The following is a 57,671-nucleotide window of genomic DNA, read 5'->3' as shown; positions in this document are numbered from 1 at the left end:
AATTAAATCTTCCACTGTTTCAAAAAGTGGAACAATCTGTAAATCACAAAATTCATTTCCTTCATTTCCTTTTGCAAGATTGGCTTCTTTTAGTAAAATAGCTATCTCTAACATATCTGAAACGCTTGTTGCATGAGAGATCAGATTTTTTTCAATAATTTTATCTCCAAAACGTTCCCTCAGAAATTTTGCCTTTCTGTAAATTGCAAGTTCTGAGGCTAGTGTTTCACTTTGTGGAATTGTCGGATCGCTTAAAATTCTGGGATCGTGTTCCAGTTCACGCAGTAAAATTTCACATCTTGCATCTTCTGACAGACTCAGGTAATCCCCTAGAATGTTTGCACTTTTCAGGAGTTCTGCAACACATACCTCATGAACGCTGGAATCCTGTCTTAAATCAATTGTCGCAAGGTGGAATCCGAATATTTTTGTAGCACTGATTAAGTTGTTTAATTTTCCTTGTGCCAAAAATTCGCTATTGTTCTTTTTAAGTGATTCTGCCACAATTACCAAGTCGTATGTAAATTCGCTGGCTGATTTGTAAGGAATGTCAATCCCGTTTTTTCTTTTTGGTGGTAATAAATCACGGTTGTAATCACATAGATTATAAGCTGTGGCAAGTAGTCTATCCGTTATTGTTGTCAATGCACGACGATATGGCTCACGTGTACGATGTGGTGAAACTTCTCCAGAAGCATCAGCCAGTTTTTGCAGTTCCTCAGTTACATTTGTCATAGAAATTGACATTGACAAATCTCTGTAAATTTCACGAACCACATCCAGATAATGCTGGAATAATTTTATAGCCTGCTCCTGTGCCGACTGCTCCAGCGTGTTTACTGTAACATAAGGGTTTCCATCCCTATCTCCGCCAATCCACATTCCCATTGTAAGCGGAAGCAGAGCCTGAGATTTTAATTCAGAATTTCCCAATGTTTTTGAGATTTCCTGAAATTTATTCATAAGTCGTGGGATTTCATCGAAAAATGTAATGTTGTAGTAACTTAGAGCATTGCTTATTTCATCTGTTACACGCAATTTGGTAGCCCGCAACATCGCAGTTTGCCACCAGATTTGAATACCACGGCTTAAGTCATTCAGCCATTCATTTTCATCAATCTGATGAGATTTTACATTTTCATATTTATCTAGAATATCAGTTAATTTCTTTGTTAAATCCAGAATACTCTTTCTTTGAACCTGTGTTGGATGTGCTGTCAAAACTGGAACAATTGAAACCCTTTCCATAGCTTTCAATATTTTTTCCTGATTAATCCCTTTTTCCTTCAAATTTTTTAATGATTTTTCAAGAGATCCAATCTGCAACTTGTTGGAAATTTTTGCATATCGCTGTTCATGAGTCTGATACACATCTTCAGCGATATTTGCAAGTGCTGAAAAAATCGAAAAACCTCTTATCACACGTAAAATTTCCGCATCAGTAAGATCCGAACAAAAAGACGACAAATTTTTCCTAGCCTCCTGTTTCTGCGTCTTGTAATATTTACTGGAAGCCTCCTTCAATTTTTCAGTAACCTCATAAATATGTAAACCCGCATATCTAAAAATCGTTTCCCCCAGCAAATTGGAAAACAGCTCATTATGAACAAGTAAATCTTCCTGACGTTCATCCAGTTTTACTGATGGCAAAGGAGTTATCGGTAAATTTTTTAAATCCATTTATTTCACACTCTCTTTCTTTTATGGTAATTGTATTTATTGTTTATATTATTTATTTTTTCAATATTTCATCTTTTAAATTATATCATAAAAAGGCTTTATATTAAATAGCGATTTTAAATTATTACAAAATGTGCTATAATTTTAACAAAATAAGACGAGGCAAGGGGGAACAGTCGCCATCCCCCTTGCATCCCCGGCTTGTCTAAGCATTTTTTTGAAATATTCCCAAATTTTATTTGGGAAAGTAGTCTAAACATTTATTATTTGGATAAACCTGAATTACTACGAAATTGAAACTTGCTTTTTAACAAAGGTTATTATAATTCCTTAAACTAATTATAGTCTAAAAATTTTGAAAGAGCTCAGACAGTCAATTTCATTTCAAAAAAATCACGACGTTTTTAATTTGATTAAAATAAATGTGGAAAAATTAAAAAAATTGTTATAAATTTCCGAGATTTTAATTTTTCAGTAAAAGACAACTTGTTTGAGCTTTTCTACTACATTTGAATTGACAATAACTTTATGGAGCGAAAATAACTTTTATTAAAAGCGAGTTTTGTCTTTTTCTGTAAAATTGAAATTCGGGAAGCGGGGATGCAAGGGCATGGCGTCTGATGCCCTTGCGTTAAAATAAGAAATAAGTAAAATAGAAAATATTTATTAATAAAAATAATCTTAAAATTAGATAGATATTTGAAATTAAAAAGAATGTTGAGGGAAAGAAAATGGAAAAAAATTATGATGTATTGGAATTTTATAAGATAGTTAATGAACTTATTGATTTATCAAGATTGGAGAAGACGAAAGAAAAGTTTCTGGATATTGATATTATAAAGGAAAAGTCGGTTTTGGATAAAGAACTTATGCTTATGATGGAGATGATTGACTTTTATAAGTATGATGATGGATTGGAGCTTGCGGGGCTTGCGGATATTACTAAGATGATGAATTCCATTGATATTATTGGATCTTATTTGAGTGCTGAGGATTTGGCGGTTTTGAAGAAAAATTTGACGATTTTTAGGATTTCTAAGAGCAGGGCTAAGAATGTCAGGGATAAATATAGAACGATTTGGAATCTGTTTAGCGATGTTGAGGAAGTTAAGGATATTGAGAACTTTATTTCAGAAGCAATTAATGATGAAGGAGTGTTAAAGGATGAAGCTTCGATTGGACTTCGTGATGTGAGAAGGCAGAAGCAGAATATTAATGCAAATATTAAAGAGAAATTTGACGAGCTGATTTCCAATAAAAGTACGCAAAATGCTATTCAGGAAAGAATAATAACTCAAAGAAACGACAGATATGTAATTGCTGTAAAGACTGATTTTAAAGGGCTTATAAAAGGAATTGAACACGATAGATCTGCAACTGGAAGTACAGTTTACATTGAGCCTTTAAATGTTGTTTCATTAAACAATAAATTGCGTGAATATGAGGCTCGTGAGCGTGAGGAAATTAGAAAAATACTGCTTAGAATTACAGAGCTTGTGAAGACAAAAAAAGAAGAAATTCTAGAAATTAAGGAAATTTTGGAAAGACTGGACTTTATTGATGCGAAAACGACTTATTCAGTTAATAAAAAATGTATTGTTCCAAAAATTATTAACAAGGAATATTTGAAACTGGTTGAAGCAAGACATCCATTGATTGATGAAAATGCGGTTGTGCCGATTAACTTTGAACTTGGGAATCCTGAGAATATAATGCTTATTACAGGGCCTAATACTGGAGGGAAGACAGTAACATTGAAAGTGGCTGGACTTCTTACAATTATGGCATTATCTGGTATCCCGATTCCTGCAAATGAAAAAACTGAAATTGGATATTTTCACAATGTACTGGCTGACATTGGGGACGAACAAAGTCTGGAGCAAAACTTATCCTCATTTTCAGGGCATGTTAGCAAGATAAAAGATATAATTGAACATGCAAACGGTAAATCACTTGTATTAATGGATGAATTAGGAAGTGGAACTGATCCGATGGAAGGAGCGGCTTTTGCAATGGCAATCATTGATTATCTGAACAAAAAGCATGTAACTTCCATAATTACAACCCATTACAGCGAAGTAAAAGCATACGCCTTTAACACAACAGGAATTAAAAGTGCCTCAATGGAATTTGACGTGGAAACGTTGTCTCCAACGTACAGACTGCTGGAAGGAATACCAGGGGAAAGTAACGCCCTTATAATTGCAAGAAAATACGGAATTAGCGAAGAAGTGATTGAAAATGCAAAAAGCTACATAAGTGAAGATAATCAGCGTGTTGAAGAAATGCTAAAATCAATAAAGGAAAAAAATGACGAGCTGGAAACAATGCAGGCACAATTGGAAGCAACAAGAACGGAACTTGACAAGCAAAAGACTACTTATGAAGAAAAAATGATAAAACTTGAAAATGAAAGAAATGAAATTATAAAACGTGCCTACGAGGAAGCTGACAATTACTTGAAAAATATGCAGGCAAAAGCCAAAAACCTGATTGACAAAATTAACAGCGAGGAATCTAAGAAAGAAGATGCAAAAAATGCTCAAAGAAGCCTGAATATGCTACGTGAATCATTTATTACGGATAAAAAGAAAAATGTAAAGGAAAAGAAAGTTATTACTCAAAATGCGGATTTTGCTGTTGGGGAAGAAGTGCTTGTAAAAACAATGAACCAAAATGGAAAAATTTTGAAAATAATGTCAAACAACCGTATCCAAGTCCAAACTGGAATATTAAAGCTGGTTGTATCAACTGACGACATTGTAAAAATCCAGAAGAAAAAAACAAATAAATTCAAAAACTTCGCCTCATTAAAACGAACTTCCCAAGTACGAGGAGAAATTGACTTACGTGGAATGAATGCCGACGAAGCAATCGCAGAACTAGAAACATACATGGACAGAGCAATGCTAACAGGCTACCACGAAATCTACATAATTCACGGAAAAGGAACAATGGTACTAAGAAAAAAAATCCACGAATACCTAAGAACTTCAAAATATGTAACAGAATTTAAAGATGCCAATCAAAATGAAGGTGGAATTGGGTGTACGGTGGTTATTTTGAAGTAGGATTTTTGGATAACAACTTAATTTTCATTGTAGCTTTAAATTAGTGTTAGTATAATTTTAGTAGAAAAAATACTAGGAAGGAACTTATTATGATAGAGATTAAACAACTGTTTGATAAGGAAAAAAGTGAAGCTCTATTATTTGCTAAAAGAGCTTATTTGGAAAGCAAAGATGAAAGTTATACGGAAATGGGTATGGAAACTTTTTGTAGTTTTGTTGACAATAAACAAATAACAGCTTCGTTTAAAATTTTTGGAGCTTTTAAAGATAATGTTTTAAAAGGTATTATTGCAACTGATGAAGAAAAAAGGCATATAACTTTATTTTTTGTAGAAAAATTATCTCAGGGCAAAAAAATTGGAAAAAATTTAATGCAATTTATTTTAAAGAATAATAAAAACTCGTATATAACTGTAAATTCTTCAAGGTATGCGATACCGATATATAAAAAACTAGGTTTTGAAAAAATTGATGAAGAAAAGGAAAAAGATGGAATTAAATTTACTCCTATGAGATTGGTTTTAAAAATTTAAGTGATTTAATTTAATTAAATAACTATTTTTAAATAAAAATTTTAACTTAGAGGAATGGTTGAAGCGTATGAAAATTAGAAAAATTCATATTAAAGAATATAATGGACTTAAAAATTTGAATATAAATTTTAAGAGCAACGACAAAATTTTGGATACAATAATTTTAATTGGAGTTAATGGAAGTGGAAAAACTAGAATTTTAGAAAGCATTTATCATTGTTTTAAAATATTTAGAAGCACAGTTGTTGAATTAGAATTATTTTATGAAAAAAATGAAAATGAAGTTTTAGAAAGTCTAATGGATAGTGAAGGATTGACAGAAATTGAAAAAGAAATGCAAAAGGACATTGAATATACAGATTGTTTACGGAATATTAAATATTATAATGAAGATTACAAAGAAGGAAAAAATCAAACATTAAAAAAATTTTTAATAGAAAATATTAAGATTTTATAAGAAATAATCTAAAAAATAAGAAGATTTTTCAAGGAGAAAAAAATGAAACTTTACAACACAATGACGAATAAAATCGAAGAATTTAAGACAATAGAAGAAAATAAGGTAAAAATGTATGTTTGCGGGCCTACTGTTTATAATTATATACATTTGGGGAATGCACGTCCAATTGTGGTTTTTGATACGTTGGCACGGTATTTTGAGCATAAGGGGATGGAAGTTGAGTTTGTGCAGAATTTTACGGATGTGGATGATAAAATTATAAATAAGTCTATGGAAGAAGGGACTTCTGCGAGTGAGGTTTCGGAAAAATATATAAAATATTTTTTTGAGGATATTAGCAAGCTGAATATTCTTGAGAGTGTGAAAAGACCTAAGGTTACTGAGAATATGTCAGAAGTTATTGAGATTATTCAAAAATTAATTGACAATGGGTTTGCTTATGAGAAAGATGGGGATGTTTATTTTGAGGTGAAAAAATATAAGGATTATGGGAAATTGTCAAATCAGAAAATTGAGGAGCTAGAACTTGGGGCTAGGATTGATGTGTCGGAAATTAAGAAAAATCCAGTAGACTTTGCACTTTGGAAGAAAAAGAAGGATGGAGAGCCGTTTTGGGAATCGCCTTGGGGACAGGGGCGTCCTGGATGGCATATAGAATGTAGTGCGATGGCAAAAAAATATCTTGGGGATACATTTGATATTCATGGCGGTGGACAGGATTTAGTTTTCCCACATCATGAAAATGAGATTGCCCAAAGCAAGTGTGCTTATCACGGAAACTTTGCAAATTACTGGCTTCACAACGGATTTATTCAGATAAATGGCGACAAGATGTCAAAATCGTTAGGAAATTTCTTTTTACTTCGTGAAATACTTGAAAAATTTTCTGGGAATGTAGTAAGACTTTTTATTCTAAGTACGCATTACCGAAAGCCAATTAATTTTTCATTTGAGAATATGGAGGATACGAAAAAAGCATTGCAAAATATTGTGAAATCAATGAATAAATTTGAAGATATTGTTGAAAAATATAAGAATGAAAAAATAGAAAATATTAAAAATTCAGAGTTTTCTCAAAAAATTGATGAATTTGATAAAAAATTTGAATTTGCGATGGATGAGGATATGAACACGCCACAGGCACTAGCGACAATTTTTGACCAAATTCGAGAGACGAATAAATTTATTTCCACAAAAGGAGAGGAGTTTTCCACAATTTATGTGGAAATTAAAAAATCTTATGATTCTTTGAAACAAAAATTGGAGAATGTGTTTGGGATAGCGATTGAAGTAGAAAATGCTGTGAAGGAGGAAGATGGAGAAAATATGGAATTAACAAAAAAATTAATTGAATTACTGATAAAATTACGAAGTGAGGCAAGAAGCGAGAAAAATTTCAAGTTATCTGATGAAATTCGGGATGAGTTGAAGAAACTTGGCGTGGAAATTAAGGATAATAAGGATGGAAGTACAGATTATAATTTATTGTAATTTTTGATTTAAAAAGAGGGAAAAAATGAAAAATATTTTAGTAGGAGTTACAGGGGGAATTGCGGCATATAAATCAGCTGGAATTGTATCGCTTTTGAAAAAGAAAGGATATAATGTAAAAGTTGTGATGACTGAAAATGCTACAAAAATCATTGGACCTTTGACTCTTGAAACTTTATCAAGAAATAGAATTTATGTGGATATGTGGGACAGTAATCCGCATTATGAGGTGGAGCATATTTCACTTGCGGATTGGGCGGATATGGTTTTGATTGCACCTGCGACTTATAATATAATTGGAAAAGTTGCAAATGGGATTGCAGACGATATGCTTACAACGGTTCTTGCTGCTCTTTCAGTTAGAAAGCCAGTGTTTTTTGCTTTGGCGATGAATGTAAATATGTATGAAAATCCGATTTTAAAAGAGAATATTGATAAACTGAAATCTTTTGGATACAGGTTTATTGATGCAGAGGAAGGACTGCTTGCCTGCAATTATAGTGCCAAAGGCAGAATGAGTGAGCCAGAAGATATTGTTGACGAAATAGAAAGGTATAGTATTTTTTCAAAAATAGAAAATTTTGATACTGCACTAAAAGGTAAAAAAATTCTTATAACGAGTGGGCGAACAAAGGAAAATATTGATCCTGTCAGATATTTGTCAAATAATTCAAGTGGTAAAATGGGATATTCACTTGCTCAGGCGGCTGCTGATCTGGGAGCAGAAGTAACTTTAATTAGCGGGCCTACGGATTTGAAAGTTCCAAATGGACTTGAAAACTTTATTTCTGTAGAATCAGCACTTGAAATGTACGAAAAAGTGGATGAATTTTTTAAAAATACTGATATTTTCGTAGCTTGTTCGGCAGTTGCTGATTACAGACCAAAGGAATACAAAAACGAAAAAATAAAGAAATCTGATTCAGATTTGGTTATAGAATTGGTTAGAAATCCTGATATTTTGCTAGAGATGAGTAAGAAGAAGGAAAAACAGCTATTAGTTGGATTTGCGGCAGAAACTAATGAGATAAGGGAAAATGCCTTAAAAAAGCTGGAAAAGAAAAATTTGGATATTATAGTGGCAAATAATGCGTCTGTAATGGGCAGCGATGAAAATGTGATTGAGATTATTAAAAAAGATAGGACTTCGGTGGAAATTAGTCAGAAAAGTAAGATGGAGCTGGCTTATGATATTTTGAGTGAAGTTGTTTGTGAATTGAAAAAGAGATAAAGTTTTTTAAAATTATTAATGTGTTGATTTTTATAAGTTCATTGATTTTGTAAAAGGGAGAATAAATTATGAAATCTGAAAAACAAAAGATAAAAAAAGTGTACATGCTGTATCATAGAGATGAAAAGGATGATGATAAATTAATAGGCTTTTTTTCAACAAAGGAAAAGGCATTGGAAATTGTTGATAAATGGAAAGAAATGAAAGGTTTTAGGGATTTTCCTGAAGGATTTAAAATAGAACCATGATAATTGGGAAAGATTACTACACAAAAGGGTTTAAATCTAAAAGCCTTAAATAATTAGGAGATCAACTATGGGAATATGGATTTTATCACATGGATATGATTATGGAGATGTCTATGATAAATATAAGTGGAATGAGGAAGCAAGGTTTTTAGGTGCCTATTATACAAAGGAAGAAGGATTGAAGGCACTGGAAAAATATAAAAAAATTAAAGGATTTTGTTCACATTTGGATGGGTTCTGGCTCGAAAAATGTCATTTGGATAAATATGCTGGATGGGAAGGTGGTTATGTTACTTATTATAGAGAAGATGATGTAGAAATTGACAATTCAAAAAATCAAAAATTATACGTACTTTCTCATTTTTATTACATTGGTAAAGATAAAATAAAAGAAAAACATCGAATTTTATCAGTATGTTCGTCAAAATTAGAAGCTAGGAAGAAAATAAAAGAATATCAGAAAATAGAAGGATTTTCTTCACATATTTCTAATTTTTACATTGAAGAATATATTTTGGATGAAGAAAAAAATAAATAAAAGAAGGAGAGGCTATATAAATTTAGCAAATTAACTATGGATAATGAAAATAAGAATTTAGAGAATAAAATTGAAGAAAAAGGGAAAAGTAAAAATTCAAAATCTGGCAAGAAAACAGGGGTAATTTTGGGGATAACGGCTTTATTAATTTTAGGAATTATAATTTTTGGAATGATATTTAGCAGGAAAAATATTAATTCTGGAAATAATGTCGTGAATGAAGAAGAGGATGATAAGATTTTCAGGATTGATCCGATAAAGAATCCGCAAGTTACCTATTATAATTTTCGTGGGGAAGTTTATCCTGACTGGGCTAAATTTGGGCTGACTCGGAGCAATGGGGCAAGAGGACATCAAGGGATTGATATTTTTGCATTGCCGGGAACGGATGTTTATGCTGTGCTGGATGGGAAAATTGTGGATATGTATGTGGATAAAACAGGGTATGGATTAAATTTTTACTTGGAAGTTGATCCAAAGGAACTTGAAAAAATAAAAAGAAAAAATTTCAAGCCTAAAGAAAGTGCAAGAGAATGGGCATATAGCCCAAATTATGATTCCAATACAATGCAGATAAAATATATCAGATATTGTCATTTGAGCAAAGTAAATGTAAAAATTGGAGATACAGTAAAGGCTGGGCAAGTGATAGCTAAATCAGGCGTGACAGGAAATGCAAGTGGGACACACGCTCCACATCTTCATTTTGAAATAGCCTTTGAAATGCGTGGAAAAGGGCTTATAAACAGAGTTGATCCAGAAATGTACTTTAAAATAAAAAATGGGGATAAAATGACGAAACAAGAGATAAAAGCTCAAACTGAAGCAGCTAAAACAGAGTGGTTTGAAACAAAGGGCTATGATGCCGGCTTTAGAGATAAGAGCATATTTGTAGAAAAAAAGGAGAATCCAGATGGAAGCAAGATGGGGAAAAATATGAAAAAAGCCAGTAATTTGAAAAGTAAGAAAATTAGAAAAAAATAATTTTTTTAATTAGCAATGATGACACTTAGGAGGAAATTTTTATGGAATTATTTGATAAATTATTTAAGAAAGAAAATGAAAAAGAGAATGATGCTGAAACAGTTTCTGAAGAAATAAATACAGATGGCTGGGATGCTATTACAGAAACTTTTAATAAACTTTATCCAGACCAGAAAAATCCATTGCATTATGCGGCAATGATAAAATGGAGATTTGGTGGAAATGATCCTTTGGATGGTATTAGTATTTATGATGGAGGAAATTATTGGCACTTTGTTACTTATGGATTGTCTGAACTGCATGAAAAAGTAAGTGAAAATGCAGAATATAGCGGTTATGGAATGGAATTTACATTAAAATTAAAAAAAGATAATTATGCTGATGAGGAAGCTGAATTAAAGGGAATTTGTGGAATTTTGCAAACAATTGCAAGAGCGACATTTTCTAGTGGAGAAATATTTAGACCATATGAATATTTATACACAGGGCAGACGGAAGGAATGGATGTAAATAAAAAATCAAATATTACAGGATTTATTACTATTCCTGATGAAAAAGCTGGAATAATTGATACAGTTAACGGAAAAGTGGAATTTATACAATTTATCGGAGTAACTGATAATGAACTGAAAGCAATTCAAAATAAAGAGACAACTGTTAAAGAATTATATGAAAAATTAAACAGCGATGTAACAAACTATAGTAGAAAATCAGTGTTTTAAATAAAAAAGAGAGTATAAAGGACAAATTCCTGAATATTCTCTTTTTTCATTTATTCACAAGTTTTATTTTTTCTCCCAAATTTTTAGATAAATCAAGTTTCTTTATTTTATTTTTATATTTTGCATAATTATGCGTTGGTAACAAGCGTTATTAATTCTTCAATAGTTTTTGCACCAACTGATTTTTGCTCTCCGTTTATGAATACAACCGGTACTGCCTGAATATCTTTTTCTTTTGCTTCTTCAAAAAATACTGCACTATCTACCATTGTTGCTGTGATGTTTTTATTATTTGATGAAATTAGGTTTAAGGCTTGAACTACATCTGGACAATGTGTGCAAGATAACGAAACAAACGTTTCAATATTTACAGGCTTATTAACTGATTCAACTTTTGAAAGCTGTTCCCCTTCCAGTTTTTTTCCAAGTCCCGCAAGTCCTAAAACTGCTAGAATAAAACTGTTGAATTCATGTCCTCCAGGAATGCCTGAAAAATTAATTCCAGTATTTTCTCCATCTTTTAAAATTGTAAAAGATGTTGGACGAGTAATGTTTGCTTTTTCCAAATCAGTCTTATCGTTTTCAAATGTTTTTTTCACATAGTTTACTTTTTCAGAAATAGCGTCTACTTCCTGCAAGAAACTATCCAATTCTTTTGATTTATCACTGTCATTTAAAAATGAAACTAACTCAATATTTCCATTAATTTTGTCAAAATAACCTTTTAACTGTTCTACGATATTGCTATCTAATAAAGCCATTTTCCCTCCTTCTGATTTATATAAAATTTTCAAAATCAAACGGAAAAATTAGATTAATTAGAGGTTTGATAATACAGTCAATTTTTGAGTCTGATTTTGAATAATGCTGTTATTTAAGTTATTTATAAAAGTTTAAAATTATTAGATTTTACCTACTAAATCTAATCCTGGTTTTAAAGTAGCTTCTCCTTCTTTCCATTTTGCTGGACAAACTAATCCTGGGTTGTCAGCTACGAATTTTGCAGCTTTTGCTCTTCTTACTAATTCTGATGCATCTCTTCCGATTCCTTCGTCATTTACTTCATAAGCAACAATTTTTCCATCAGGATTTACAACGAAAGTCCCTCTGTAAGCTAGCCCGCTTTCTTCATTCAATACTTCAAATTCTCTTGAAATAGCTTTTGTTGGATCTCCAATCATTGTGTATTTAACTTTTCCGATTGCTTCTGAGTGATCGTGCCACGCTTTGTGGGTAAAATGAGTATCTGTACTCACTGAATAAACGTTAAATCCTAATTTTTCCAATTCTTCCCTGTGATCTTCCAGATCTTCCAATTCAGTTGGGCACACAAATGTAAAATCAGCTGGATAAAATACGAAAATATTCCATTTCCCTAACATATCCTTTTCAAAGTTCACTTCTCTGAATTCTTCGTTTTGATAAGCCTGAGCTGTAAAGTTTTCAATTTTTTTTCCTATTAAAGACATAATTTCCTCCTAATTTAATAATATTATTATTTTTAATTTGAAATGATTACAAATATTTCTTGATTACATTATATCATAAAAAATTATTTTGTCAAATAAAATTTAATGTTTGTATTTCAAAGAAATTATGATAAAATTTTATTATGTATTTCGGTATTTTTAAACTTAAGATGTGTAGAAAATTAAATGATTTGAAAAATAATAAAAATTTTTAAATTTGATTTCAGAAAAGTTGTGTAAAAGTAAAAGGGAAAGTGAGGATAAATATGTATAAAGTATTAATCGTTGATGATAATAGGCAGATTGTGTCAATACTGGCAGAATATTGCAAAAAGAATAATTTTATTGTAAGTACAGTTTTTAATGGGGAAGATGCTTTGAAGGAAATTAAGGAAAATGAGTTTGATATAGTGCTGCTGGATGTAATGATGCCAAAAAAGGATGGTTTTGATGTATGCAGGGAAGTGCGTACTTTTTCAAATGTTCCGATTATAATGATTACGGCACGGGGAGAGGACTATGAGAAAATAATGGGGCTAGAAATAGGGGCAGATGACTACATTGTGAAGCCGTTTTCACCAGGAGAGATTATAGCTAGAATAAATGCAATTTTACGTAGAATAACACCTAAAAATGATGAAAGTGCAAAAATTTTCACATTTGACAATCTTGAGATCGATTTGAATAACTTTACGGTAAAGATAAATGATGAAATAATTTCGTTGACTAAGAAAGAAATAGAGATTTTATGGACTCTTGCAACAAATCAGAACAAAGTTTTTACAAGAGAAAATTTGCTGGATTTAATTTGGGGATTTGACTATTTTGGAGAAAGTCGTACTGTTGATACACATATAAAAAGGCTTCGTGCAAAACTGGATAATTATGAGCACGAGAAGTGGAATATTAAGACAATTTGGGGAGTTGGCTACAAATTTGATATTTTGGAAAAATAAAAAAAGGGAGTGAATTTTTTAGATGAGCAAAAAAATTAGAAAAATTCTGTTTAATGGAGAGGAGTATCCGCCAGAAACATTTCGGTTGGGAATGATGCTGTGCATGGTTGGAGGATTTATGGACGCATACACATTTATTACCCGTGGAAAAGTCCTTGCTAATGCACAGACTGGGAACATTGTTTATTTAGCGATAAATTTAGGAAAAGGGGAGCTTGGGAAATCCTTCTATTATTTTATGCCAATTTTATTTTTTGCGTTGGGAATATTGTTTACTGAACTTATCAAAACAAGATTTGAAAAGCATAAAATTTTTAGATGGCAGCAAATTGTAATAATTTATCAAATCATAATAATGTTTTTTATTTCTTTTGTTCCAAGCGGAAACTGGAACATCGTTGTAAATATAATTATGTCCTTTATCGCTGCAATTCAATATCAGTGCTTTAGAAAAATTAGAGGGTTAGCAGGAGCGACAACAATGTGTACAGGAAACTTGCGAAGCGGAATGGATAATTTAGTTAAATATATCAAAACTGAGGACAAATCACATTTAGAAAGTTTCTGGATATATTTAGGATTAGACGGCTTTTTCCTTATCGGATCATTACTTTGCGTAATTTTAGTAAATATATTTGGAATAGCTTCTCTGTTAGTTTGCTGTATTTTATTAGTTTTTGTATTTGTGATAATGTTTAAGGAAACTATTTAGGAAATTTATTAAAAGGAAATATATGGATAAAAATAAATTAAAAGAAGAGTGGCTGAAAGAAGAAAAAATGGCACATATACATGGATGGGATTTTTCTCATATTTATGGACGTTATTCAGAAGAGGAAAATTTACCTTGGGATTTTAGAACAGTCATAAATAAGTATCTGAAAAATAATATGAAATTGCTGGATATGGAAACAGGTGGTGGAGAGTTTTTGCTTTCATTAAATCATCCAAAACATAACACATCATCAATTGAAGGTTATCAGCCAAATGTTGAACTGTGTAAAAAAGTATTGCTGCCATTGGGAATAGATTTTAAAGAAGCGGATGGAGATGAAAAACTCCCATTTGAAAATGAATATTTTGACATAATTACCAATCGGCATGGGGCTTATAATGTTACAGAATTAAAAAGAGTCTTGAAAAAAGATGGAATTTTTATTACACAGCAGGTAGGGGCAGAAAATGATAGGGAACTTGTTGAAATATTACTACCTAAATATAAAGATTTACCGTACGCTGAGCATTATCTCAATATTAAACAGCAGGAAATTTCTGAACAAGGATTTGAAATATTAGAAAGTGGGGAAACATTTCAACCAATAAAGTTTTTTGATACAGGAGCTCTTGTATGGTTTGCAAAAATTATTGAATGGGAATTTCCAAATTTTTCAGTCGAAAGCCATCTTGACAATTTGTATAAAGTACAGGAAATAATTGAGTCAAATGGAGCAGTGGAAGGAAGAATTCATAGATTTTATATTGTGGGTAAGAAGATTTGAAACAGTAAAAATCAGAAATACAGGAAATCGGAAAAAATTATTAAAAGATAAAAGGGATTGGAAAGGCGGTAAAAATAATGAATCTTATAGATAAAAATACCAAAGTTTACTATATAAGCACTTTTTTACTATTTTTAGCTTCCACAATGCCACATTCCATTTTGACTGTACTTTTTCTGAAAAAAGGCTTGTTAATGTCGCAGATTGTGCTAATGCAGTCTTTTTTTAACCTTTCAATGATTATTTTTGAGATTCCAAGTGGAGTAATGTCGGATTTATATTCACGAAAAAAAGTCTATATTTTATCATTGCTTACATTGATTATAACTTTTTTCCTAATTATATTTTCTAAAAGCCTGTTTTGGTTATCAGTCGCATATACAATATATGGATTGGCAAATGCACTAGAAACTGGAACAATTGATGTAGTTTTAATAAATAGTTTGAAAAATAATGAAACTGGATTGCAAAAATTTTTAAAATATCAAAAGCAAATTTCGACTTTTTCTTCTATTTTAGGTTCAGGAATAGGATTTTTACTTTATTTTAAGATAGGTGTAAATATTTATTTTATTTCTATTACTTTGATACTTCTCAATATATTGCTAACAGCCTTATTTTTTTCCGATGAGAATAAAAAAGCAAATGAAAATATAAACTTTCAAATTTTTAAAAAGCACATAGCCGAGTGCATTTCTGAATTGAAAGAAAAAAGAGTAATGAAATATTATTTTATATTTTTTGGAATTATACAAATTTTTATTCAAAGCCATTTTCAGTTATGGCAAAAACTTTTTTTAGATAAAGGAATTGGAGAAAAGAATTTTTTTGTAATGTATGTGCTGTTTCAAATAATTGTAATTATTGCATACAATACAAATATTCTGCTTATAAATACGAAGAAATTGTATTTATTGTTAATTTTAATATTTTTAATGGCAATAACTGTAATAATATTAAAAAATAATCTAATATTTACAGGGATATACCTAATATTATGTACAATTTTTTTTATAATTAACTATTATTTTGAATTTCACTTTAATAAAATCTTGTCAAAAGAAAAAATAAGTGCAATAACTTCAATGAAATCATTTTTTTCAAGGATTTTTTCATTCGGAACGTTATTTGTTTCTAGTTTATTATTAAGAAAAATTAGTGTTGTTAATTTATTTGTGATAAATGTTACAGTTGTTATTTTTGTGGTTATGTATTTAATTTTTAGAATTAATAAATCTGTTCGACAACCTTGAATAAAGAATAATATCAGGGCATAAAATAATACTGGTTATGAAAATGATAAATAATGTTGAAAGAAAAAAAAACTTAAAGAAGAAAAGATGTTCAAGGTATTTTTATATAAAAAAAGATAATAACAATATTCAATTCAATGTTTCTGAGGAAGAAATAAAGGAAAAATTTGGAAATGTAAAATTTAATGAAACTCCAGATGAATTTATAAATAAATACGGCATAACAAATTAATATGGCTAAAGCTATAGTAGAACAATATGAAAAAAGAAAAAATGAACTACCTATTGGAACAAGACAAAATATTGTAATTGACGCTAGAGGACAAGGAATTACAGCTGTACAAGAAAAAGAAATAACCCAGAAAATAATTGAAAAATCTAATGGAACAATAAAAAAATCAGATATAACAATATGGAAATAGAAAGGAAGAAGAAATGGAAGAATTATCAACAAAAGAATACAATGAACTATATAAGAAATATTTTAAAGAAATTTTTAATAAACCAATGAAAGACTTTGGATTTAAAAAGAAAGGAACAGGAAAATTTTTTAAATTAAATAAACTAGGATTATTTGAATATATAGGTTTTTTCAGATATTATCATGAATTAAGAGTAGAGTATGCAATAATACCGATATATAGTTATATAATGAAAAATTCTATAGGAAATGGTAGTGAGACAGAATTTGTAGATTTGGACGGAGAAGAAAAGATGGAAAAAGGGATGAAAAGTATTTTAGAAGAAATAAAAAACAAAATAATCCCTTGGTTTAAAAAATATGAAGATTTAGATACTTTTTTTGAAGAAATAGTAGGAAATGATAAATTATATATAGGAGCAGAAATTTATAGATATTTATTTAGAGCTACTACTTTTGCAAAGTTTAAAAAATATTCAAAAATACAGGAAAATATTGATAAAGTAAGAGAAGAATATAATAAATATTCAAAGAGATATGACTTTTATAACGATATATTAAAAGAAGCAGTTACATTAGAAGAAAAATTAAAAGAAGGAGAAGAAAGCGTAGAAAAATATATTGAAGAAATGGAATATAAATCACTATTATATAGAAAAATGGAGAAATTGTTGAAAAAATAGTGATAAAAAATAAAGCTAATTTTTAAAATAATCGTTGTTGTAAAAGACAGCGGTTATTTTTTGTTTTGAAATAGGATCATATTAGCCCTATAACAAAAAAATTTTGCATCAGGTAGGATATTTTTTATACCCAAAAACGATTTAACAAACGCTATGGCTTAATATTGTGTAATATGAACTTTATCTTCATTTTCAATCAATTTCTCAAATTCTCCAGTTGTTTCAGTTCTTTTTATTCTCCATTTAAAAAGGGAGAAAATAAACAAATTCTGAATATTTCTCCCTAATTTACTTTTATTATTAATTTTTAAAAACAAATTTCTTGATTAAAAATCATTTTTTAAAATTTCCCCTTTTCTTAAATCGCTTCTCATTTTTTGAATAATATCATCCATTTCATCCAGTTTTTTCAAAATTTTCTTTTCTTCAGGGCTTGTCGTAATAATTTTATTGATTCCACCATTTTTTATTATAATTCGTTTGTCTGCTATTAGTGCTAATGTTGGGTCGTGTGTTGCCATTAATACGATTTTGTCTGATGAAACAAGCAATTCCAAGGCTTTTTTCCTGTCAATTCCTGCATTTTCAATTTCGTCAATTAGGACAATTGGAGATGAGCTTAAAATGGCTGTGTCGGCAATCATTAAAGCACGGGATTGTCCACCACTTAGGGCTGTGATTGCAGTAGTTAAGTCAAATTGCTCTCCAGCCAGATTGTTTGCAGCAGTAATGATTTTTTCTACAGTTTCATCAATGTCTTCAATCATTCGGCTTTGAGCATGCAATTCTAGAAATTCCTTTACTGATAAATCCATAACGAAATTCATGTTTTGTGATAGTTGTGCGACTAATTTGTTGTTTGAGGAATAACGCCATTTTTTGTCTGGAAGTTCACCGTTTATAAGGATTTGACGCTGTGTTGGCGTGTCTTTCTGGGCAGTCCATTCGATGTCGGCAAGAAGTCTTGATTTTCCAGAGCCTGTAGGCCCTACAATGGAAATAATTTCTGATTTATGAATATCAAGCCGCTCAAATCCCTCTTTATTCCCAGATTTATCTTGCCCACCGACAATTGTAAGCATATCAATCGAATTTTCCTCTTCCATTCCCAAAAAAAGTTTCATCTGCTCAATGTAGTCAACAAGACTTTCTTCAATTTTTTCCACATCCAGTGCAAAGTCCTCGATTTTATCTTCTGCAAAAGTTACGATGAACTCGTGAAATGTCTTATTCTGAAAAGTTTCCACAGGCAAGTTATTTTCTGTAAAAAAGTTTTCTGCAAAGGGATATTTATTGCTAAGTTCCCTAATAGTCAATTTATTTATCAAATCGTTATTTTTCATATTTTTTCCTTTTTTATTATTTTTATCAATTTTTTTATTGCTGTAAATTCATTTTTCGGACATTACCCATCTGGTATTTTTCACCAATTCTCTTTTCTCCTAAGCAGTAAGAGCAAAGTGCCGATGGCATTGGAAATCTAAGTTCCATTCCTTGAACGCTGTCTATTTCCAGTTCTTTTTCGTAAAGAAGTGTACTTAATTCGTACGCTCCTTGTCCAGTAAGCCCGTTAACGTGCATTGTTACAGCTTTTGGATTTACAGAGTTCACACGTGAGGCAAAAACTTCACGTTCAGCTTGTGAAACAATGTCCCCTTTTGTAATAATCACAATATCAGCGGCTTTTAATAATGGTCCAATCTTTTTAGGTGTATTAATTCCTGATAAATTGTCGATTACACAGACTCCCTTGATGTCCTTGATATATGGCGAACATCTGTTGCAAAGTCCTGCCGATTCTGTAATTAATATTGAAAGTCCAAGACTGTTTCCCCATTGCACGACTTCCTCGATATTTGATACGAAGAAATGGTCTGGGCATAAAGCTCCTGAAATCCCTTTTTTTACTGGGATTCCTGCTTTTGCGTATAATTTGTCATCATCTGTGTAAAGGCAGTCGAATTTTACTACTCCAACTGACATTCCTTGTGATTTTAAGGCTTCTACTGTTTTTAGAATAACGCTTGTTTTTCCTGATGATGGTGGGCCTGAAAATATTATTAAATTCATAGTTGATCTCCTTTTTTATTCTTTTAAATTTTATTGTGCAAGGCTTTTTTGTACATCATTATTAAATTCTTCTTCACATTCACGAATAATTTTCCCAATATCATGGCTATAAATAAAATCCCAGCCAATCCATTTAAAATTCTGATGTTCTTCTAAATGGTTATCCACATTTGGATTTGTTGATGGGAATTTTCCATTTGCAGAAAAAATTGTTCCAATCTCATTTGACATGAATAAGTCCATAAATGGCTTGATTTTATCTGCCTTAGATTTTTTTGTAATCATAAATATTGGGCTTAGCAAAGCTCCATCTTTTGGCCATACAGCTTCCAAGTCTCCTGATCCATCAATCATTTGTGAAAAGAAGTATGGAATAATGCTGACAGCAGGGGCTTCAGGTGTTCTAGTTCTGGCTTTTACCATTTGAGCAGGGTGCAAGCTCTTTTTGTATGAACGTGCCAATTTATGTATCCCATCCATTCCGAAATCTTTGTAAAGATTTGCAAGAAGGGCATTAAACAAGTCCAAATCAGCCATTGGCAATGCAACTGAGTCTTCAAATTCGTCATTTAACAAGTCTGCCCAAGTTTCTGGTGCTTTTCTATCTCCTAAAGAAGTCTTGTTTATCAAAAATATTGCTGGCACAACTCCCATTATTGCGTAACGCTTTTTAGGATCCCGCAAGTCAATAGTTTCGTTGCAAAAATCTTTATTCATATTTTCAAGGTGTGTTTCAAAAATACCATTTTCCATATATTGTCCCATCAAATTCTTATCAAAAAAAAGCTCAAATCCAGCCGAAAGCAATATATCCGAAACTTTGTCAGGATTACCTGTCTTAACTTTTTCTACAACCCAGTCAAGCCCTAAATTTGCTGATTTCAAGGTATATGAAATAGTATAATCGTTTTTCTCGTTCTGTTCGTTTACCCAGTCTTTTATACCTTCTAAAAGTGGTATTCTGATAGGACAAGGCAGAACTCCTTCAATTATCAAGTCGCTATTTTCATCAGCTTTACTTTCATCCAGTGAAACATCAACATCTGCATCTTTTTGCAAAAATGTTTCCAGCTTTTCAACAAACAGTTCCTGATTAATTTTTTTTGACATAAGTGCCATTCTTAACTTAATATTTTTCCCCATAACCTCAAGCATCTGCTTATTTTTTAATTGCTCAAATCCATTTGCAATAAAAAAATCCAAAGCTTCAGGATATTTATTTATAATTTCATAAAGTGTATCATCTAAACTAAACATATTAATTTTTCTCCTTTAATTAAGTAAAATCTTAAATATTTAAAAAAGAGTCTTGTTTAGAAAAATATTTTATGACTCTTTTTAATAAGTTTTGTAAAATTGTCCAGTATAATAAATTATAACATAAAAAAAATAGAAAAAGTGTGATGTGTGTTACAAGAATAAATTAAGAGGTGTTGTATATTCAAATCTTTTCAGAGTTCTTTTGATAAAATTAAATAATTTTTAGGTTTGAGTAGAACAATCATAGCTTTTTAGCTTAGTTTTATTATAAAATTAAAAAAATAGGCAATAACAAAGTTTGTACAAAAAAATCCTTGAAATTAAATTGAAAAGATGGTATGATTAAATATAATGAATTATATAAAGTTTGTTTAAATAAAGGCTTTCAGAAATAATAAAAATGTGTTTTTTGAAAAGGAATTAGTTTTATTGATTTTAAAAGTTAAAAAATAAAAACAAACTAGTGTTGCAGTTACAAAAGCATAAATAATTGGAACTAGGAGATGAATTGAGTTTATTTGTTTTAAAAATAATTGGATTAATAACAATGTTTTTGGATCATTATCAAGTTATAATTGGTGGAAGTGAGATATTGAGGGTTATTGGAAGGATTGCCTTTCCGATATTTGCATTTACGCTTGGTGAGGGGTATGTACATACACGGGATTTGAAAAAATACTTGCTTCGGATATTTGGATTTGCAGTGGGTATTCAAGCACTTTTTGTGTTATTTGGATATGGTTATGCTATCAATATATTTTTCACATTATCCCTTGGACTTGTTGCAATTTATATTTTAAATTTGAGAAAAAATTGGATAAAAGAGCCTTTTATGAAGATTATAAAAATCATTTTGATTGCTGCTATATTATATTTGGCTCAAAAATTTCAATTGGATTATGGGGCTTATGGGATTTTATTAATAATGATTTTTAATATTTTTAGAAATGATAAACTTAAAATATTAATGAATTTTCTTATATTAAATGTTTTTAATATAATTTTTCCAAATGTTTTTCAAATTGTTGATGTGCAAATTTTTTCACTAATTTCATTGATTTTTATTTTTATGTATAATGGGAAAAAGGGAAGAAGTATGAAATACTTTTTTTATTTATTTTATCCAGTACATTTTTTTATTTTAGGAATAATAAAGTTTTTTTTAGAAAAGAAATAATAACTTTAATATAAAAATTTAATTATATAAATTTTTGGAGAGGGAAAATGACAAAAAAGGAAAGATTGAAAAAAGTATTTCCGATATTAGAAAAAAAATTTGGGGTTCCAAGAGCTGCCTTGGAGTTTGAAACGCCTTATCAGCTGATGGTTGCAGTGATTTTATCGGCTCAGTGTACCGATGCACGTGTAAACATTGTTACAAAGGAGCTGTTTAAAGTTGTAAAAGAGCCGAAGGACATTAGGAAAATGGATTTGGCAACGCTGGAAAAGTACATAAAATCAACAGGTTTTTATAAAAATAAAGCCAAAAATATAAAATTAAATGCTGAAATGATGCTTGAAAAATATGGCGATGTGATTCCAAAAGAACTTGAAAAGCTGGTAGAGCTGCCAGGTGTAGGGCGAAAAACAGCAAACGTTGTTTTAGGTGAACTTTGGAACATTCGTGAAGGAATTGTTGTAGATACACACGTCAAAAGATTGTCAAATCTTATTGGTTTTGTAAAAAGTGATAACCCTGAAATTATCGAGCGGGAATTAATGAAACTGGTTCCAAAAAAGCATTGGTTTGTATATTCACATTATATGATTTTACATGGGCGGGATAAATGTATTGCCAGAAGGCCTAAATGCGATATATGTGAAATTCGGGATTATTGTAAATATAATCTGGATAATCTGAAAAAAAGCGGAATTAATAATTAATAAAAATAATTATGATAAAATTTTTAGATTATTTGTGAATAATTTAGAAAATAAATTTTTAAAATATAAATATAGATGGAAAGGAAAAGGATGTATAAGAAAGTAAAAAGAGTTTTGGTTTTGGGAGTGTTAGCATTATTCGCAGCTTTAGTTTATGCGGAAGGGGAGCAGGAAACAGGTGCTACAAAAGAAAGTGGTGTCACTGTCAGGGAAGAAAAATCTAAAAGTTCAACTTTGAAGGAACATGGTGGATATGATGAAATTGAGCAGGCAACAAGACGGGGATACGAAAAAAGTTCTAAACACGGTAAAAAAAGAAAACATTCACAGTTTGAGGAAAATGGTGAAAATATCGGGAATGAAGCAGATTTAAAAAATCATAAGGGAAAAGACAATAGTAAAAATAAGACGGCAAAAAATGATAATAAAGCGGTGCCAAAGAAAAAACTTGTGCAGGCAGTAGAGCATGAACATGAAGGGGTTTCCCACTATTATGGCGAAGTTATAAAATTCATTGCAACTACAGATGGAAAAGTTTTGAAGGATAAAATGTCAAGACAGAAACATCCAATTGCTTCACTTACAAAAGTTATGAATATTCTTGTGGCACTTGATCAAGTTGACAGGGGAAATGCAAAACTGGATGACAAAGTATGTTTTACACCAGAAATAGTAAATATGGGCGGTAGTTGGTTAAATGCCAAGGCTGGAGATTGCTACACATTAAAGGACTTGCTGCGTGCAGAGATTATTTACTCGGCAAACAATGCGGCGTACCTAGTGGCATATCATATTTCAAAAGGGAATATGGATAACTTTGTAAAATTAATGAATGACAAGGCAAGAGAACTTGGAATGAATGATACACATTATTACACTCCTGCGGGACTTCCAACTTCGATGACTAATAAGGATATGGACGTTTCAACAGCATACGATATGTATCTGCTTGGAAGAAGAGCTGTAAGAGATGAAAGATTGAGAGCATGGATGAAAGAATCTGAACTTGTGTTGCAAAATTCAGAAGGCGAAGATGTGGTTTATAACAATAGAAACCATTTGCTTGATAAATTCGGGATTTATGGCTTAAAGACAGGATTTCATGCACAAGCTGGATATAATATGATTGTTTCAAGTAAAATTGGGAATCTGGAAATTATTTCCGTTACACTTGGAAATAAAAGTGATGACGCAAGAACTGAGGATCAGAAGCAGGAATTTACAAAACTGGAAGAACGAATGATACCAGTTTACAAGGAAGGACAGGAACTTGGAAACACATTTAAAGTCAGAAATGCAGAAAAAAAAGAAATAAAAGGTGTTTTATCAAGCAATGTATATCAATTGGATAATACAAATTATAAATTTAAGATAAAAGATTTACAAGTTACCGCTGAAAAAGAAGGGATTGCCAAAGGCGATGTGATTGGTAAGCTGGAAGTGCTGTCAAACGATGACAAAGTCGTAGGAACAGTTGATATTGTGGCCCAGAATGATTACAAGCAGTTATCATTGTTTGGAAAAGTTTTAAGATTTATAACTTTCGGACTGGCATAGAGATTTAGAAGAAATAAAAAATTGAGTTGTTTAGAAAAATTAAATGGCTCTTTTTTTATTTATCTGACATAAATATAATGTAATTTAAACAAAAATATGGTAAAATACATTCGAACTTATTTAAAATTAAACAAACCTGATATTTGAACAGCATAGCTTTAAGTTTAGTTTTATAAAATTGTTGAAAAAAAGGAGAAATATATTTATGAAAATATTGGGAGTGATACCGGCAAGATATGCGTCCAGCAGGTTTGAAGGGAAGCCTCTTAAGGATATTTGTGGATACACAATGATTGAGTGGGTTTACAAAAGGGCAAGAAATGCTGATATTGACGAAATTGTCGTGGCTACTGATGACAAGAGAATTTTTGAAGTGGTAAAAAAATTTGGCGGGAATGTGGTTATGACGGCTGAAAATCATAAAAATGGAACTTCCAGAATAATTGAAGTTATAAATAAAGACGAGTACAAAAACTATGATTTTATTATAAATATTCAAGGGGATGAGCCGTTAATTGACATTGAGTCAATCAATATTCTGGCAAATAATTACAGAAATGAGAAATCTGAAATTGTTACATTGAAGCAGGAAATGAAATCTCAAAAGGAAATTGAGAATCCAAATCATGTAAAAGTTATCACAGACTTTAATGACAATGCCATCTATTTTAGCCGTTCGGTAATTCCATACGAGCGTGATAAAAATAACAGTGAAAATTTTAAATATTTTAAACATGTTGGAATTTATGGCTACACAGCGAAATTTTTAAATGAACTGAAAAACTTGAGAGAGGGTGTTCTGGAAAAGATGGAGTCGCTTGAGCAGCTTAGATTTATTGAAAATGGCTATAAAATAAAAGTTCTGGAAACTAATTCAAATGTGATAGGGGTGGATACACAAGAGGATTTAAGCGAAGTTGTTAAATTTATAACAGAAAATGGAATAACATTGGATAAATAAAAAATATTGTAAAAAAGGAGGAAATTATGGAAAATGGAGTAATGATACAGTATTTTGAGTGGAACTTGCCAAATGACGGGAAACATTGGCAAAGATTAAAGGATGATGCCAGACATCTGAGTGAAATTGGTGTCAGTGGAGTGTGGATTCCACCTGCATATAAAGGGACTTCACAATTTGATGTGGGATATGGAGCATACGATTTGTGGGACTTGGGAGAATTTGATCAGAAGGGCACTATCAGAACGAAATATGGGACAAAGCAGGAACTGGTTGAAGCAATAGAAGAACTTCATAAATACAATATAAATGTATATCTGGACGCAGTGTTGAACCATAAGGGTGGAGCTGATGAAACGGAAAATTTTTTAGCAATTGAAGTTGATCCGGAAGATAGAACAGTGGAAATATCAGAGCCTTTTGAAATAGAAGGCTGGACAAAATTCACTTTTCCAGGAAGAAATGATAAATATTCTACATTCAAGTGGAATCACAATCTTTTTGATGGTGTGGATTTTGATAACAGAACAGGAAAAACAGCGATTTATAAAATTGTTGGAGAAAATAAGGACTGGGATGAGGGAGTTGATTCGGAGCTTGGAAATTATGACTATCTGATGAATGCTGATATTGATTTTTCACATCCTGAAGTAAGGGAGGAAGTAATCAGATGGGGAAAATGGGTTGTAAATGAACTGAAAATTGATGGATTCAGGATGGATGCGGTAAAACATATAAAAGATGAATTTATAGCGGAATTTTTGACACAAGTAAGAGCAACTTATGGAGAAAAATTTTATTCCGTCGGTGAATACTGGCGAAATGACTTGGAAAAATTGAAGGAATATCTGGATAATGTTGGTTATAAGACTGATTTGTTCGATGTCGGACTTCATTTTAACATGTACGATGCTTCCAAAAAGAAACAAGATTACGATTTAAGAGAAATTTTTGAGCATACAATAGTTGCAACAAATCCGATGGCGGCCGTAACATTTGTGGACAATCACGATTCTCAAAAGGGAAGTGCTTTGGAATCACAAGTGGAAGACTGGTTTATTCCACATTCATATGCTATAATATTATTATCAAAAGACGGCTATCCATGTCTGTTTTATGGGGATTATTATGGAATAGGCGGGGAAAAAAGCCCGCATCAGTGGATAATTGACAAACTTCTGGAAGTACGGAGAATGTATGCTTATGGAGAACAAATAAATTATCTGGATAATCCAAACATAATTGCAATTCAAAGAACGGGACGAGATGAGTGGACTGGCTGTGTAGCTGTACTTTCAAATTCTGATGAGGAAGGTGAGATTCAAGTGGAAGTTGGAAAGGAACGGGCTGGACAGGTTTGGCAGGAAGTTACAGGCAGCGGATACGCAGATGTTATAGTAGATGTGGAAGGAAATGCCCATTTTAAAGTTGAAAGTGAAAAGATTTCTGTGTGGATACGTAAAAGTTAAGATTAAAATACCAAAATTATTTATTATTATAAAGGAATAAATAAATTAAAAAAGTTAAAATATAGTAAATTTTTTAGGTTAATTTAAAAACCGGATTGAGAGGTAGGAAAAATGAGAAAAATTAAACTTATAGGAGTAATAATTGCATTAATGATGAGCCTAAGTTCCTGTACAGCGATAGCGTTGGGAGCAGGAGCAGTTGCAGGAGGATATACTTGTCTAAATACAAATCTGTGTAACAAATTGAAAAAATAATTGATTAGAATTGTGAGGGCATGAAATTTTATGCCCTTACTTAAAAAAATAAAACACATAAAAATGTTTAACAGGAGAATGGAAAGAATATGAGAAATAGTAATACAAGAGAGGAAATTTTGGAAAATATACAGAGAATAGTTGTAAAGGTGGGAACTTCTACGCTTACTACTGAGAATGGACATCTGAATATTGAAAAAATAAAGAAAATTGTGCTGGAGCTGAGCAATTTGCAGGATAAGGGGTATGATGTGATCCTTGTGAGTTCTGGTGCAGTTGGTGCTGGAATGGGACTGCTTAATATAAGTGAGAAGCCCAAGACTTTAGCGGAAAAGCAAATGTTGTCAGCAGTTGGACAGGTCTCGCTTATGCAGATTTATCAAACGCTTTTTAAGGAGCATAACAAGATAATCGGACAGCTTTTATTGACAAAAGAGGAATTTTCAAATAGAAAAAGATATTTGAACATGAGAAATGTCTGTAATGCCTTTTTGAAAAGAAAAATTATTCCGATTATAAATGAAAATGATGCAATCGTGTCTAATGCACTGAAAATAAAGGTTGGGGACAATGATACGATGTCGGCACTTGTTTCGGGATTGATTGACGCTGATTTATTAATTATTTTATCGGATATTGATGGGCTTTACAATAAAAATCCCCGAAAATATGAGGATGCAAACCTGATTCATATGGTTGGGGATATTAATGAGGATATAAAGCGGATGGCAGGTGCGGAAGGCTCAAAATTCGGTACTGGTGGAATGATAACAAAAATCATTGCTGCGGAAATGGTAACAAAAATTGGAACAAGTCTTGTAATTGCCAGCGGAGATGATCCGAAAAATATAACTAGAATTGTAGAAAAGGAAAATATAGGAACACTTTTTGTGAAAAAAAATAAAAAGATTAGCCTAAGAAAATACTGGCTTGCTTACGGGACTAATAAAGAAGGTGTATTGACAATTGATAATGGTGCAAAAGCAGCATTGAAAAACGGGAACAGCCTATTATCAGTTGGAATAAAATCCATTGAAGGAAATTTTGACAAAGGGGCAGTTATCGAAATAGAAGATTTGGAAGGAAAAGTTGTTGCAACAGGAATTTCAAATTATTCATCAGAGGAAATAAGCCTTATAAAAGGCGTAAAAAGTGAAAATATAGAGGAAGTATTGGGGTACAAATATGATGATGCTGTGATTCATATTGACAATGTTGTTATTAGGAAATAATAAAAATATGATTTTTGTTGGCACTAGAAGTAAATTTTATATTAAGTTTATTTTTATCAGTTGCTATAAACTTTATATTGTTCATTGAAACTTAAAGTAAAAATTTACATATCTGAAACATAATTTAATTTAGATTGTTTGATTTAACTTTAAAGCTAAGTATACAATTAGAAATTTTTAAATAATGAAAAGAAAGAGAGATGATTTATGAATTACGAAAAACCTAAAAAAACAGTGGGAATGAAACTTTATCTTAAAATAATTACATTGGCAAATTTTTTGCTGTTTAACTTTTTTTTGATAATGTTTACAATATTTTTTATGAAAAATTTTGGAAGAGCAGCTGAAAGAGGAACGCTGGGAAATGCTATAATGGCTATAGTATTAGTGGATTTATTGTTAATAATATTTGCTTATGTTTTGCCATATTTTATAATAAAAAAATATGTAAAAATATTCTTTTATGAAGACGGTTTTTCTATTGGGAAAAACGAAAAAATTCTTTATGAAAATTTGGAATATTTTTTTATTCCAAATGTAATGAGGCCAAATACATTTTTAGGAATATGGTATAAAGACAACAACGGTACTTGGAAAAATATAGCTGCAGCAGGTTATCCCACTAACGCATTTGATTTGTTTCAGCAGGATTTTGTAAAAATTAATTATCCAAAAGCTATGAAAAAAATCGAAAATGGAGAAGCTGTGGAATTTTTGTTTAACAATACTAGAAAACCAATAATGGCATTGGCTCCTAAAAAATATATAGCTAAAAAATTAGAACAGGCACTGATAATAAAGGTTACAAGAGAAGCATTGACTTTAGATAATGAAGTTTATAGCTGGAACGAATATAATATAAGTACATCATATGGAGCAATAAATATAAAAGATAGAGATGGAAATAAAATATTGCATTTGTCAACCAAAGCATTAATTCATAATACAAATTTACTAGAAACAATAATTAATACTTTTGGAGCAAATAAATAAAAAAACAGGAGAAATAAATGAATAATATAAAGTTTCTAACAAGTGGTAAAAATGAAAATAAGTTATACACATTTCTAGGAGGGTTTGCAGGTTTAATAATTGCAACATTATTCGGTTTTTGGGTAGCTCAAATTAATGACAGTACGGCTGTAGTGCCAATAGTAGCATTAGGTGCATCAAGTGCCGGAGTTGTACTGGGAAATTTTTTCGGGAAAAGACAAAGGGAAAAGTCGAAGGAAACTGATAGCTGGAATGAAGTGGAAGAAGTTGGAAAAGTTAAAAAAAGTAGATTTAACAATCCGTATGATGAATTTGAAATGACACCTTTTGGCATGATTATTACAGTTGTTTTCTCATATCTGTCAATATATTTGTCAGAAGTGTTAAATTTGGCAGTGATTTTCAAAAAGCAGTATCCAGATACAAAATTTTTTGATATTTTAATAGAAGTTATAACGAATATATTTAATGTTGACTGGGCTAGGCAATATTTGGTAGGATATTGGATTTTTTTGACTATTTTTATAGCTGTATTTGCAATTGGTGGATTATTCTGGAAGAGAAAGCTGAAAAAAATGAAGGATGAGAATAGGAAAGCTGGGGATCTTTTTTAGAAATTAAACAAATTAGGAAATGAGGGAAAACATGAATTATATAGAAGAACTTGGGAAAAAGGCGAAAGTTGCTTCAAGAGAACTTTTGAAAATTGGAACAAAAATTAAAAATGATGTATTATTTGCAATAGCAGATGAATTGATAAATAAAAAGGAAGAAATAAAGGCTGCAAACAGAATAGATATGGAAAATGGTAAGAAAAATGGAATGGCATTTTCCTTATTAGATAGAATGGAGCTTACGGACGGCAGAATCGAAGGAATGGCTCAAAGTCTACGTGAAATGGCTATGTTTCCAGATCCAATTGGAGAAGTTATTACAGGATGGAATCATAAAAATGGAATGAATATTGTAAAAAAAAGAGTTCCGCTCGGAGTAATCGGAATGATTTATGAATCACGCCCAAACGTTACAGTTGATGCGGCAGGACTTGCAATAAAATCTTCAAATGCGATAATTTTACGTGGTTCAGAAGATGCCCTGAATTCAAATATTTATTTGAATAACCTATTAAATAGAGTTGCAGATAATCACGGATTGCCAAAAAATACAGTTCAGCTTGTGGAAAAGCCAGAAAGGGAACTTGTAAGGGATTTAATCCGTGCAGACAAATATATTGACGTAATTATTCCAAGAGGAGGAAAAGGGCTAAAAAGATTTATCGTAGAAAACGCAACAATCCCAATGATAGAAACAGGTGCAGGAATCTGTCACATCTTTGTGGACGAAACAGCCAACATAAAACAGGCATTACCAATCATAGAAAATGCCAAAGTCCAACGTCCAAGTGTATGTAATGCCATCGAAACAACACTTATCCACGAAAACATCGCAAAAACAATCCTGCCTGAATTAACAGAAATGCTTTTAAAAGACGGCGTAGAGTTAAGATATACCAAAGAAGCATTGGAAATTGTTGGAAATAGAGCGGATGTGAAATTGGCGGCAGAAGAAGATTTTGGAGCTGAATATCTGGATTTAATAATGTCCTTAAAGCTAGTTAAAAATGTAGATGAAGCAATTGAATATATAAACAATCACGGAACACATCATTCTGATTCAATCCTGACAAAATCCATCGAAAATGCTGAAAAATTCCTAAACGAAGTAGATTCAGCCAACGTTTATTTAAATGCCTCAACAAGATTTTCTGACGGAGGAGAATTCGGTTTTGGTGGAGAAATTGGAATTTCCACACAAAAACTGCATGCTCGTGGGCCTATGGGAATAAGAGAGCTGACTACGACGAAATATGTGATTAGAGGAGAAGGACAGATAAGGGAATAGCAAGAAAAATAATATAAATTTATGAAAAAGTCTGATAGAAAGAAATCTATTGGGCTTTTTTGTTTTAAATAGATACTTTTTTGTGAAAAATATTAAACATAATTCAAAAAAAAAAGACAAAATAAGGTTAATCTAAAGGTTTAATTATAGTATTCTTTGTTATACTGAATAAGTTATTTAGAATTATAAATATTAACAGATTGGAGGAAACTACATGAAAATAGTGAAAAAAAATACTGAAGAAAAACGAAGACATGAAATAGAAAATGAAATAAGAGAGCAAGTAAAAAAATTTTTTATAGCGATGATAATAATTATTATAGGTTTTGGTATTTATGTTTTGATAGATAAATCGGAACAGCCAACAGAAAGAATGGACATGAGAGAATGCATAAAAAAATTAAGAAGTGAAGGAGTTCCAGATGAAGTAATAAGTAGCAGTCAAGTGTGCATTCCAGAAAATTAAAATAGTTTGATATATATAAATTAGGAGGATGATAAATTATGGGATTTATAATTGCGATTATTGTTATTCTTTTTTTTCCAGGACTATTTTTTTTGATAGTTTCATTTGGAATTTCAGGAATACTTGTTTTAATACCAGTAATATGTCTATTAATGCTTTACTATCATTATTTTGCAGGTACAATACAAGATACAAGAAAATTGTATTATGTATATTGTGTAGCTGTTAATAATTGGAAAATATCTAAATTAGTTAGTAATAAAAAAATAAAATTACATCTTGGAAATGAAAAAATAATGTTTGAAAATTCTGAATGTAGTTATGTAATGGATAAATTAACTTATGTTAATAAAAAAGAAACAAGTAATGGAAATAGGTTGTTACAATTATATTTTCAAGATAAAGAAAGTTATAAAGTAGTAAAAGTAACTCTTGAAGTTTATGGAAATTCACTTAGTACAAAAATTTATAATAGATTAAAAACAATACAAAAAGATACTTCTTATGAAAAAATAGAAATATTAGAATTGATAAACCAATGTAAAAAAAGTAGTTTTCTATGTGTTGATAAATGTATAGAGACCTCTGGTATAATAAAAGATGTTAATGTTAATGGTGACGTTAGTTTAATAGCAAATGAATTTGAAAATTTTCAAGTAGTTTTTTTGTCAAAACAAAAAGAAAATACAAATTTATTAGTAGGAGAAGAATTAACAATAAAAGGAATAATAGATCAGATAGGTAAAAATAGTGTTCTTATTAGAGAAAATATTTTTATATAACATATAAAGTCGAAATTTTTAAGATTTAGGAGGAATTTATGAAAAAATATGATTTGAATTTAAAATTAGTACATTCAAACGAATTAAAATATATCAAAATTACATTTGAATCAGAAGGCAATAATGAGTGGAGAGTTGAAACTCAAAATATTAAAGGAAAGTTTGAAAAAAAATTTAATTTGGGAGATATCTTCGATTTAAAAGATTACAAGGCTAAAGAAAATTTTTTAAATGAACTTTTTGAGTATATCCATTCAGATAATTATCCTGATTTTGATTATGAATATTTATACAATACTAAAAAATTATTGATAAAGTTTTTTGAGAGAATGTATCAGATTGAAAATAAAGAGTGTGAAAATTCGGACAGCTTAATAAAAGAATATAACGAAAATGAATTTAAAGAGTTAATGAAATCAATTCAAGAATATCAGTATGAATCCGTAGAAAAACTAAATGAGTTAGATAAAAAGTTTATACAAAATTTTTAAAATTTAAAAGATGATAAAGAACAGTAAAATTGTTTAATATCATCTTTTTTTTGTAAAAAAATTTCATATTCATTAAAAAAATAAATATATAGATGTTATAATTTTATCAATCCTTGAGAAAGGAGATGTCATAGTTATGCGTACGCTAGTAATAAAAATTTCATACTAAACCCCGTTTAAATAACGAAATTATTACAAATTTTTCTAATAAAAGGTATAAATCTAATATTTTTAAATAATTAAAATATAATTTTCATCTTTCAATCAGACTCTAGTATAAATAACCTGTCGGAGCATTTTTTTGTACTGGCAAAACTGTTTGAGCATAGCGAGTTTTTTGTCAGTGCAGAAAAATGTCGTAGACTAGCCATAGGTTATTGCGTAGCAATCTTGCCATAATTTTAATTATTAGGATAAATCTTTATTGCAAGGTAAGGTTTTGCGGCAATGAGCAATCCTACGAGAATAAAAAGAAAAAACATAATAAAAAAATATTTATTAATCAAGATATCTAAAAAATAATTTAATGATTATGAATTAGCTATTAAACAACTCTATTATAAAAATTTATTCCTATTTTTAAATGGGATTTAGTATTAGTTATAATTTTATTACAGATAGTAATAATTTTAATTCAAGAATTTTGGAAATAACTAAAAAAGAGAGCTTACTTTGGAGGTTAGCTCTCTTTTGATTTGTACATTACAATGAGAATTTCTATTCTTTTACGTTAACATTATAACATTTTATAATAAAAAAATCAACTCAATTTAAAATAAATTTTTTAATTTTTTGCAAATAAATAATTAATAAAAAGATTAAGAAATTTCTGTAACATCCTTCACTTTATAATGTCCAGCACCATTAATTATATCCGCTATCAGCAAATCGTCAACTTCTTCGTTTAAAGTAACTTTTGCATTTTTATTAGAAAGGTTTACTTCCACATTTTCCACTTCTGGCAGTCCATATAAAGCGTCTTCCACTTTTTTAGCACAATTTTCACAGTGCAGTCCTTCTATTTCAACAAGTTTTTTAATCATTTCAAAACCTCCATAAAATTTTATTTTTATTTATACACAAAATTTTAAATTAATAGTTTTGTGTTAAGTTTATTATATAAAAAAATTTATAAGAATGCAAGAAGTTTTGTATATGCAATAATTTTAAAATAAAGTTGTTTTTGAAAAAATATTTGCAAGATAAAAAATGGATATGTAACTGTGAAAAATATGTTATAATAGTAAAAATGAAGAAAATGGGAGAATTTCATAATGAATAAAATAAGTATTTCATACTGGTATTTGGGATATTTGCTATTAATGGGAAAACTCTTTATGTTGCTGAATAATGGGGAATCGGGAAAACTTACAGGAATATATCTGCTGGTAATTATTACAGGGATATTTTTTCTAATTTGCGTAAATGGCATAAAAATGGAAGGCAATAAGTACATAACAAGTTTTATTGCCGGTTTTATGATGTTTTTTATAAAATATTCGAGTTATAGGGATTTAAATAAAAGATTTAATATCGCTGTTATCGCTTATTTGATTTTATTGTTAGCAGTGCAGATGGCAATACTAATTTTTCAGGAAATAAAAAGAAAAAAGTGGAAATCTATCTTTTTTATGATATTAATATTTTTTCAATCTGTAAAGTTTGTCAATTTTATGACAATTTATTACTGGGAACCACGTAATATTGTATATAGTTCATATTTTTCCAAGATAAAAGATAAGGAAGAAATGAAAAAAATAATAAAAAAGTTACCTATGATAGATTCGGTAAGTATTACAGAATTTAAAAAACCAAAACAGTATGATGATGATTTTGATGTAAAGGAATTTTCTGGTGAAATTGATCAAGTGATTGATATTTCAGTAAAATATTCAGTTAACGGCGAAGGGTTAAACAGTCTGGTTAAACAAGTTAAAAATTATTTGAAGCTGGTTGGAGATGAAAAAAAGACAACAAGAATTTATATAACTGATAGATATGCTTATTATAAGCCAATAAGAGTATATGAAATTAAAAATGGCGTTACAAAAATAAGATATATAAGAGAAAATGTACAGTATACTGATTCATCGTTTACAGATTTATTCTTGGATATAGTAAAAGTATTGAAAGGTAAAAGTGATTTTGATAATACAGCAGGGGGAGTATTATGAATAATTGAAATTCAGTGATAAAATAAACTTAAAATAAAAAATAGAAAAATTAGGAGGAAACTGGTAATGAGCCATTACTTTTCAGAAAAGCAGGAAGTGAAGTCAGATAGGAAAATAATAAAATACGAAATAGAAAATAAAAAATTTGAATTTGTGACAGATAATGGAGTATTTTCAAAGACAAAGGTGGATTTTGGGACAGATGTTATGTTAAAAGTGTTTTTGAGAGGAAATATGAACAAAAAAAATCAAAAATTTGATGTGCTTGATATTGGCTGTGGATACGGAGTTGTGACAGTTATTGTTAAAGCGTTTTTTGAAAATGTAAAAACTATGTCGTCGGATGTAAATGAGCGGGCTTTGGAGCTTACAACAGAAAATCTTTTAAAAAATGAAGTTGTAAAGGATGAAAATAATGATTTTGAAGTGAGGAAGTCTTTTGTGTTTGATAATATTTCTGAAAAGTTTGATGTGATTTTATCCAATCCACCAATTCGGGCTGGAAAGCAAACAATTTTTCAGATTTATGAAAAAAGTTTTGAGCACTTAAATAAAAATGGGGAATTTTACTGTGTGATTCAGACGAAGCATGGGGCAAAAAGTACGCAGAAAAAACTTGAGGAAGTTTTTGGAAATTGTGAAACGCTGGAAATTAATGCTGGGTACAGGATTTTTAGGAGTATTAAGAAATAAAGAAAGTAAAAATAGCTATAAATTAAAATATGATAAATTATTAAATGTACTTAATTTTTGTTCGGATTTAAAGGGACTTGAGTACAGATTATGATAAGTCTTAGTAAAAAATTGTAAATAAATGCTGTAAAATAAAAATAATTGACAAAATGTGATAAATACTGTATTATGATAGGGTAAATAATCAAATGTGTATTGTTTTTTTGATTTGATAAAAATTAAATGTTAAAAAAACTGGACATTTAGTTATTTTTTTGTTATAATAGAAAGGATCCGAGGTGATTATTTATGGCAAAACAGGATGTTCTTGAGCTGGAAGGTGAAATAATCGAGGCATTGCCAAATGCAATGTTTCAAGTAAGGCTCGAAAATGGACACGAAGTTTTAGGACATATCTCAGGAAAAATGAGAATGAACTATATAAAAATTTTGCCAGGAGATAAGGTTACGGTTGAAGTTTCTCCGTATGACTTGTCAAGAGGTAGAATTGTATATAGAAAAAAATAACAGTTGGAAGGAGGGTTTTTAGTGAAAGTAAAAGCTTCAGTAAAACCTATTTGTGACAAATGTAAAATCGTTAAACGTCACGGAAAAGTAAGAGTAATATGCGAAAACCCTAAACATAAACAAATACAAGGATAGTTTTAAAATATTTTTTATTTTAAAGAATAACAGATTAATAAACCTAAAAACATTTTTATTAAAATATATATAGATTAAATAAAAACAAATTACTATGGATATTGAAATAAAGATTGTAAAGGTATGTTTAGCTGTAGGGCTTATTCCTTATATTGTGTATGTGAGGGCATATTGAAGAAGATTAAAAATATCAAAACGAGGAGGAAAAAATTTGGCTAGAATAGCAGGAGTAGATATTCCAAGAAATAAAAGAGTAGAAGTTTCTTTAACATATATTTTTGGAATCGGTAGAAGCACTTCAAACAAAATTTTAGGAGCAACTGGTATCGACAGAGATACAAAAGTGAAAGACTTGACAGAAGAACAAGTGGCAAAAATAAGAGCTGCTGTGGAAGAGTACAAAATTGAAGGAGAGTTAAGAAAAGAAATCAGACTTAACATCAAACGTCTACTTGATATTAAGAGTTACAGAGGGTTAAGACATAGAAATGGATTACCTGTAAGAGGACAAAAAACTAAAACAAATGCAAGAACTAGAAAAGGGCCAGTTAGAATGGCAATTGCTAAGAAAAAATAATAAACTATTAAGTTAAAGGAGGAAACCATAAGTGGCAAAAAAACCAGCAACTTCAAAAAAGAAAAAATTAAAAAATATTCCTAATGGAATAGCATATATACATTCTACTTTTAATAATACTGTTGTTACTATAACAGATTCAGAAGGTAAAGTAGTAATCTGGAAATCAGGAGGAACTTCAGGGTTCAAAGGAACTAAAAAAGGAACTCCATTTGCAGCTCAAATCGCAGCTGAACAAGCAGCTCAAGTTGCAATTGAAAATGGTATGAAACAAATCGAAATCAAAATAAAAGGACCTGGATCTGGAAGAGAAGCTTCTATTAGATCAATACAGGCTACTGGATTAGAAGTAACAAGAATAGTTGATATAACTCCAGTACCTCATAATGGTGCAAGACCACCTAAAAAGAGAAGACCGTAATTTTATAAACTAAGGAGGAAAAAGATAAATGGCAAGAGATAGACAGCCTGTGTTAAAAAGATGTAGAAATCTTGGTTTAGATCCTATTGTTTTAGGGGTAAACAAAAAATCAAATAGAAATATTAGACCAAATGCAAATAGAAAATTAACTGAATATGGAACACAACAAAGAGAAAAACAAAAAGTAAAATTCGTTTATGGAGTAATGGAAAAACAATTCTATAAATTATATGAAGAAGCAACAAGAAAAGAAGGAGTAACAGGTGAACTTTTACTTCAATATCTTGAAAGAAGATTAGATAACGTAATTTACAGATTGGGGTTCGGTGCTACAAGAAGACAAGCAAGACAAATTGTAAGTCACGGACATATCTTAATCAATGGGAAAAGAGTAAATATTGCATCATATAGAGTAAAACAAGGTGATGTAATTACAGTTAAGGAAGATTCTAAAGAATTAGCTTTAATTAAAGAGTCTGTTGGACAAAAAACAGTTCCAGGATGGTTATCACTTGAAGAAGGAGCTTTAACAGCTAAAGTGTTAGAAAATCCAGGAAGAGATGCAGTTGACTTTGAAGTTGACGAAGCGATGATTATCGAGTTCTACTCTAGATAATAATATTTTAATCGGAGGAGATGAATTAGCTTGTTAAATATTGAAAAAATAGCTAAAAATGTAAGATTAACTGAAGAAAAAGAAGATAATTATACAGCAAAGTACACACTAGAGCCTCTATACAGAGGATATGGAAATACTATTGGAAATGCACTTAGAAGAATATTATTATCATCAATTCCAGGGACTGCAATAAAAGGAATTAAAATTGAAGGTGTGCTAAATGAATTTTCTACAATTGAGGGCGCAAAAGAAGCAGTTACAGACATTATTTTGAACGTAAAGGAAATAGTAGTTGAAGCTGATGAACCTGGTGAAAAGAAAATGACACTTTCAGTAAAAGGACCAGCTGTAATTACAGCAGCAGATATTCAAGTAGAACCAGGATTGAGGGTTATAAATCCTGAGCAGGTTATTATGACAGTAACAACTGATAAACAGATTGACATAGAATTCCTTGTTGATTCTGGAGAAGGATTTGTAGTTTCTGATGAAATTAATACGGATGGATGGCCAATAGGATATTTAGCAGTTGATGCAATTTATACACCTATTAAAAGAGTAAATTATAGTGTTGAAGATACTATGGTTGGACGTGTTACAAACTATGACAAGTTAATTTTGGAAATTGCAACAGATGGAAGTATCGAAATTAAAGATGCTTTATCTTATGCAGTAGAGTTATTAACTTGGCATTTGGAACCATTTACAAATATTGGAAACAGTATGAGTAAATACAGAGATAGTGAAGATGAATTGACAGAAACTGATGCTGAAAATGAAAATAACATTGAAGATATGAAAATCGAAGAGCTTGACTTTACAGTACGTTCTTATAACTGCTTGAAGAAAGCGGGAGTAAATACAATTTCAGATTTAACTTCAATGACTTATAATGAATTATTGAAAATTAAGAATTTAGGGAAGAAATCGCTAAATGAAATTATTGATAAAATGAAGGAACTTGGTTACGATTTAGGTGATAATCCAAGTAATGATGAATAATCATATAAAAATTAAACCAGAATTTAGAATAAAATCTTAAACGAGGAGGGAAAATGAATCATAATAAATCATATAGAAAACTGGGTAGAAGAACTGATCACAGATTAGCTATGCTTAAAAATATGACAATTTCTTTAGTAGAACATGAACAAATTGAAACAACAGTAACTCGTGCTAAAGAATTAAGAAAATTTGCTGAGAAAGCAATTACTTTAGGGAAAAAATATAATAATTCAACTGATGCAGCAAGAAGAGTGCATTTGAGAAGACAGGCTTTTGCATTTTTAAGAAATGAAGGAGCAGTTGCAAAAATCTTTAATGAAATTGCACCTAAATATGCTGAAAGAAATGGTGGTTATACAAGAATCATCAAAACAGCTGTTAGACGTGGAGATTCAGCTGAATTGGCAATTATTGAATTAGTATAATTTTTATAAATAACCAAAAGGCATAGGTTTTATACTTATGTCCTTTTTTATTTATTATTTATAGTACACTAAAAAATTTGAAAAGATATTTTATTTATTTTCTGGTAAAGAGTTAAGATTCCTTATTAAATAGGATTTATAATAAATCTATTACTCTAATGGGAAATATTATAAGGTTTTTGTTAAAAAATAAAATGTAGTAAAATAGAAAGAGAATTTATGAGAAAAAAATTAATTATATTAAGTCTATTGGTTTCAGCTTTTTCAATGGCTACTGATAATGAAAGAGGATTAGTAGATTCTAGTAAAAATCATAAAAATGTTGAAGTAAATAAAAACGAAGATAAAAAGCCACAAATGGGAGCACCTATGAATAAAAAAGTAATAACCGAAGATATGATAACAAATAAAACAGAAAATGGTTATAATTTAAATTTTGATGTAAATAAAAGTTATACGACGAAAACAGCTACTGTTAATGGAAAAACAGTTACATATCGTGCTTATGAAAATATAGTTTATGTTGCAAAACCAGTTGATATTGCGTATCAAACTATAAATATCTATATTCCAGAAGAATATTTTAAAAATAAATCAGTTGGAAAATATAATGCAAAAACTGCACCAATATTTTTCCCGAATACTATTGGAGGATATATGCCTGGAGCCGCTGGAGTTCCTGGAAACGGAAGAGACGGAAATCCTGATGCTTCATTAGTTGCACTGTCAAATGGGTATGTTGTGGCAAGTCCTGGAGCTAGAGGTAGAACTTTGGAAAAGGATGGAAAATACACAGGAAAAGCACCTGCCGTAATTGTAGATTTGAAGGCAGCTGTCAGATATTTGCGTTACAATGATGGTAAAATGCCAGGAAGGGCGGATAGAATTATTTCCAACGGGACAAGTGCTGGAGGAGGTGTTTCAGCTTTACTTGGTGCAACTGGGAATAATAGGGATTATGAGCCGTATCTAAAGGAAATTGGTGCATTGAATGCAAGAGATGATATTTACGCCGTGTCAGCTTATTGCCCAATAACTAACTTGGAGAATGCGAATACAGCTTACGAATGGATGTTCAACGATGTGAAAACATATAAAAAAATTGATATTACAATGTTAGATTACAATGTGGAAAGAAAATACACTGAGGGTACATTGACTGATGATGAAATTTCACGTTCAAACGACTTGAAAAAAATGTTTCCTGATTATGTGAATAGTTTGAAATTGAAGGACAAAAATGGTAAACTTTTGACATTGGACAAAGATGGAAATGGAAGTTTTAAAAATCAGATTAAACAGTATTACATTGATTCTGCAAATGTGGCTTTGAAAAAAGGAATTGATTTATCGGAATTTGACTTTTTGACAATAAAAAATGGGAAAGTTGTAGATTTGGATTATGATAAATACATAGCTTATATGGGAAGGCAAAAAACGCCTGGAGCCTTTGATAATGTGGACTTGTCAACAGGAGAAAACAATGAATTTGGAGACAAAACTACAAATAATAAGCATTTTACAGAATATATGCTGGAACATTCGACAGTAAATGGAACGATGGCTGATAAAAAAATAATAAAAATGATGAATCCAATGGATTATATTGGAAGTTCAAAAGTAAAATACTGGAGAATAAGACACGGAGCAATTGACAAAGATACTTCACTTGCAATACCTGCGATACTTGCCATAAAATTGGAAAATCTTGGGAAAAAGGTTGATTTTGCGTCGCCTTGGGCAACTCCGCATTCAGGAGACTATGATCTGGATGAGTTATTTAAATGGATGGATAAGATTGTAGCAGAAGGAAGATAGTGTGGAAATAAAAGACATAAAATTTGAAAATAAAATATTCATAAAATTACTTTCATATTTTGGATTGTCGCTTTTGTTATTTTCCATTGTGATTGGGAGCATTTTTGGATATATCTATATTCAGAATACTGTAAGTCTACATAAGAAAAACTTGGTGGAAAGGGCTTACAAAATTTCAACAACTCTTTCAAAAATGTGGTTTGAAGACGGAAATGAGAATCTTGAGAATAAAGATAGGCGAAAACAAGATATGCCCCCGCCAAAGGAAGCTAATCTCAATAAGCCATTTAGACGTGAAACAGCTAAAATTATAGGAAATATAAATGGAAAAGTTTTTGAAACTAATATTATAGAAAATATACGGGAAGATAAAAAAAATCAAAACGAAAATAATGAAAACGATCATTTTCACAAACATAGGCTAGTTGATGAAAAAGATAACAATATAAAAATTTTTAAAAGTATGAGAATGATAGAAGACATTGCAATGGGGGAAGTCTGGATTGTGGATGCAAAGACTGGAAATATTGTGCAGGGAAGAAGTGACAAAGAGGAGCCATTTTCCTACTTAAAATTGCCACCGAATGCAGAGGAAACAATAAAAAAGGCATTAAATGGGATAACGACTACAACAGAAAATTTTAATGATTTGTTAAATGAAAATTCGATTACAGTGACGGTTCCAATAAAAAATGGGAACACAATTGAAGGAGTGGTTTTGCTACATTCACCAGTAAAATATATGTCATCGGCTCTTGAAAGTGGAATTTATACGCTCATTTTCAGTATTCTAGCAGCTCTCATCCTTGCGAGTATCAGTGCCGTCTGGCTTTCCATCAGCTTTACAAAGCCACTTAATAAAATTCGTGATACAACAACAGAATTGGCAAAGGGAAATTATGAAGTGACGACAAATGTAAATCAGAGCGATGAAATTGGAGAGCTTGCAAAAAGTATTGATAAACTGGCAATTCAATTGGATAAAAGTTCCAAGGAAAGTGAACGTTTTGAAAAAATGCGTCAAAATTTTATTGCAAATATTTCTCATGAGCTGCGAACGCCGATAACTGTAATCCGAGGTTCGATGGAAGCGATTTGTGATGGAATTATTAGCGAGCCTGATCAGTTAAAGGAGTATAATAAGCAGATTTTGTCAGACAGTATCCATTTGCAAAGGCTGGTTAATGACTTGATAGATTTGACAAAACTTCAAAATACAGATTTTTCTATTGACAAAAGTACGATAAATTTAATTGAAATTATAAATGATGCCGTAAGAAGTATGAAGCAGATTTCGAATAAAAAAAATATAAAAATTAATTGTGCAGATAAAAATAATGTTGAAACTGAAAGTTATCTTTTTACAGGAGATTATCAGAGAATTAGACAAATGATAATAATTGTGCTTGATAACGCCATAAAATTTTCCAATGAAAATCAGCAAATTGATATTTTTTTAAAGAAAACGGATAAAAAATATGAACTTAAAATTTGTGATAATGGAAAAGGGATAGATCCTGAAAATATTGGCGAAATTTTTAACCGTTATCATAAGTCAAATACTGAGGAAAATAAAAATGGAATGGGACTGGGACTTGCAATTGCAAAGGAAATTGCAATAAGGCATAACATTGAAATTCTGGTGGAGAGTGAACCGGATGTGCAAACCATCTTTACTTTTTTGATTCCTTTGGATAAGCTATCTTAAAGTATTATGAATATAGTGAAAAAATAAACTTTGATACCAAAAATAAATAAATGTATTGACAAAATTTAGAAAAAGGTATAAAATTGTAATGGATACAAAGGATGAAGTAAATGTGAAAGTTAATTATTTTAATCAAGTGTATATTTGTTTTTACTATTCAATTGAAATTAAAATATAAATAATAAACAATAATTAGGAGGAAAAATGCATATAGAAAACGTTGGTGAATATTTGAAGAAGAATGGAATAAAACCTTCAGTACAAAGAATGAAGATATTTCAATATCTACTGGATCATCATACACATCCAACAGTTGATGATATTTTCCAAAGTTTATCTCCTGAAATGCCAACTTTATCAAAAACTACAGTATACAACACATTAAACATATTTGTCAGTAATAACATTATTCAAGAAATCATAATAGAGGAAAATGAAGTGAGATATGATGTAGTTACAGAGGATCATGGACATTTCAAGTGTAAATCTTGTGGAGAAATAATTGACTTTGATGTAAATTTATCAAAATTTGATTTGTCAAAATTGGGCAATGTGGAAATTGAGATTGGAGAGAAAATGAAATTAAATAAAGAATTGGAAGTTTTATTAAATAACCAAATAAATATGGAGCTTGCTGCTTCTTATCAATATCAGGCTATGGCTGCATACTTTGACGAAAGAGCATTGGAAGGTTTTGCAAAATGGATGGGAAATCAAGCAAAAGAGGAAATTGAACATTCAAGAAAATTTTATGATTATGTATTAAAAAGAAATGGGAAAATTGAATTTTTTGCACTAGATAAGCCCAAAATGGACTTTACGTCAGTAAAGGAAGTATTTGAAGCTGCTCTTGCACATGAAGAAGCTGTAACAGCCTCTATCGAAAATATTCATAAACTTGCAAGGGAATTGGGAGATTATGGAGCAGAAGTATTCTTAAATGAATTTGCTGAAGAACAGGAAGAAGAAGAGGAACAAGTTCAAAAATTAATTGATAAAATTGTTTCGCTTGATGTTGATAATAATAGTGCTACGTTATATTTATTAGACAAGGAAATGGGAACAAGGGAATAAGTGGATGTATAATTTGGTAATTATATAATATAAAGTGGTTTTTCAAAAATGGCTAAGTATGCACGATTTAAGGAGGGCACGGTAAAAGTATTTAGCTATTTTTCAAATCTAAAAAAAATTTAAAATTTACAAAAAACAAAAAAATAAAAAACCTATTTACTAAGAATCAGAAAAAACTTTAGTAATAGGTTATTTTTTTATATAAAAGTATCTGCTATTTCTTGAAGCTGTGAATTATCAGCACCGTCTAAATAAGCCTTAATAATATGTTTACAAGCTAAATATCTCTTTTCATAGCTGCTAGATTTTACAGTAATATATTGAATATCATATTCTTTATATAATTCCTTCAATAAATTCTGGAATTTTCCACGCCTGTCATCATCCCCAATTGAACGCAGTCCATCATTTACCCATTTTACGTTATTTTCAAGTAAAATTGTCAAATCAAAACGATAATTTTGTACAAACTCACGGACAATTGGATTATCACGCTTTTCGTAAGTTAGACAAAAGGCTAGGGTAGTGATGTAGTCAGTGTCAATTAGTGCAAATTTGTTGGCATTTCTTGCGGCATACAAAACATTTGACTGATGTCCAAAAACAATTTTTTCATAGTCAGAATACTGTAATGATTCTTCATCTCCGCCTAATTTTTCAAAAACATATTCACGTCCGTATTCCCAAGCCGAAGTTGTATTAAAAACATTTGCAAGTTTGTCTATCATCACACTTTTTCCGCTGCTTTCTCCACCGCAGATTGTAATAATAGGAATTAAATGTTCTCTTACTTCACGTGGCAGAAATTCCCAGTATTTACTTGGATTTTCACGTATCTGCTTTGAGTTTACATTGTACTCGATATAATTCTTGTCAATTGACTTTGTTTCAGAGCCAAAATGTCTTAAATTGTATTCCTTGTCTTCATCTCGGTTACTTACGAAAATTACATCATTTTTCCAGTCTATTTCTTTTTCATTTTTTAGCTTTTCTCTTTTTTCGATTTCATTTTTTAAGACTGTTGCCCATTCTTCCCAGTTGTCGCCCTGTTGAGAATAGTTGTTTTCGTCTAATAAAAAAGATGAAATATTAGGCTGGTTTTTAAATGTCTGTTTTACAAAACGTAATCTGTCCTTTGGTGTGATTTCCTTCACAAAACGGGAATTGGAAGTAAGTAGATCGTCAGCATCATCAGAATATGAGATAACAACATACAATCTATCTACAATTCCACTGGCTCTTTGAATGAAGTTTACGTGTCCGATGTGAAGCGGGAAAAATTTTCCGATAATTATTCCTATTTTTTTCATTGGTTTATAGTTCCTTTTCTGGTATAGTTTAAAAGTGATTTTACTATATGTAAAGACTGTAAAATCTAGAATTTATAGTCAATCCATTTAAAAATTGGAGTAAAAATATATAAAAAACAATGGACTCCTACTCTCATTTTAAACTAGAATGACTATATATTTAAAAAAACTTCCATATGTAAATACAGAAGTCTTTTTGTTTATTATTTGTTTCGTTTAAAATATTCTTCCATTTATTTTTTTTCTTCTTTAATATTCTGTACTAATTTTGCAAGAATTCCGTTTAAAAAGTCTTTTGTGTCGTTGTAGGAATATTTTTTTGCAATTTCAAGAACTTCATTAATTGCTATTTCATATCCTATATCTTTTATAGTAATTTCATAAAAAGATATTTTTAATAAAACTTTTTCTATTGTTCCCAAACGTTCATAAGTCCAACCATCTAGCACTTCCCGTATTCTTTCAATTAGAATATTCTGATTTTCAATTATTTCTGTAACATAACTTCTTAAAAAGTCGATTTCTTCATCTTTTTTTAAACTTTCTTCATTAATTATATCATTTATTCTTTTGTCAATATTGTTGTCAATTAATTCGTATTCAAAAAGAAGTTTAAATATTTCTTCTCTAATTCCTCTTCGTGTCATTAATTTTCCTTTCCAGATGGGGAAGTCTTATTTTGTACATCATTTTTGTTTTTTAGATTTGTGTTTTCGTTATTAGTATTTTCTTCCTTTTGAACAGTTGGAGAATCAATGATTTTTTTCTCAATGATTGTTTCACCTAAAACTTTTTTCAATTTTACTTTACTTTTTTTTACGGTAATTCCAGTTGCCTGAAAAATATAATCAGATAACTTGTTTTGAATATCTGCCAATTTTTCATTTAGATTATCGACGTTATAAGTGTCCACAGTAGCTTCTATGACGACAGCCTTTCCGCTTGGATATGACTTTACTTTTGAATTTTTTATAATTTCAAGCCCACTTAAAAAGTCTTTTGATGTTTCATTTATTGTTTTGACGGAAACTTCAATTTCTCCATTTTTATTTTTAACTTTTCTATTTTGAGAATATTTTGTCAGTTTATTGATGTATGAAAGTGAAAATATAACTAAATAGATAATTGATAATATCCCAACTAAAATTTTAAAATTTAGGCTGTTTAAATCAACAAAATTGTCAAGTTGCCCTAAATAATCAGTCCTAAACAGCATATCTGATATGCTTGAAAATGCAATTCCAATAAATCCAAGTATAACAGATAATCTTGCTAAAAATCCTAATATTGCAATCATTAATATATACTGTCAGAAATATACCATATTTTTATAGTATTTTCTTGTCAGCTTCTCCTTTCTTTTAGAGTGTACTCAAACTCCGGATATGTTTAAAAATTTGATTTTTACGGAGCTTGGGTATATTATGATTTTTATTATTCTTCAATTTCTGCTGTTTCTGTTACAGGTGCCTGAATAACTTCTTTTTTATCTTCTTTTACAATTTTTTGAATGTAAACATTAACTTCCTGAACTTTTAATCCTGTCATTTCAGTAATTGCCTTTACCACTCTTGTTTGAATTTCCCCAGCTAGTGCAGGTAATTTGTATCCCATTTTTGCCACAATATATAAATCTAGTGTGCATTCAGTTTCTCCAACTTCCACTTCGATTCCTTTTCCGCCTGAAGATACATTTTGGAAAAATTTAACAATTTCATTTTTAGAAGTTCCACCAACAAGGCTATGTACTCCTTCAATTTCTGATACTACTGATTCTGCAATTGTTGCTACCACTTCCTGCGATATATTTACATTTCCTAATTCGTTCATTTTAATTCCTCCTAATTTTTATTTTTATCAAATAGTAATCAAATTATGTGTAATAATCTGATTTTTTATTGATTTATAAAATTTTTTCATAAGTTATTTGCCAAGTGCTTCTTTAAAATGTGTTTCAATAAAGTTTGTATAGATAGTCCCCTTCTTAAAGTCTTGATTATCAAGCACTTTTAAGTGGAATGGTATAGTTGTGTCAACACCTTCTATAATAAATTCCTTTAAGGCACGTTTCATTCTTGCAATGGCTTCTTCCCTGTTTTTACCTTTTACAATAAGTTTTGCTATCATTGAGTCGTAATAAGGCGGGATTTCATAATTCTGATAAGAATGTGAGTCGATTCTTACTCCAATCCCTCCAGATGGAATGTATGTTTCCAGTATTCCAGATGAAGGTAAAAATCCATTTTCAGAATCTTCTGCATTAATTCTGCATTCTATCACGTGTCCATCAATATTTATATCTTTTTGAGAAACACTTAATTTTTCTCCTGCGGCCACCCTTATTTGTTCTTTTATCAAGTCAACACCAGTAATTTCTTCACTTACAGTGTGTTCCACCTGAATTCTGGTATTCATTTCCATAAAATAGAAATTCATGTTTTTATCAACAAGGAATTCCAATGTTCCAACACTGTCGTAACCGATACCTTTTGCCAATTTTGCGGCGAATTTTCCCATTTTTTCACGTGTTTTGGCATCAATTCCCGCTGATGGAGATTCCTCTATTAATTTTTGATGCCGTCTCTGAATGGAACAATCTCTTTCACCTAAATGAACTACATTTCCAAATTTATCTCCAACAACTTGTATTTCTACGTGTCTTGGCTCTTCCACATATTTTTCAATGTAGACATCTGGATTTCCAAATGCTGCCTTTGCTTCATTTTGTGCGGCAATGTAATTTTCTACAAGTTCCTTTTCATCATGGGCGATTCTCATTCCTTTACCACCACCACCGGCAGTGGCTTTTATCATAACCGGATAAGTTATCCATTGTGCAACTTTTTTGGCTTCTTCCACATTTGGCACAATTCCGTCTGAACCTTTTGTTATAGGGACTTTGTGTTTGATGGCAGTTTCCCTTGCTGTCGCCTTATCCCCCATCATATTGATTAATTCAGGTTTTGGGCCAATAAAGACAATCTCGTTTTTGTCACATATTTCGGCAAATCTTTGATTTTCTGCCAAGAATCCGTATCCAGGGTGAATTGCTTCACTTCCTGTCATTTGTGCCGCCGAAATAATATTGGGTATTTTTAAGTATGAGTCTGCACTGCTGGCAGTTCCGATACAGATAGCTTCATCAGCCAGCTTTACGTGAAGTGATTCCTTGTCAGCTTCTGAATAAACTGCAACAGTCGCTATTCCCAACTCTCTTGCTGCTCTGATTATCCTAACAGCAATTTCTCCTCTGTTTGCTATTAATATTTTTTTGAACATTAATATCCTATCCTCCTAAAAGATTTTCTATTTCACATATTACAGTTAAACTTTGTTAAAAACGAATCTCAAGATTAATCTGAATGAGCTACTTAGATTCGTATTTGACAGAAAAACTGTAAATTATACTTCAATTTTAAATAATTCCTTTGCAAAATCCACAGCTGAACCATCTGTAACAAGAATTTCTGTTAAAATACCGTTTACAGTTGATTTTACATCGTTATCAATCCCCATTGTGTTAATTTTGGCAAGAATTTGCCCTTTTTTTACCACTGTTCCTGTTTTTGAGCTTAGTAACTTTATTTTACCTACATTGCCTGATTTTATGATTTCTTCTACTGGCAATGCTGGTTTTGTAACTTCTTTCACTTCTTTTTTTACCACTGATGTCGGATTATTTACAGTTTTTACTGTTTCAGAATTTGTTAATGTAAGTTTTACTTTTCCATATCTTACTTTAATTTCTGCCAAATCTTCCTTTTTTAGAACTTGCATTAATTCCTGAATATCCTTAAGTTCCATATTCCCTCCTCATTTTTATTTTATAAATCAAATCTTTTTATTACTATAAAAATCTTTTTTGCATATGTAATTTTATCATATTGTAAGTATTTTTTCAATTTTTTCTTTTTTTAAATCTTATCTTTATTATACCATATTTTCCTTTAAAATTTTATTATTTCCCTAAAATTTTTCAAATTTTCGTCTCTTATTAAGTAAAAAAAAAATCAATTCAAGTGATAAGATAAAAATTGTTGCAAATAAATGAAAAAAGGTATAAAATACATTATGTTTTAAAATTTGAAATAATAAATTTGTAAAATGAAAATAGTTTAGTAACATTAAAAGAATTTTAGAAAAAGTTTTATTATGGGAAGGAAGTTTAAGGGAGAGAGAGATGGTTATTGGACTCACGGGTGGAATTGGGACTGGGAAAAGTACGGTTAGTCAGATTTTACGGGAAAAAGGATATGAGGTTATTGATTTGGATGTGATTTCTCACGAAGTTATCAGATTTCCACAGGTTGTAGAAAAAATTGTGGAAAACTTTGGAAAGGAAGTTCTGGAAAAGGATAATTTTGGGAATTATACTGTTTCACGTGAAAAGCTGGGGAAAATTATTTTTAAAAATAAGGAAAAAAGACTTATTTTAAATTCTATTATGCATCCAGAAATTTTACATTTTATGCGAGAAAAGATTTTTGGGCATAAAAAAGAAAATAAAATTATTTTTGTGGAAATTCAGCTACTTTTTGAAGTCCAATGGGAAAAGGAATTTGATTACATTCTGTTAGTCAGTGCAAATACAGATACACAAATTCAGCGTGTTTTAAAGCGGGATGACAGAACGTATGAGGAAACCTTGAATATTATTAATTCTCAGATGTCCCTGGATGAAAAGAAGAAGAAAAGTGATTTTGTTATCGAAAATGATGGAAATATTCAGGAATTGAGAAAAAAAGTTGATGATTTTTTAAAAGAAATAGCATTTGAAAATAAAAATTAACTTTGAATAATTTAAGGATAAAATTTGTTATTTTGAAGTCTATAAAATTAAATATAGGTATTAAATAATTTTATTTATTTGGATATTATTAAAAAAATTATATTGAAATTTTATTTGAAACATATTACTTAAAAAAATTGAGAAAATATAAAAATGTAAGAATTAAGAGGTGAAAAAATGAAAAAAGTATTTATAATACTGGGAATATTTTTAGTAGCGTTTATAGGATGGCTTTCTGTACCATTTAATATTCTTGTGATAGGAGTAGATGCCTATGCAAATCAACCAACGGAAGGATCGAGAAGTGATGGGCTTATTGTTATAAGAGTTATACCATATTTGGCACAGATAAAAATGATTTCGATACCACGTGATACATATGCTGAAATTCCTTGTGAAAACTATAAGCAGGATAAAATTACACATTCGCACCATTTTGGCGGTGTAAAGTGTACGATTGACGCTGTGGAAAATTTTCTTAATACAAAAATTAATTATCACGTGCGATTCAGATTTGAAGATGTTATGAACTTGACGAATTTGATTGACGGAGTGGATGTTGTTTCAAATCACACTTTTAATCAGGACTATTTTGATCAGGAAGTGTTTCACTTTAATCAGGGGCAGGTTTACAATCTGAAGGGGAGAATGGCACTTGCATACACAAGACACCGAAAAAGTGATACAGCCTTTAAGCGTGATGAGCGTCAAAGACAGGTTATTCAAGGGATTGCAAAAAAAATAGCTGCACCATCTGGCTGGAAATACATCCCGCAAGTTTATGGATATGCAAAGCAACATATGGAAATAACGGTGAATCCTATTAGAAGTCTGTCGGCATTACCAGCAGTTCTGATACATCATTCGGATATTGAGCAGCACGAAATTACAGGGGATGGAAGAATGATTAATGGAGTCTGGTATTTTATGCCTGATGAAACTTCATTGGAAAATGCAAAGGAAGAATTTAAAAATTAGAAAAGTAGACAAATTAAAAAAAAAGAGGTGAAATATGGAAATAAGCAAGTCAGAATTTGTGAAATCAGCAGTTGTGGGAAAAGATTACCCGGAATTTAATAACATTGTGGAATTTTCTTTTATTGGAAGATCAAATGTAGGAAAATCTTCACTTATAAATTCGCTTACAAAAAGGAAAAATCTGGCAAGAACGAGTAAGACGCCAGGAAGAACACAGTTAATCAATTATTTTTTGATAAATAATAAAATTCATTTTGTGGATTTGCCGGGATATGGATTTGCAAAAGTGCCTGAGGCTGTTAAAAGAAATTGGGGGAAAACAATAGAAAGCTATCTTGTGTCAAATCGTGAAAAAGTTGTATTTTTATTGCTTGATTTGCGTAGAGTTCCATCAAATGAGGATATGGAAATGTTAAAATGGCTGGAACATTTTGAAATTGAATATTATATAATCTTTACAAAGGCTGATAAATTGTCGAATAATGAAAAATTTAAGCAGTTGAAGGAAATTAGAAAAAAACTTGTGTTTAAAAATGAAGATGTATTTTTTTATTCTTCATTAAAAAATACTGGAAGAAAAGAATTATTGGATTTTATAGGAAAAAGAGTTACTGAAAAATAATAATTTATGAAAAAATGTGTAGTTAATCAAATAAAATTGACTGATTACACATTTTTATTATTATTTTCTCCGATAATTGAGAGCTTCTAGCAAATGCTCCTTTTTTATGTTTTCTTCACCGTCTAAATCTGCTATTGTTCTCGAAACTTTTAATATTTTGTCAAACATTCTAACTGATAATTTTAGATTATCAATGGCAGATTTCATAATTTCTTCACTTTCTTCGTCTATTCTACAATATTTGTTTAGCTGTTTCTTATTCATATCTCTGTTTAAAGTATTTGAGTTAAAACGTTGTTTTTGTACTTCACGAGCTTTTATCACTCTTTTTTGAATTTCTTTGGATTTTTCTGATAAGGATTCATCAAAAATCTCATCTTTTTTTAACTGATGCATTTCCACATACAAGTCCATTCTGTCGAGAAGTGGGCCTGAAAATTTTTTCTGGTAACGTTTAATTTCTTTTAGGCTGTCGTTACATAGTGGATTGTCAGGGAAATATCCACTTGGAGTAGGATTTGAAGCAGTTATTGTAATGTTTTTTACTGGATAAGTTACACTCAAATTTGCTCTTGAAATAACGATTTTTCCGTCTTCGAGCGGCTGTCTTAACGTTTCCAATGTTTTTCCTTCAAACTCTCCAATTTCATCTAGAAATAATATTCCATTTAGTGCTAAAGTAATTTCACCAACTCTGTTTGCACCGCCTACTAGAGCTACTTGTGTCGCTGAATAGTGTGGAGCTCTAAATGGGCGTTTACGAATTATTGGCTCACTTTGGCTTAACATTCCTGAAATACTGTAAATTTTGGTTGTTTCTATAATTTCTTCTTCAGGCATATCAGGTAAAATTGTGTTAAATCTTTTCGCAAGCATTGACTTGCCTGAACCAGGATCACCTATTAGAAATACATTGTGTCCACCAGCCGCTGCAATTTCTAAAGCCCTTTTTGCAAGCAGTTGCCCTTTTACATCTGAAAAATCAACAGTTTCGTCTAAGTTTTCATCTTTTTCCAATTTTGAAGTGTTCATCTCGACAGCTTTTTCGCACAATGTTTCCACATCAATTTTTCCCTCCAGAAAATCTAGCAATTCTGTTATTTCATCAACAGGGATAATTTCCACACCTGAAATTAATTTTGCTTCATTATAATTTTCCATTGGGACGACAACACCTTTAAAATCTGTTTCTTTTGCTAGAATTGTAGCATTTATTGCTCCATTTATTGATTTTATCTTTCCATTTAAGGAAATTTCTCCTAAAATTAGATATTTTTTTAATATGTCTATATTTGAAATATGCCCTGTATTAGCAAGTATTCCTAAGAATATGCTCAAGTCGAAATGACTGCCTTTTTTTCTGATATTTGCAGGCGACAGATTTACCAGCACACGTCTGACAGGAAATTCAAACCCCACATTCTTAAAACAGCTCCTAATCCGCTCCTTGCTCTCGGAAATCGCCTGATCTCCCATTCCAACTATATTAAATACAGGCAGTCCTCTGGATAAATCAACTTCGACTTCTACAACATAAGTATCTACACCCATATAGCTGCAACTAAATAAACTTATTGCCATAACCTCACCCTTTTAATTTTTTATTAATAATTAATTATAACATTTTTTATATATTTTGTAAATAAAAAAGAGAAAATCTTTTTACAGACTTTCTCTAAATATATATAATAGGTAATTTTAATGACTTTGTTTGGTAATTTTCTCATAAAAATCTTATTTTAAATATGCGTTTAACATCCATAAGTTTTTTTCGTATGTACTGATATATTCGTCAACTAATGCAGATGTTCCGTAGTCGTTTTCTTCATCAGCCGCTTCTTTTACTTCCTTCACTAATTTTAACATTGCTTCAAATTCTTTTTTCACATCAGCTACTGCTTCTGGAATAGAAATTTCCTTATTTTCAGCTTCCTTAATAGTTGTAATTTCCAAGTAGTCTTTTAGAGTTCCTAAAGGACGTCCTCCTATTGACAAAATTCTTTCAGCTACATCATCAATTTGCTCATTTATCGCATCATAATACTCCTCTAATTTTTCATGAACAGAAAAGAATCCAGCACCAACAATGTTCCAGTGGTAATTTTGAACCTTTCTGTAAAGTACATTCAAGTTAGCTAAGTAAAGATTTAATTTTTCAACTGTTTTTGACATTTTTATCACTCCTTAATTTATAATATTTATATATTTGTAATAATTACAAATTTATTATACCAAAATAAAGTTAGATTGTCAACACATTTTTCTCAATTTTAGTATAACACTTATAAACCTACATTTTAATTGCACCTTGATAATTAATAGAAATCAATTTTTTCTAGTAATTTATTTTAAAAAATTTGAATAGTTAAAAATAAAAATTAAGTTATTAAAAAAGTAGAAAAATACAAGGAATGGGTGTATAATAGGAGAAAACAAAAAATTAATATTGAAAGGGATGAAATTAATGAAGGAAAAAAATGGGTTAGTATTGGAAGGTGGAGGACTTCGGGGGATATTTACGGCAGGGGTGCTGGACTTCTTTTTGGAAAAAAATATTGAATTTGATAATTGCATAGGGGTATCTGCGGGAGCTTGCCATGCCTGCAGCTATTTGGCAAAACAACATAAGAGGGCGTTTAATGTGTCTGTTGACTATCTGGATGACAAAAGATACTGCACGCTTTATAGCTTGTTTAAAACAGGGGATTTATTTGATGTGGATTTAGTTTATAATGAGATTCCGAATAAACTGAATCCGATTGACAACAAAACATTTATGAAAAATAAGACAAAATTTCAGGTGGTAATTACAAATTGTGAAACTGGGGAGGCGGAATATCCTGAAGTTAAGGATTTTGACAAGGATACTGTTTATGTAAGGGCTTCAAGTTCTTTGCCGTTACTTGCCAGAATGGTTAATATTAATGGGAATGTTTATCTGGATGGCGGAGTTTCTGATTCAATACCGATTAAAAAGTCTATGGAAAATGGAAATACAAAAAATGTGGTTGTCTTGACACGTGATAAAAGTTATAGAAAAAAACAAAGTGCATTGGGTAAAATTACTGGGATAAGATATAAAAAGTTTCCTAAATTTGTAGAGCTTATGAATACAAGATATAGCCGATATAATGAAGTGCTTGATTATATTGGCGAGCTGGAGGCAAAAGGAGAAATTTTTGTGATTCGTCCAGAAGTGGAACTGACACTTGGGAGAATTGAGAAAAATAAGAAGAAACTTTTGGAAGTGTATAGTATTGGTTATGAAACAGCGAAAAAAAATTATGAAAGATTGAAAAAATACTTGGAAAAGTAATGATTTTTTGATTGCTTATACTTAAGCATTTATAAAATAGGAAAAACCATTATTAAACAAAATAATTTAATACTAAATTCCATTAGAAAATAGGAACTATGTCATCAAGGACAAGAAGTTTTAATTCATTATTAAATAGTATGCAATTCAAAATTTTTTAAACATTCGCTATTTAAATGGGAAATAGTACTAGAAGTAAAATAAATAAAATGGAAGAGGATAAATGTGAAAAATGAAAAAATCTGGTATGAACTGGACGCTTTTGCAAAAACTTATTCTTCGATAATTAGTGAAGGTAGAACTACGTGTTTTCGACTTTCGGCATTATTTTCTGAAAATATTGATTTGGAAATATTGGAAAAAGTGGCGATTTTGCTTGAAAAGAAGTATCCGTTTTACAATTCTGAGCTAAAAAAGGGGATTTTCTGGAATTATTTGCAGCAGAAAAAGGCTCATTTTATGATTGAGGAGGAAAAAACTTATCCTTGTACGGATATACAGAAGGATAATCCACTGAGAATCATTTATTTTAATAATAAATTGTCGATAGAAATAGCACATTTTTTGACCGATGGAAAAGGTGCGGCGTTATTTTTTCAGGATTTGATTGAAGAATATTTGGAGAAAAAGTATTTTTGGGAAAATGTTGAAAAAGATAAAAAGGATAATTTAATTGATAAGACTGAAAAAAAGAAGGAAATAGAAATTGAAAAAATAAATAAAATAATTAATTTTGGAAAAAAGATAAATAAAAATGAAAAAGATTTTGAAAATAAGAAATTTGAAAAAAACTTTTTTGAAAAAACAAGAGAATTGCTGGGAAATGATAGTGTGTTGAAAAATTCTCAAAAAAACGAGTATGTCGACCTTTATGAAAAATATATGCGGAAAGTGAGCAAGGAAACTACGATAAAGTCAGCATTTCATTTGCCAATGAAAATACTGGAAAAGGGGCAGTACCATATTACAACTGGAGAAATTGATGTGGAAAGCCTGAAGGAGGAGAGTAAAAAATATGGGACTACTATTGGGAAATATCTTCTCTCAGTATATTTTAAAATTTTGCTGGATAGGTATTCACAAGCCAAAAATCCAATTGTGATTGGAGTACCAGTTGATCTACGAAAAATTTTTGAAGAAACTACATACAGAAATTTTTTTATAAACATAACTCCTAGCGTGGACGCAAGTCTGGGTGCATATTCCCTCTCTGAAATCATAACTTATCTGGATAACTATTTTGCCCTAAAAATTACAAAAAAAGAATTTTACAAAAGCATATATAAGGCAATGAATCCAGTGCAGAATATAATAATAAAATCTGTTCCGTATTTGATAAAACGTATGTTTTTCCCATTCATATTTGACTACTACGGAGAACGTGGCTATACAACAGGATTTTCAAATTTAGGAGTTTTCAGAATTAATAAAAAATATGAAAAATACTTAAAAGGATTCCGATTTTTACCACCACCAAGTAAAAGATGCAAAATCAAGATGGGAGTTATAAGCGACTGTAACAAGGTTTATGTAAATTTTGGAAATTTAACTGCAAATTATGATATTGAGAGGGATTTTTTTGTTTATTTAAGAAAGAGAGGAATAAAATCCAAGATTATTACAAATTATTTTTAAAGTATAAACGAATTTTTTTAAGATTAAAACGATAAAATTACAGAAACTCTGGATTTGAACAGAGCAGTGTAATTTTAGAGTTCAGTTTAAAGGTAGAATTATTATAAAAAATAGGGGATAAATATGTATTGTATAAAATGTGGAGTGGAACTGGAAGATGGAGCAGAAAGATGTCCGTTATGTGAAACAGCTGTTCCTGAGATAAAGGGGCTGGAAGAGAAAGAATTTATGAAGGAATATCCGATGATTAATATAAACTTGTATGAAATGAAAATGAAAAAAGTAAAAAAGGCTGTATTTTTATCATTTTTTACAATTTCAATAATTTCAATTCTGGAAGTCCTTTTTCAAAATCTAATAATGTATGGAAAATTGGAATGGGGCTACTATGCGATTCCGTCTATTTTAATATTTGATCTGGGATTATTTGTTTTTCTAGATTCGTACAGAATGAGGACAAATCTGTTTTTATTATTAAGCGGATTTATAATTTATTTTTTATTGCTTGATTTTGGAGATAAAAAGTTGACTTGGAGTATAAAGCGTGGAATTCCTATTGTTATTGCTCTTTATCTTATTAGTCTTGTTTTTTCATATGTCTGGGATAAGCATAAGAGTGACAGATTAAAGATACTAAATTTTTTCATTTTTTTCGTTGGAATATTTCTTCTAATTTTGGAGCTAATTATAAGTAAAAAAATGACTTGGAGTATATTTTCATCAATTCCGTTATTTATTTTGAGCATAATGCTAAGATATGCGTATAAGTCTTATAAAGAGGAGTTTAAGCGGAGATTGCATAGATGATATAGTAATATTGGTATAAAAAAATATGCTACCCTTGTGATAGCATATTTAAAAAGGAGTTGAAGAACAAACTCTTTTTTAGCTAAAAAGTCAGTAAAAATGGGAATAAAATATACATAAGTAACCAACGTGTAACCAACATCGAAAAATAATTAAAATAGCCTTTATTTTTTTATAAGGAAATTAAATTCATATTTTTTAGGTATTTACTGATATATTTGATAATTTTAAAAGAGGCGTCAGCCTCTTTTCCTTTTCTTTTGTCAAATAAATATACAAATGTCTACGACAAAATATCCAACCTAGTTGGATTAATAAAATATTAATAGTATTTTTTGAGGGGCGGATATCTGTAATGATAAAATTCCCATACAATCATTTTAACCTTGCATGCTGGACAGTAGAAAGGATTCATCCCGAAAGTCCTGTACATCTGCCTTTGATAAAATGAATATCTTGACACGGCAATGTTTTTCCTGAAAGCATCAATTGCCTCT

Annotated in this window: 62 protein-coding genes and 1 pseudogene (1 of these 63 running past the window's edge); 48 read left to right on the top strand and 15 right to left on the bottom strand. The window is 30.4% G+C overall.

The window, feature by feature from the left end; genetic code table 11:
* Positions 1–1,680, bottom strand: the 5' portion of a protein-coding gene (gene ppc / locus K324_RS0102635) for a phosphoenolpyruvate carboxylase (protein WP_026747782.1). It extends 1,122 nt beyond the left edge of the window; 1,680 of the gene's 2,802 nt are visible here — the first part of the coding sequence; the start codon lies at positions 1,678–1,680; its stop codon lies off the left edge, out of view.
* Between the two features lie 731 nt (positions 1,681–2,411).
* On the opposite strand from ppc, the gene K324_RS0102630 reads away from it, so the two are divergent.
* The 9 genes from K324_RS0102630 to K324_RS0102590 all read left to right on the top strand — a co-directional run bounded on the left by K324_RS0102630 (position 2,412) and on the right by K324_RS0102590 (position 10,958).
* Positions 2,412–4,751 (top strand): endonuclease MutS2, encoded by a 2,340-nt coding sequence (locus K324_RS0102630; protein ID WP_026747781.1) that lies wholly within the window; start codon positions 2,412–2,414, stop codon positions 4,749–4,751.
* Between the two features lie 89 nt (positions 4,752–4,840).
* Entirely contained in the window at positions 4,841–5,284 is a 444-nt protein-coding gene (locus K324_RS0102625; RefSeq protein ID WP_026747780.1) for a GNAT family N-acetyltransferase, read from the top strand.
* Between the two features lie 67 nt (positions 5,285–5,351).
* On the top strand, positions 5,352–5,741 hold the full coding sequence (locus tag K324_RS0102620) for an AAA family ATPase (RefSeq protein ID WP_026747779.1): 390 nt from the start codon (positions 5,352–5,354) through the stop codon (positions 5,739–5,741).
* Positions 5,742–5,783: 42 nt separating this feature from the next.
* Positions 5,784–7,235 (top strand): cysteine--tRNA ligase, encoded by a 1,452-nt coding sequence (gene cysS / locus K324_RS0102615; RefSeq protein ID WP_026747778.1) that lies wholly within the window; start codon positions 5,784–5,786, stop codon positions 7,233–7,235.
* Positions 7,236–7,260: 25 nt separating this feature from the next.
* Entirely contained in the window at positions 7,261–8,466 is a 1,206-nt protein-coding gene (gene coaBC, locus K324_RS0102610) for a bifunctional phosphopantothenoylcysteine decarboxylase/phosphopantothenate--cysteine ligase CoaBC (protein ID WP_026747777.1), read from the top strand.
* A 68-nt stretch (positions 8,467–8,534) separates the two neighbouring features.
* A complete protein-coding gene (locus K324_RS14175; RefSeq protein ID WP_248615325.1) occupies positions 8,535–8,714 on the top strand; it encodes a DUF7336 domain-containing protein in 180 nt (59 codons plus the stop codon).
* Between the two features lie 67 nt (positions 8,715–8,781).
* On the top strand, positions 8,782–9,252 hold the full coding sequence (locus tag K324_RS0102600) for a DUF7336 domain-containing protein (protein WP_026747776.1): 471 nt from the start codon (positions 8,782–8,784) through the stop codon (positions 9,250–9,252).
* A 36-nt stretch (positions 9,253–9,288) separates the two neighbouring features.
* Positions 9,289–10,236, top strand: coding sequence for a M23 family metallopeptidase (locus tag K324_RS0102595; protein ID WP_026747775.1), 948 nt, complete (start codon positions 9,289–9,291; stop codon positions 10,234–10,236).
* 41 nt (positions 10,237–10,277) lie between these two features.
* The gene (locus K324_RS0102590) at positions 10,278–10,958 is read left to right on the top strand and encodes a suppressor of fused domain protein (protein WP_026747774.1); all 681 of its coding nucleotides are present in this window, start codon (positions 10,278–10,280) and stop codon (positions 10,956–10,958) included.
* Between the two features lie 128 nt (positions 10,959–11,086).
* Here K324_RS0102590 and K324_RS0102585 read toward each other — a convergent pair whose 3' ends face one another.
* Entirely contained in the window at positions 11,087–11,719 is a 633-nt protein-coding gene (locus K324_RS0102585) for a thioredoxin family protein (RefSeq protein ID WP_026747773.1), read from the bottom strand.
* A gap of 141 nt (positions 11,720–11,860) precedes the next feature.
* Positions 11,861–12,427, bottom strand: coding sequence for an alkyl hydroperoxide reductase subunit C (gene ahpC / locus K324_RS0102580; protein ID WP_026747772.1), 567 nt, complete (start codon positions 12,425–12,427; stop codon positions 11,861–11,863).
* Between the two features lie 266 nt (positions 12,428–12,693).
* Between ahpC and K324_RS0102575 the strand changes: the two genes are divergently transcribed.
* The 7 genes from K324_RS0102575 (at position 12,694) to K324_RS0102545 (ending at position 17,239) form a co-directional block, all read left to right on the top strand.
* A complete protein-coding gene (locus K324_RS0102575; RefSeq protein ID WP_026747771.1) occupies positions 12,694–13,383 on the top strand; it encodes a response regulator transcription factor in 690 nt (229 codons plus the stop codon).
* A 22-nt stretch (positions 13,384–13,405) separates the two neighbouring features.
* Positions 13,406–14,095, top strand: coding sequence for a YoaK family protein (locus K324_RS0102570; RefSeq protein ID WP_026747770.1), 690 nt, complete (start codon positions 13,406–13,408; stop codon positions 14,093–14,095).
* Between the two features lie 22 nt (positions 14,096–14,117).
* Positions 14,118–14,882: a class I SAM-dependent methyltransferase gene (locus K324_RS0102565; RefSeq protein ID WP_026747769.1), complete on the top strand. Its 765-nt coding sequence runs from the start codon at positions 14,118–14,120 to the stop codon at positions 14,880–14,882.
* Positions 14,883–14,959: 77 nt separating this feature from the next.
* Positions 14,960–16,135, top strand: a complete 1,176-nt coding sequence (locus K324_RS0102555; RefSeq protein WP_051354375.1) for an MFS transporter — start codon at positions 14,960–14,962, stop codon at positions 16,133–16,135.
* Positions 16,136–16,178: 43 nt separating this feature from the next.
* Complete coding sequence (locus K324_RS14170; RefSeq protein WP_036095016.1) at positions 16,179–16,367, top strand: hypothetical protein; 189 nt, start codon at positions 16,179–16,181, stop codon at positions 16,365–16,367.
* A 1-nt stretch (position 16,368) separates the two neighbouring features.
* Complete coding sequence (locus K324_RS14165) at positions 16,369–16,557, top strand: hypothetical protein (RefSeq protein ID WP_036095012.1); 189 nt, start codon at positions 16,369–16,371, stop codon at positions 16,555–16,557.
* A gap of 13 nt (positions 16,558–16,570) precedes the next feature.
* Positions 16,571–17,239, top strand: a complete 669-nt coding sequence (locus K324_RS0102545; RefSeq protein ID WP_026747767.1) for a hypothetical protein — start codon at positions 16,571–16,573, stop codon at positions 17,237–17,239.
* 326 nt (positions 17,240–17,565) lie between these two features.
* On the opposite strand, the gene K324_RS0102535 is transcribed toward K324_RS0102545, so the two are convergent.
* The 3 genes from K324_RS0102535 to K324_RS0102525 are packed head-to-tail and all read right to left on the bottom strand — an operon-like array spanning position 17,566 to position 20,566.
* Positions 17,566–18,582: an ATP-binding cassette domain-containing protein gene (locus K324_RS0102535; protein WP_026747766.1), complete on the bottom strand. Its 1,017-nt coding sequence runs from the start codon at positions 18,580–18,582 to the stop codon at positions 17,566–17,568.
* Between the two features lie 34 nt (positions 18,583–18,616).
* On the bottom strand, positions 18,617–19,309 hold the full coding sequence (locus K324_RS0102530; RefSeq protein ID WP_006805894.1) for a GTP-binding protein: 693 nt from the start codon (positions 19,307–19,309) through the stop codon (positions 18,617–18,619).
* 30 nt (positions 19,310–19,339) lie between these two features.
* Positions 19,340–20,566, bottom strand: coding sequence for an ABC transporter substrate-binding protein (locus K324_RS0102525; RefSeq protein ID WP_026747765.1), 1,227 nt, complete (start codon positions 20,564–20,566; stop codon positions 19,340–19,342).
* Positions 20,567–21,077: 511 nt separating this feature from the next.
* Here K324_RS0102525 and K324_RS0102520 point away from each other — a divergent pair.
* From K324_RS0102520 to K324_RS0102460, 13 genes are all read left to right on the top strand, one after another.
* Positions 21,078–21,746, top strand: coding sequence for a TraX family protein (locus tag K324_RS0102520; protein ID WP_026747764.1), 669 nt, complete (start codon positions 21,078–21,080; stop codon positions 21,744–21,746).
* A gap of 47 nt (positions 21,747–21,793) precedes the next feature.
* Complete coding sequence (gene nth, locus K324_RS0102515) at positions 21,794–22,453, top strand: endonuclease III (RefSeq protein WP_026747763.1); 660 nt, start codon at positions 21,794–21,796, stop codon at positions 22,451–22,453.
* 90 nt (positions 22,454–22,543) lie between these two features.
* Entirely contained in the window at positions 22,544–24,010 is a 1,467-nt protein-coding gene (locus K324_RS0102510; RefSeq protein WP_026747762.1) for a D-alanyl-D-alanine carboxypeptidase family protein, read from the top strand.
* Positions 24,011–24,215: 205 nt separating this feature from the next.
* Positions 24,216–24,971: a 3-deoxy-manno-octulosonate cytidylyltransferase gene (gene kdsB / locus K324_RS0102505; RefSeq protein WP_026747761.1), complete on the top strand. Its 756-nt coding sequence runs from the start codon at positions 24,216–24,218 to the stop codon at positions 24,969–24,971.
* A gap of 26 nt (positions 24,972–24,997) precedes the next feature.
* Positions 24,998–26,440 (top strand): alpha-amylase, encoded by a 1,443-nt coding sequence (locus tag K324_RS0102500; protein ID WP_026747760.1) that lies wholly within the window; start codon positions 24,998–25,000, stop codon positions 26,438–26,440.
* A gap of 111 nt (positions 26,441–26,551) precedes the next feature.
* Positions 26,552–26,695, top strand: a complete 144-nt coding sequence (locus tag K324_RS15945; RefSeq protein ID WP_169720559.1) for a hypothetical protein — start codon at positions 26,552–26,554, stop codon at positions 26,693–26,695.
* Between the two features lie 89 nt (positions 26,696–26,784).
* The gene (gene proB, locus K324_RS0102490) at positions 26,785–27,927 is read left to right on the top strand and encodes a glutamate 5-kinase (RefSeq protein ID WP_026747759.1); all 1,143 of its coding nucleotides are present in this window, start codon (positions 26,785–26,787) and stop codon (positions 27,925–27,927) included.
* 207 nt (positions 27,928–28,134) lie between these two features.
* Positions 28,135–28,920 carry a hypothetical protein gene (locus tag K324_RS0102485; RefSeq protein WP_026747758.1) on the top strand — a complete coding sequence of 262 codons (786 nt, stop codon included), beginning with the start codon at positions 28,135–28,137 and terminating at the stop codon, positions 28,918–28,920.
* Between the two features lie 17 nt (positions 28,921–28,937).
* A complete protein-coding gene (locus K324_RS0102480; RefSeq protein ID WP_026747757.1) occupies positions 28,938–29,534 on the top strand; it encodes a hypothetical protein in 597 nt (198 codons plus the stop codon).
* 31 nt (positions 29,535–29,565) lie between these two features.
* Complete coding sequence (locus tag K324_RS0102475) at positions 29,566–30,822, top strand: glutamate-5-semialdehyde dehydrogenase (RefSeq protein WP_026747756.1); 1,257 nt, start codon at positions 29,566–29,568, stop codon at positions 30,820–30,822.
* Positions 30,823–31,036: 214 nt separating this feature from the next.
* Positions 31,037–31,288 carry a hypothetical protein gene (locus tag K324_RS0102470; RefSeq protein ID WP_026747755.1) on the top strand — a complete coding sequence of 84 codons (252 nt, stop codon included), beginning with the start codon at positions 31,037–31,039 and terminating at the stop codon, positions 31,286–31,288.
* Between the two features lie 38 nt (positions 31,289–31,326).
* The gene (locus K324_RS0102465) at positions 31,327–32,070 is read left to right on the top strand and encodes a hypothetical protein (RefSeq protein ID WP_026747754.1); all 744 of its coding nucleotides are present in this window, start codon (positions 31,327–31,329) and stop codon (positions 32,068–32,070) included.
* Between the two features lie 38 nt (positions 32,071–32,108).
* Positions 32,109–32,561, top strand: a complete 453-nt coding sequence (locus K324_RS0102460; RefSeq protein WP_026747753.1) for a hypothetical protein — start codon at positions 32,109–32,111, stop codon at positions 32,559–32,561.
* 818 nt (positions 32,562–33,379) lie between these two features.
* On the opposite strand, the gene K324_RS0102455 is transcribed toward K324_RS0102460, so the two are convergent.
* Positions 33,380–33,604: a heavy-metal-associated domain-containing protein gene (locus K324_RS0102455; protein WP_026747752.1), complete on the bottom strand. Its 225-nt coding sequence runs from the start codon at positions 33,602–33,604 to the stop codon at positions 33,380–33,382.
* Positions 33,605–33,835: 231 nt separating this feature from the next.
* Between K324_RS0102455 and K324_RS0102450 the strand changes: the two genes are divergently transcribed.
* The 13 genes and pseudogenes from K324_RS0102450 (at position 33,836) to K324_RS15665 (ending at position 43,717) form a co-directional block, all read left to right on the top strand.
* A complete protein-coding gene (locus tag K324_RS0102450) occupies positions 33,836–34,735 on the top strand; it encodes a hypothetical protein (RefSeq protein WP_026747751.1) in 900 nt (299 codons plus the stop codon).
* A 66-nt stretch (positions 34,736–34,801) separates the two neighbouring features.
* On the top strand, positions 34,802–35,428 hold the full coding sequence (locus tag K324_RS0102445) for a class I SAM-dependent methyltransferase (RefSeq protein WP_026747750.1): 627 nt from the start codon (positions 34,802–34,804) through the stop codon (positions 35,426–35,428).
* Between the two features lie 288 nt (positions 35,429–35,716).
* The gene (gene infA / locus K324_RS0102435; protein WP_006805851.1) at positions 35,717–35,935 is read left to right on the top strand and encodes a translation initiation factor IF-1; all 219 of its coding nucleotides are present in this window, start codon (positions 35,717–35,719) and stop codon (positions 35,933–35,935) included.
* A gap of 21 nt (positions 35,936–35,956) precedes the next feature.
* On the top strand, positions 35,957–36,070 hold the full coding sequence (rpmJ, locus tag K324_RS0102430) for a 50S ribosomal protein L36 (RefSeq protein ID WP_015770204.1): 114 nt from the start codon (positions 35,957–35,959) through the stop codon (positions 36,068–36,070).
* Between the two features lie 211 nt (positions 36,071–36,281).
* On the top strand, positions 36,282–36,647 hold the full coding sequence (gene rpsM, locus K324_RS0102425; protein WP_026747749.1) for a 30S ribosomal protein S13: 366 nt from the start codon (positions 36,282–36,284) through the stop codon (positions 36,645–36,647).
* A gap of 31 nt (positions 36,648–36,678) precedes the next feature.
* The gene (rpsK, locus tag K324_RS0102420) at positions 36,679–37,068 is read left to right on the top strand and encodes a 30S ribosomal protein S11 (RefSeq protein WP_026747748.1); all 390 of its coding nucleotides are present in this window, start codon (positions 36,679–36,681) and stop codon (positions 37,066–37,068) included.
* Positions 37,069–37,096: 28 nt separating this feature from the next.
* Positions 37,097–37,684 carry a 30S ribosomal protein S4 gene (gene rpsD, locus K324_RS0102415; RefSeq protein WP_006805848.1) on the top strand — a complete coding sequence of 196 codons (588 nt, stop codon included), beginning with the start codon at positions 37,097–37,099 and terminating at the stop codon, positions 37,682–37,684.
* Between the two features lie 30 nt (positions 37,685–37,714).
* Positions 37,715–38,689 carry a DNA-directed RNA polymerase subunit alpha gene (locus K324_RS0102410; protein ID WP_026747747.1) on the top strand — a complete coding sequence of 325 codons (975 nt, stop codon included), beginning with the start codon at positions 37,715–37,717 and terminating at the stop codon, positions 38,687–38,689.
* Between the two features lie 53 nt (positions 38,690–38,742).
* A complete protein-coding gene (rplQ, locus tag K324_RS0102405; RefSeq protein WP_026747746.1) occupies positions 38,743–39,117 on the top strand; it encodes a 50S ribosomal protein L17 in 375 nt (124 codons plus the stop codon).
* 219 nt (positions 39,118–39,336) lie between these two features.
* Complete coding sequence (locus tag K324_RS0102400; protein WP_026747745.1) at positions 39,337–40,935, top strand: subtype B tannase; 1,599 nt, start codon at positions 39,337–39,339, stop codon at positions 40,933–40,935.
* 1 nt (position 40,936) lies between these two features.
* A complete protein-coding gene (locus tag K324_RS0102395) occupies positions 40,937–42,643 on the top strand; it encodes a sensor histidine kinase (RefSeq protein ID WP_026747744.1) in 1,707 nt (568 codons plus the stop codon).
* Between the two features lie 204 nt (positions 42,644–42,847).
* Positions 42,848–43,207 (top strand): annotated as a pseudogene (locus tag K324_RS15670) (Fur family transcriptional regulator); the annotation flags it as partial.
* Between the two features lie 12 nt (positions 43,208–43,219).
* A complete protein-coding gene (locus K324_RS15665; protein ID WP_026747743.1) occupies positions 43,220–43,717 on the top strand; it encodes a ferritin in 498 nt (165 codons plus the stop codon).
* Between the two features lie 197 nt (positions 43,718–43,914).
* On the opposite strand, the gene nadR is transcribed toward K324_RS15665, so the two are convergent.
* The 6 genes from nadR to K324_RS0102355 all read right to left on the bottom strand — a co-directional run bounded on the left by nadR (position 43,915) and on the right by K324_RS0102355 (position 48,831).
* Positions 43,915–45,027, bottom strand: a complete 1,113-nt coding sequence (nadR, locus tag K324_RS0102380; protein WP_026747742.1) for a multifunctional transcriptional regulator/nicotinamide-nucleotide adenylyltransferase/ribosylnicotinamide kinase NadR — start codon at positions 45,025–45,027, stop codon at positions 43,915–43,917.
* Between the two features lie 233 nt (positions 45,028–45,260).
* Positions 45,261–45,674 (bottom strand): transcription antitermination factor NusB, encoded by a 414-nt coding sequence (gene nusB, locus K324_RS0102375; protein ID WP_026747741.1) that lies wholly within the window; start codon positions 45,672–45,674, stop codon positions 45,261–45,263.
* Positions 45,674–46,324, bottom strand: coding sequence for an alkaline shock response membrane anchor protein AmaP (amaP, locus tag K324_RS0102370; RefSeq protein WP_026747740.1), 651 nt, complete (start codon positions 46,322–46,324; stop codon positions 45,674–45,676). Before amaP ends, nusB begins: the two co-directional genes overlap by 1 nt.
* A 137-nt stretch (positions 46,325–46,461) precedes the next feature.
* The gene (locus K324_RS0102365; protein ID WP_026747739.1) at positions 46,462–46,857 is read right to left on the bottom strand and encodes an Asp23/Gls24 family envelope stress response protein; all 396 of its coding nucleotides are present in this window, start codon (positions 46,855–46,857) and stop codon (positions 46,462–46,464) included.
* Between the two features lie 93 nt (positions 46,858–46,950).
* Complete coding sequence (gene accC / locus K324_RS0102360; protein ID WP_026747738.1) at positions 46,951–48,306, bottom strand: acetyl-CoA carboxylase biotin carboxylase subunit; 1,356 nt, start codon at positions 48,304–48,306, stop codon at positions 46,951–46,953.
* A gap of 123 nt (positions 48,307–48,429) precedes the next feature.
* Positions 48,430–48,831, bottom strand: a complete 402-nt coding sequence (locus K324_RS0102355; RefSeq protein WP_026747737.1) for an acetyl-CoA carboxylase biotin carboxyl carrier protein — start codon at positions 48,829–48,831, stop codon at positions 48,430–48,432.
* A gap of 376 nt (positions 48,832–49,207) precedes the next feature.
* On the opposite strand from K324_RS0102355, the gene coaE reads away from it, so the two are divergent.
* The 3 genes from coaE (at position 49,208) to yihA (ending at position 51,416) form a co-directional block, all read left to right on the top strand.
* Positions 49,208–49,816: a dephospho-CoA kinase gene (coaE, locus tag K324_RS0102350; protein WP_026747736.1), complete on the top strand. Its 609-nt coding sequence runs from the start codon at positions 49,208–49,210 to the stop codon at positions 49,814–49,816.
* Between the two features lie 177 nt (positions 49,817–49,993).
* A complete protein-coding gene (locus tag K324_RS0102345; RefSeq protein ID WP_026747735.1) occupies positions 49,994–50,794 on the top strand; it encodes an LCP family protein in 801 nt (266 codons plus the stop codon).
* Between the two features lie 34 nt (positions 50,795–50,828).
* Complete coding sequence (yihA, locus tag K324_RS0102340) at positions 50,829–51,416, top strand: ribosome biogenesis GTP-binding protein YihA/YsxC (RefSeq protein WP_026747734.1); 588 nt, start codon at positions 50,829–50,831, stop codon at positions 51,414–51,416.
* A gap of 60 nt (positions 51,417–51,476) precedes the next feature.
* On the opposite strand, the gene K324_RS0102335 is transcribed toward yihA, so the two are convergent.
* Together K324_RS0102335 and K324_RS0102330 are read right to left on the bottom strand one after the other, a co-directional pair.
* Positions 51,477–52,997, bottom strand: a complete 1,521-nt coding sequence (locus K324_RS0102335) for a YifB family Mg chelatase-like AAA ATPase (RefSeq protein WP_026747733.1) — start codon at positions 52,995–52,997, stop codon at positions 51,477–51,479.
* Between the two features lie 153 nt (positions 52,998–53,150).
* The gene (locus K324_RS0102330) at positions 53,151–53,588 is read right to left on the bottom strand and encodes a Dps family protein (protein ID WP_026747732.1); all 438 of its coding nucleotides are present in this window, start codon (positions 53,586–53,588) and stop codon (positions 53,151–53,153) included.
* A 292-nt stretch (positions 53,589–53,880) separates the two neighbouring features.
* Here K324_RS0102330 and K324_RS0102325 point away from each other — a divergent pair, with 292 nt between their 5' ends.
* The 3 genes from K324_RS0102325 (at position 53,881) to K324_RS0102315 (ending at position 57,174) form a co-directional block, all read left to right on the top strand.
* Positions 53,881–54,732, top strand: a complete 852-nt coding sequence (locus K324_RS0102325) for a patatin-like phospholipase family protein (RefSeq protein ID WP_026747731.1) — start codon at positions 53,881–53,883, stop codon at positions 54,730–54,732.
* Between the two features lie 225 nt (positions 54,733–54,957).
* The gene (locus K324_RS0102320; RefSeq protein ID WP_026747730.1) at positions 54,958–56,367 is read left to right on the top strand and encodes a hypothetical protein; all 1,410 of its coding nucleotides are present in this window, start codon (positions 54,958–54,960) and stop codon (positions 56,365–56,367) included.
* Positions 56,368–56,490: 123 nt separating this feature from the next.
* Positions 56,491–57,174: a DUF6320 domain-containing protein gene (locus tag K324_RS0102315; RefSeq protein WP_026747729.1), complete on the top strand. Its 684-nt coding sequence runs from the start codon at positions 56,491–56,493 to the stop codon at positions 57,172–57,174.
* Positions 57,175–57,671 lie beyond the last annotated feature (497 nt).

The organism is Leptotrichia trevisanii DSM 22070, from assembly GCF_000482505.1.
GTDB lineage: Bacteria > Fusobacteriota > Fusobacteriia > Fusobacteriales > Leptotrichiaceae > Leptotrichia > Leptotrichia trevisanii.
Note: the sequence above shows the minus strand (reverse complement) of the source record. Positions and strands in the feature narration are given on the sequence as shown.

Bases quoted from the DNA above. Each gene is read 5' to 3' on its own strand.
- K324_RS0102595 (WP_026747775.1), top strand. From the start codon at position 9,289: ATGGATAATGAAAATAAGAATTTAGAGAATAAAATTGAAGAAAAAGGG.
- K324_RS0102455 (WP_026747752.1), bottom strand. From the start codon at position 33,604: ATGATTAAAAAACTTGTTGAAATAGAAGGACTGCACTGTGAAAATTGT.
- kdsB (WP_026747761.1), top strand. From the start codon at position 24,216: ATGAAAATATTGGGAGTGATACCGGCAAGATATGCGTCCAGCAGGTTT.
- K324_RS0102630 (WP_026747781.1), top strand. From the start codon at position 2,412: ATGGAAAAAAATTATGATGTATTGGAATTTTATAAGATAGTTAATGAA.
- rpsD (WP_006805848.1), top strand. From the start codon at position 37,097: ATGGCAAGAGATAGACAGCCTGTGTTAAAAAGATGTAGAAATCTTGGT.
- K324_RS0102345 (WP_026747735.1), top strand. From the start codon at position 49,994: ATGAAAAAAGTATTTATAATACTGGGAATATTTTTAGTAGCGTTTATA.
- K324_RS0102485 (WP_026747758.1), top strand. From the start codon at position 28,135: ATGAATTACGAAAAACCTAAAAAAACAGTGGGAATGAAACTTTATCTT.
- K324_RS0102325 (WP_026747731.1), top strand. From the start codon at position 53,881: ATGAAGGAAAAAAATGGGTTAGTATTGGAAGGTGGAGGACTTCGGGGG.
- K324_RS14175 (WP_248615325.1), top strand. From the start codon at position 8,535: ATGAAATCTGAAAAACAAAAGATAAAAAAAGTGTACATGCTGTATCAT.
- K324_RS0102575 (WP_026747771.1), top strand. From the start codon at position 12,694: ATGTATAAAGTATTAATCGTTGATGATAATAGGCAGATTGTGTCAATA.
- nusB (WP_026747741.1), bottom strand. From the start codon at position 45,674: ATGACACGAAGAGGAATTAGAGAAGAAATATTTAAACTTCTTTTTGAA.
- yihA (WP_026747734.1), top strand. From the start codon at position 50,829: ATGGAAATAAGCAAGTCAGAATTTGTGAAATCAGCAGTTGTGGGAAAA.
- K324_RS0102570 (WP_026747770.1), top strand. From the start codon at position 13,406: ATGAGCAAAAAAATTAGAAAAATTCTGTTTAATGGAGAGGAGTATCCG.
- K324_RS0102620 (WP_026747779.1), top strand. From the start codon at position 5,352: ATGAAAATTAGAAAAATTCATATTAAAGAATATAATGGACTTAAAAAT.
- K324_RS0102450 (WP_026747751.1), top strand. From the start codon at position 33,836: ATGAATAAAATAAGTATTTCATACTGGTATTTGGGATATTTGCTATTA.
- K324_RS0102465 (WP_026747754.1), top strand. From the start codon at position 31,327: ATGGGATTTATAATTGCGATTATTGTTATTCTTTTTTTTCCAGGACTA.
- K324_RS0102335 (WP_026747733.1), bottom strand. From the start codon at position 52,997: ATGGCAATAAGTTTATTTAGTTGCAGCTATATGGGTGTAGATACTTAT.
- amaP (WP_026747740.1), bottom strand. From the start codon at position 46,324: ATGATTGCAATATTAGGATTTTTAGCAAGATTATCTGTTATACTTGGA.
- cysS (WP_026747778.1), top strand. From the start codon at position 5,784: ATGAAACTTTACAACACAATGACGAATAAAATCGAAGAATTTAAGACA.
- K324_RS0102470 (WP_026747755.1), top strand. From the start codon at position 31,037: ATGAAAATAGTGAAAAAAAATACTGAAGAAAAACGAAGACATGAAATA.
- nadR (WP_026747742.1), bottom strand. From the start codon at position 45,027: ATGAAAAAAATAGGAATAATTATCGGAAAATTTTTCCCGCTTCACATC.
- ahpC (WP_026747772.1), bottom strand. From the start codon at position 12,427: ATGTCTTTAATAGGAAAAAAAATTGAAAACTTTACAGCTCAGGCTTAT.
- K324_RS0102585 (WP_026747773.1), bottom strand. From the start codon at position 11,719: ATGGCTTTATTAGATAGCAATATCGTAGAACAGTTAAAAGGTTATTTT.
- K324_RS0102355 (WP_026747737.1), bottom strand. From the start codon at position 48,831: ATGGAACTTAAGGATATTCAGGAATTAATGCAAGTTCTAAAAAAGGAA.
- K324_RS15665 (WP_026747743.1), top strand. From the start codon at position 43,220: ATGAAATTAAATAAAGAATTGGAAGTTTTATTAAATAACCAAATAAAT.
- K324_RS0102535 (WP_026747766.1), bottom strand. From the start codon at position 18,582: ATGAAAAATAACGATTTGATAAATAAATTGACTATTAGGGAACTTAGC.
- K324_RS0102480 (WP_026747757.1), top strand. From the start codon at position 28,938: ATGAATAATATAAAGTTTCTAACAAGTGGTAAAAATGAAAATAAGTTA.
- K324_RS0102565 (WP_026747769.1), top strand. From the start codon at position 14,118: ATGGATAAAAATAAATTAAAAGAAGAGTGGCTGAAAGAAGAAAAAATG.
- K324_RS14165 (WP_036095012.1), top strand. From the start codon at position 16,369: ATGGCTAAAGCTATAGTAGAACAATATGAAAAAAGAAAAAATGAACTA.
- K324_RS0102555 (WP_051354375.1), top strand. From the start codon at position 14,960: ATGAATCTTATAGATAAAAATACCAAAGTTTACTATATAAGCACTTTT.
- K324_RS0102330 (WP_026747732.1), bottom strand. From the start codon at position 53,588: ATGTCAAAAACAGTTGAAAAATTAAATCTTTACTTAGCTAACTTGAAT.
- K324_RS0102510 (WP_026747762.1), top strand. From the start codon at position 22,544: ATGTATAAGAAAGTAAAAAGAGTTTTGGTTTTGGGAGTGTTAGCATTA.
- coaE (WP_026747736.1), top strand. From the start codon at position 49,208: ATGGTTATTGGACTCACGGGTGGAATTGGGACTGGGAAAAGTACGGTT.
- K324_RS0102590 (WP_026747774.1), top strand. From the start codon at position 10,278: ATGGAATTATTTGATAAATTATTTAAGAAAGAAAATGAAAAAGAGAAT.
- K324_RS0102475 (WP_026747756.1), top strand. From the start codon at position 29,566: ATGAATTATATAGAAGAACTTGGGAAAAAGGCGAAAGTTGCTTCAAGA.
- K324_RS14170 (WP_036095016.1), top strand. From the start codon at position 16,179: ATGATAAATAATGTTGAAAGAAAAAAAAACTTAAAGAAGAAAAGATGT.
- K324_RS0102445 (WP_026747750.1), top strand. From the start codon at position 34,802: ATGAGCCATTACTTTTCAGAAAAGCAGGAAGTGAAGTCAGATAGGAAA.
- K324_RS0102400 (WP_026747745.1), top strand. From the start codon at position 39,337: ATGAGAAAAAAATTAATTATATTAAGTCTATTGGTTTCAGCTTTTTCA.
- K324_RS0102525 (WP_026747765.1), bottom strand. From the start codon at position 20,566: ATGTTTAGTTTAGATGATACACTTTATGAAATTATAAATAAATATCCT.
- nth (WP_026747763.1), top strand. From the start codon at position 21,794: ATGACAAAAAAGGAAAGATTGAAAAAAGTATTTCCGATATTAGAAAAA.
- K324_RS0102625 (WP_026747780.1), top strand. From the start codon at position 4,841: ATGATAGAGATTAAACAACTGTTTGATAAGGAAAAAAGTGAAGCTCTA.
- K324_RS0102500 (WP_026747760.1), top strand. From the start codon at position 24,998: ATGGAAAATGGAGTAATGATACAGTATTTTGAGTGGAACTTGCCAAAT.
- K324_RS0102315 (WP_026747729.1), top strand. From the start codon at position 56,491: ATGTATTGTATAAAATGTGGAGTGGAACTGGAAGATGGAGCAGAAAGA.
- K324_RS15945 (WP_169720559.1), top strand. From the start codon at position 26,552: ATGAGAAAAATTAAACTTATAGGAGTAATAATTGCATTAATGATGAGC.
- proB (WP_026747759.1), top strand. From the start codon at position 26,785: ATGAGAAATAGTAATACAAGAGAGGAAATTTTGGAAAATATACAGAGA.
- K324_RS0102530 (WP_006805894.1), bottom strand. From the start codon at position 19,309: ATGAATTTAATAATATTTTCAGGCCCACCATCATCAGGAAAAACAAGC.
- K324_RS0102365 (WP_026747739.1), bottom strand. From the start codon at position 46,857: ATGAACGAATTAGGAAATGTAAATATATCGCAGGAAGTGGTAGCAACA.
- K324_RS0102460 (WP_026747753.1), top strand. From the start codon at position 32,109: ATGAAAAAATATGATTTGAATTTAAAATTAGTACATTCAAACGAATTA.
- K324_RS0102600 (WP_026747776.1), top strand. From the start codon at position 8,782: ATGGGAATATGGATTTTATCACATGGATATGATTATGGAGATGTCTAT.
- coaBC (WP_026747777.1), top strand. From the start codon at position 7,261: ATGAAAAATATTTTAGTAGGAGTTACAGGGGGAATTGCGGCATATAAA.
- rplQ (WP_026747746.1), top strand. From the start codon at position 38,743: ATGAATCATAATAAATCATATAGAAAACTGGGTAGAAGAACTGATCAC.
- accC (WP_026747738.1), bottom strand. From the start codon at position 48,306: ATGTTCAAAAAAATATTAATAGCAAACAGAGGAGAAATTGCTGTTAGG.
- infA (WP_006805851.1), top strand. From the start codon at position 35,717: ATGGCAAAACAGGATGTTCTTGAGCTGGAAGGTGAAATAATCGAGGCA.
- K324_RS0102545 (WP_026747767.1), top strand. From the start codon at position 16,571: ATGGAAGAATTATCAACAAAAGAATACAATGAACTATATAAGAAATAT.